At 67.5% G+C, this 57,671-nt stretch carries 47 protein-coding genes (1 of these 47 running past the window's edge); 22 read left to right on the top strand and 25 right to left on the bottom strand.

Going from position 1 to position 57,671, the window contains the following annotated elements; all coding sequences use genetic code 11:
- Window positions 1-1,007: the 5' portion of a CDP-glycerol glycerophosphotransferase family protein gene (locus tag FFS20_RS02270; RefSeq protein ID WP_171006951.1), read on the bottom strand. Its footprint begins 331 nt before the window's first position; 1,007 of the gene's 1,338 nt are visible here — the first part of the coding sequence; its start codon is at window positions 1,005-1,007; its stop codon lies beyond the left edge, outside the window.
- 193 nt (window positions 1,008-1,200) lie between these two features.
- Between FFS20_RS02270 and FFS20_RS02265 the strand changes: the two genes are divergently transcribed.
- From FFS20_RS02265 to FFS20_RS02245, 5 genes are read left to right on the top strand one after another with little or no spacing between them, the layout of a single operon-like run.
- Window positions 1,201-2,253, top strand: a complete 1,053-nt coding sequence (locus tag FFS20_RS02265; RefSeq protein WP_137824321.1) for a TetR family transcriptional regulator — start codon at window positions 1,201-1,203, stop codon at window positions 2,251-2,253.
- Window positions 2,253-3,803 carry an ABC transporter substrate-binding protein gene (locus tag FFS20_RS02260; RefSeq protein ID WP_137824320.1) on the top strand — a complete coding sequence of 517 codons (1,551 nt, stop codon included), beginning with the start codon at window positions 2,253-2,255 and terminating at the stop codon, window positions 3,801-3,803. Before FFS20_RS02265 ends, FFS20_RS02260 begins: the two co-directional genes overlap by 1 nt.
- A 1-nt stretch (window position 3,804) precedes the next feature.
- Window positions 3,805-4,758, top strand: a complete 954-nt coding sequence (locus FFS20_RS02255) for an ABC transporter permease (protein ID WP_137824319.1) — start codon at window positions 3,805-3,807, stop codon at window positions 4,756-4,758.
- Window positions 4,755-5,663, top strand: coding sequence for an ABC transporter permease (locus FFS20_RS02250; RefSeq protein ID WP_198499489.1), 909 nt, complete (start codon window positions 4,755-4,757; stop codon window positions 5,661-5,663). Before FFS20_RS02255 ends, FFS20_RS02250 begins: the two co-directional genes overlap by 4 nt.
- Window positions 5,663-7,342 carry an ABC transporter ATP-binding protein gene (locus FFS20_RS02245; RefSeq protein WP_137824318.1) on the top strand — a complete coding sequence of 560 codons (1,680 nt, stop codon included), beginning with the start codon at window positions 5,663-5,665 and terminating at the stop codon, window positions 7,340-7,342. The genes FFS20_RS02250 and FFS20_RS02245 overlap by 1 nt, the downstream gene beginning before the upstream one ends.
- Window positions 7,343-7,451: 109 nt before the next feature.
- Here FFS20_RS02245 and FFS20_RS02240 read toward each other — a convergent pair whose 3' ends face one another.
- The gene (locus FFS20_RS02240) at window positions 7,452-9,134 is read right to left on the bottom strand and encodes a DEAD/DEAH box helicase (protein WP_249356470.1); all 1,683 of its coding nucleotides are present in this window, start codon (window positions 9,132-9,134) and stop codon (window positions 7,452-7,454) included.
- Window positions 9,135-9,368: 234 nt separating this feature from the next.
- Entirely contained in the window at window positions 9,369-10,469 is a 1,101-nt protein-coding gene (locus FFS20_RS02235; protein ID WP_137824316.1) for an alpha/beta hydrolase fold domain-containing protein, read from the bottom strand.
- A 213-nt stretch (window positions 10,470-10,682) separates the two neighbouring features.
- Between FFS20_RS02235 and FFS20_RS02230 the strand changes: the two genes are divergently transcribed.
- Complete coding sequence (locus tag FFS20_RS02230; RefSeq protein ID WP_137824315.1) at window positions 10,683-11,372, top strand: peptidyl-tRNA hydrolase; 690 nt, start codon at window positions 10,683-10,685, stop codon at window positions 11,370-11,372.
- Window positions 11,373-11,376: 4 nt separating this feature from the next.
- Here FFS20_RS02230 and FFS20_RS02225 read toward each other — a convergent pair whose 3' ends face one another.
- Together FFS20_RS02225 and FFS20_RS02220 are read right to left on the bottom strand one after the other, a co-directional pair.
- On the bottom strand, window positions 11,377-11,559 hold the full coding sequence (locus tag FFS20_RS02225) for a hypothetical protein (RefSeq protein ID WP_137824314.1): 183 nt from the start codon (window positions 11,557-11,559) through the stop codon (window positions 11,377-11,379).
- A gap of 174 nt (window positions 11,560-11,733) precedes the next feature.
- Window positions 11,734-16,152: a choice-of-anchor G family protein gene (locus FFS20_RS02220; RefSeq protein WP_171006950.1), complete on the bottom strand. Its 4,419-nt coding sequence runs from the start codon at window positions 16,150-16,152 to the stop codon at window positions 11,734-11,736.
- Window positions 16,153-16,698: 546 nt separating this feature from the next.
- Here FFS20_RS02220 and lhgO point away from each other — a divergent pair.
- From lhgO to FFS20_RS02200, 4 genes are all read left to right on the top strand, one after another.
- A complete protein-coding gene (lhgO, locus tag FFS20_RS02215; protein ID WP_137824312.1) occupies window positions 16,699-17,913 on the top strand; it encodes an L-2-hydroxyglutarate oxidase in 1,215 nt (404 codons plus the stop codon).
- A 119-nt stretch (window positions 17,914-18,032) separates the two neighbouring features.
- A complete protein-coding gene (gene galE, locus FFS20_RS02210; protein ID WP_137824311.1) occupies window positions 18,033-19,025 on the top strand; it encodes a UDP-glucose 4-epimerase GalE in 993 nt (330 codons plus the stop codon).
- Between the two features lie 76 nt (window positions 19,026-19,101).
- Window positions 19,102-20,457: a sodium:glutamate symporter gene (locus FFS20_RS02205; protein WP_137824310.1), complete on the top strand. Its 1,356-nt coding sequence runs from the start codon at window positions 19,102-19,104 to the stop codon at window positions 20,455-20,457.
- Window positions 20,458-20,582: 125 nt separating this feature from the next.
- Window positions 20,583-21,761: an FAD-dependent oxidoreductase gene (locus FFS20_RS02200; RefSeq protein WP_137824309.1), complete on the top strand. Its 1,179-nt coding sequence runs from the start codon at window positions 20,583-20,585 to the stop codon at window positions 21,759-21,761.
- On the opposite strand, the gene FFS20_RS02195 is transcribed toward FFS20_RS02200, so the two are convergent.
- Window positions 21,762-22,649: an alpha/beta hydrolase gene (locus FFS20_RS02195; protein ID WP_137824308.1), complete on the bottom strand. Its 888-nt coding sequence runs from the start codon at window positions 22,647-22,649 to the stop codon at window positions 21,762-21,764. It abuts the gene before it with no gap.
- A gap of 54 nt (window positions 22,650-22,703) precedes the next feature.
- Here FFS20_RS02195 and FFS20_RS02190 point away from each other — a divergent pair, with 54 nt between their 5' ends.
- Together FFS20_RS02190 and FFS20_RS02185 are read left to right on the top strand one after the other, a co-directional pair.
- Window positions 22,704-23,099, top strand: a complete 396-nt coding sequence (locus tag FFS20_RS02190) for a MerR family transcriptional regulator (protein WP_137824307.1) — start codon at window positions 22,704-22,706, stop codon at window positions 23,097-23,099.
- Between the two features lie 66 nt (window positions 23,100-23,165).
- Window positions 23,166-24,875 carry a formate--tetrahydrofolate ligase gene (locus FFS20_RS02185; RefSeq protein ID WP_137824306.1) on the top strand — a complete coding sequence of 570 codons (1,710 nt, stop codon included), beginning with the start codon at window positions 23,166-23,168 and terminating at the stop codon, window positions 24,873-24,875.
- A 188-nt stretch (window positions 24,876-25,063) separates the two neighbouring features.
- On the opposite strand, the gene FFS20_RS02180 is transcribed toward FFS20_RS02185, so the two are convergent.
- The 4 genes from FFS20_RS02180 to FFS20_RS02165 form a co-directional block, all read right to left on the bottom strand.
- Entirely contained in the window at window positions 25,064-25,642 is a 579-nt protein-coding gene (locus FFS20_RS02180; RefSeq protein ID WP_137824305.1) for an antibiotic biosynthesis monooxygenase, read from the bottom strand.
- Window positions 25,643-25,948: 306 nt separating this feature from the next.
- Window positions 25,949-26,797 (bottom strand): DUF4062 domain-containing protein, encoded by an 849-nt coding sequence (locus FFS20_RS02175; protein WP_137824304.1) that lies wholly within the window; start codon window positions 26,795-26,797, stop codon window positions 25,949-25,951.
- 185 nt (window positions 26,798-26,982) lie between these two features.
- Complete coding sequence (locus FFS20_RS02170; protein ID WP_137824303.1) at window positions 26,983-27,783, bottom strand: NAD(P)-binding domain-containing protein; 801 nt, start codon at window positions 27,781-27,783, stop codon at window positions 26,983-26,985.
- A gap of 43 nt (window positions 27,784-27,826) precedes the next feature.
- Window positions 27,827-28,879 (bottom strand): WYL domain-containing protein, encoded by a 1,053-nt coding sequence (locus tag FFS20_RS02165; RefSeq protein WP_137824302.1) that lies wholly within the window; start codon window positions 28,877-28,879, stop codon window positions 27,827-27,829.
- 107 nt (window positions 28,880-28,986) lie between these two features.
- On the opposite strand from FFS20_RS02165, the gene FFS20_RS02160 reads away from it, so the two are divergent.
- The gene (locus FFS20_RS02160; protein ID WP_137824301.1) at window positions 28,987-29,388 is read left to right on the top strand and encodes a VOC family protein; all 402 of its coding nucleotides are present in this window, start codon (window positions 28,987-28,989) and stop codon (window positions 29,386-29,388) included.
- A 48-nt stretch (window positions 29,389-29,436) separates the two neighbouring features.
- On the opposite strand, the gene FFS20_RS02155 is transcribed toward FFS20_RS02160, so the two are convergent.
- The 4 genes from FFS20_RS02155 to FFS20_RS02140 all read right to left on the bottom strand — a co-directional run bounded on the left by FFS20_RS02155 (window position 29,437) and on the right by FFS20_RS02140 (window position 33,227).
- Window positions 29,437-30,531, bottom strand: a complete 1,095-nt coding sequence (locus FFS20_RS02155; protein WP_137824300.1) for a YbdK family carboxylate-amine ligase — start codon at window positions 30,529-30,531, stop codon at window positions 29,437-29,439.
- A 134-nt stretch (window positions 30,532-30,665) separates the two neighbouring features.
- A complete protein-coding gene (locus FFS20_RS02150) occupies window positions 30,666-31,502 on the bottom strand; it encodes a MetQ/NlpA family ABC transporter substrate-binding protein (RefSeq protein WP_137824299.1) in 837 nt (278 codons plus the stop codon).
- A gap of 79 nt (window positions 31,503-31,581) precedes the next feature.
- A complete protein-coding gene (locus tag FFS20_RS02145; RefSeq protein ID WP_137824298.1) occupies window positions 31,582-32,256 on the bottom strand; it encodes a methionine ABC transporter permease in 675 nt (224 codons plus the stop codon).
- Complete coding sequence (locus FFS20_RS02140; protein WP_137824297.1) at window positions 32,253-33,227, bottom strand: methionine ABC transporter ATP-binding protein; 975 nt, start codon at window positions 33,225-33,227, stop codon at window positions 32,253-32,255. Before FFS20_RS02140 ends, FFS20_RS02145 begins: the two co-directional genes overlap by 4 nt.
- A 390-nt stretch (window positions 33,228-33,617) precedes the next feature.
- Between FFS20_RS02140 and FFS20_RS02135 the strand changes: the two genes are divergently transcribed.
- Complete coding sequence (locus FFS20_RS02135; protein ID WP_249356437.1) at window positions 33,618-34,859, top strand: metallophosphoesterase family protein; 1,242 nt, start codon at window positions 33,618-33,620, stop codon at window positions 34,857-34,859.
- Window positions 34,860-34,968: 109 nt separating this feature from the next.
- On the opposite strand, the gene FFS20_RS02130 is transcribed toward FFS20_RS02135, so the two are convergent.
- From FFS20_RS02130 to FFS20_RS17845, 3 genes are all read right to left on the bottom strand, one after another.
- Window positions 34,969-35,193 (bottom strand): CDGSH iron-sulfur domain-containing protein, encoded by a 225-nt coding sequence (locus FFS20_RS02130; protein WP_171006949.1) that lies wholly within the window; start codon window positions 35,191-35,193, stop codon window positions 34,969-34,971.
- Window positions 35,194-35,198: 5 nt separating this feature from the next.
- Window positions 35,199-36,308 carry an iron-containing redox enzyme family protein gene (locus FFS20_RS02125; RefSeq protein ID WP_249356434.1) on the bottom strand — a complete coding sequence of 370 codons (1,110 nt, stop codon included), beginning with the start codon at window positions 36,306-36,308 and terminating at the stop codon, window positions 35,199-35,201.
- A gap of 126 nt (window positions 36,309-36,434) precedes the next feature.
- On the bottom strand, window positions 36,435-36,587 hold the full coding sequence (locus FFS20_RS17845; protein WP_171006948.1) for a hypothetical protein: 153 nt from the start codon (window positions 36,585-36,587) through the stop codon (window positions 36,435-36,437).
- Between the two features lie 38 nt (window positions 36,588-36,625).
- Here FFS20_RS17845 and FFS20_RS02120 point away from each other — a divergent pair, with 38 nt between their 5' ends.
- Window positions 36,626-38,164 (top strand): hypothetical protein, encoded by a 1,539-nt coding sequence (locus FFS20_RS02120; protein WP_137824296.1) that lies wholly within the window; start codon window positions 36,626-36,628, stop codon window positions 38,162-38,164.
- 76 nt (window positions 38,165-38,240) lie between these two features.
- Window positions 38,241-39,851, top strand: a complete 1,611-nt coding sequence (locus FFS20_RS02115) for a hypothetical protein (protein ID WP_137824295.1) — start codon at window positions 38,241-38,243, stop codon at window positions 39,849-39,851.
- Window positions 39,852-40,080: 229 nt separating this feature from the next.
- Here the strand turns inward: FFS20_RS02115 and FFS20_RS02110 are convergent, their stop codons facing one another.
- Window positions 40,081-41,199: a glycosyltransferase gene (locus tag FFS20_RS02110; protein ID WP_137824294.1), complete on the bottom strand. Its 1,119-nt coding sequence runs from the start codon at window positions 41,197-41,199 to the stop codon at window positions 40,081-40,083.
- Between the two features lie 393 nt (window positions 41,200-41,592).
- On the opposite strand from FFS20_RS02110, the gene FFS20_RS02105 reads away from it, so the two are divergent.
- Window positions 41,593-43,095, top strand: coding sequence for a hypothetical protein (locus FFS20_RS02105; RefSeq protein ID WP_137824293.1), 1,503 nt, complete (start codon window positions 41,593-41,595; stop codon window positions 43,093-43,095).
- Window positions 43,096-43,146: 51 nt separating this feature from the next.
- On the top strand, window positions 43,147-43,620 hold the full coding sequence (locus FFS20_RS02100; RefSeq protein WP_249356432.1) for a GtrA family protein: 474 nt from the start codon (window positions 43,147-43,149) through the stop codon (window positions 43,618-43,620).
- Window positions 43,621-43,682: 62 nt separating this feature from the next.
- Here the strand turns inward: FFS20_RS02100 and FFS20_RS02095 are convergent, their stop codons facing one another.
- The 7 genes from FFS20_RS02095 to FFS20_RS02065 form a co-directional block, all read right to left on the bottom strand.
- Window positions 43,683-44,984, bottom strand: a complete 1,302-nt coding sequence (locus FFS20_RS02095) for a DUF6716 putative glycosyltransferase (RefSeq protein WP_249356431.1) — start codon at window positions 44,982-44,984, stop codon at window positions 43,683-43,685.
- Between the two features lie 31 nt (window positions 44,985-45,015).
- Window positions 45,016-45,999, bottom strand: a complete 984-nt coding sequence (locus FFS20_RS02090) for a hypothetical protein (protein ID WP_137824291.1) — start codon at window positions 45,997-45,999, stop codon at window positions 45,016-45,018.
- 1 nt (window position 46,000) lies between these two features.
- Window positions 46,001-47,392 (bottom strand): polysialyltransferase family glycosyltransferase, encoded by a 1,392-nt coding sequence (locus FFS20_RS02085; RefSeq protein ID WP_137824290.1) that lies wholly within the window; start codon window positions 47,390-47,392, stop codon window positions 46,001-46,003.
- On the bottom strand, window positions 47,389-48,363 hold the full coding sequence (locus FFS20_RS02080; protein ID WP_137824289.1) for a glycosyltransferase family 2 protein: 975 nt from the start codon (window positions 48,361-48,363) through the stop codon (window positions 47,389-47,391). The genes FFS20_RS02085 and FFS20_RS02080 overlap by 4 nt, the downstream gene beginning before the upstream one ends.
- A 277-nt stretch (window positions 48,364-48,640) precedes the next feature.
- Window positions 48,641-49,528, bottom strand: a complete 888-nt coding sequence (locus FFS20_RS02075) for an N-acetylneuraminate synthase family protein (RefSeq protein WP_137824288.1) — start codon at window positions 49,526-49,528, stop codon at window positions 48,641-48,643.
- A gap of 129 nt (window positions 49,529-49,657) precedes the next feature.
- Window positions 49,658-50,890 (bottom strand): acylneuraminate cytidylyltransferase, encoded by a 1,233-nt coding sequence (locus FFS20_RS02070; RefSeq protein WP_137824287.1) that lies wholly within the window; start codon window positions 50,888-50,890, stop codon window positions 49,658-49,660.
- A gap of 83 nt (window positions 50,891-50,973) precedes the next feature.
- Window positions 50,974-53,160, bottom strand: coding sequence for a phospholipid carrier-dependent glycosyltransferase (locus FFS20_RS02065; RefSeq protein ID WP_137824286.1), 2,187 nt, complete (start codon window positions 53,158-53,160; stop codon window positions 50,974-50,976).
- A 224-nt stretch (window positions 53,161-53,384) separates the two neighbouring features.
- Between FFS20_RS02065 and FFS20_RS02060 the strand changes: the two genes are divergently transcribed.
- The 4 genes from FFS20_RS02060 to FFS20_RS02045 all read left to right on the top strand — a co-directional run bounded on the left by FFS20_RS02060 (window position 53,385) and on the right by FFS20_RS02045 (window position 57,512).
- Complete coding sequence (locus tag FFS20_RS02060) at window positions 53,385-54,035, top strand: DUF4190 domain-containing protein (protein WP_171006947.1); 651 nt, start codon at window positions 53,385-53,387, stop codon at window positions 54,033-54,035.
- 153 nt (window positions 54,036-54,188) lie between these two features.
- The gene (locus FFS20_RS02055; RefSeq protein WP_137824284.1) at window positions 54,189-54,650 is read left to right on the top strand and encodes a DUF4190 domain-containing protein; all 462 of its coding nucleotides are present in this window, start codon (window positions 54,189-54,191) and stop codon (window positions 54,648-54,650) included.
- A 431-nt stretch (window positions 54,651-55,081) separates the two neighbouring features.
- The gene (gene rsmI / locus FFS20_RS02050; RefSeq protein WP_137824283.1) at window positions 55,082-55,951 is read left to right on the top strand and encodes a 16S rRNA (cytidine(1402)-2'-O)-methyltransferase; all 870 of its coding nucleotides are present in this window, start codon (window positions 55,082-55,084) and stop codon (window positions 55,949-55,951) included.
- A gap of 397 nt (window positions 55,952-56,348) precedes the next feature.
- Complete coding sequence (locus tag FFS20_RS02045) at window positions 56,349-57,512, top strand: hypothetical protein (RefSeq protein ID WP_137824282.1); 1,164 nt, start codon at window positions 56,349-56,351, stop codon at window positions 57,510-57,512.
- Window positions 57,513-57,671: the final 159 nt, after the last annotated feature.

Raw genomic sequence — 57,671 nt, 5'->3', positions numbered from 1 at the left:
TCGGTGACCATGAGGTCGACATCGGCGAACATCGGCAGGATGTCACCCTGCATCGAGACGAGGTGCCCAGCGCCTGCCCCGGTGCTGCCTGCCCCGGTGCCGTCGGCTGCGGCACCGGCGGTCTCGGCACTGTCCGCCTCGGCGATGAGCTCCCGAATCCGCGCATCGGCCGCGACGACAGCGGGGTCGTCGGACTGCTCGACCCTGGGGTGCGGCTTGTAGACGAGGCGGGTGTTCGGGGTGCTGAGGATCGCTGCGACGATGGCCTCACCGAAGAGATCGAGCGAGGTGTAGTTGTTCGCGTCGTTCTCGCCCTCCCACGTCGGCGCATACATCACTGTGCGCTTCGTCGTCGACGGCAGCGTCGATGTCTGTTCGATGTCGAGCTGCGGCCTGCCGACCTCGACGAGTTTGCCGAGATCGAACTCGATGAGCGCCTTCCGGTGTCGTTCGATCGCGGCGGGTCCGGCGACGAAGACGCGGTCGTAGGCCTTGACCTGGTTCGACACCATCGAGAGCTTGTCGCTCTCACCGTGGTTGAGGTGCACGTGGACCATCGGGGCGTAGCCGAGCGACTGGAAGTTGCGCACGCCGTTGTTGACGTAGAGGGCGACCTTCGGATCGAGGGCGTAGTAGAAGTCCTGGAGCGGATCGAACTGGCGCTTGAGCACGAGAGGCAGCTCGGTGACCGCGCGCAGCTCCTGCAGCGCGCCGGGGGACCGGAGGACGATCGCGACCGGATGCGTCCGATCGAGCTCTTCGAAGATGGGGATCCACTGGAGGATCTGGTAGATCTTCGCGGGCCCGTCGCCGAAGTACGCGATGACCGGGGTCTCCAGACCCGCACCGTCGTACTTCGCTTCGAGGCGTTCGATCGCCTTCGCACCCCGCAGCCAGCGACTGGTCGCCTGCCACGGCCGCGAGTTGAGAGCCGACAGTCCCGCCTTGCGCACCCACCGGCTGATGGGAGGCTTCTTCGCGGTCAGTGACTTCAGGGATGAACGCATGTCGTGCCTGCTCCGTGCTCGTCCGACGATTCCGATTGCCCCGGAGAGTCTAGTGGACGACGGCCGCAGAGCCGGCTCGAGCGCGAGTCCGGCCCGGTTCTCTCGGGAAAATCACATTGCGCCCCGGTCACGAAAACTGCACGAAACCAGAGTAACTCTTGCCATAATCGCAACATGTGTGCACACTGGGATGGTGTTCGAGGGCAGAGAAGCAGATCACGGCGGTCGCGCCGGCCTCGGCACCCGTGTGCGCAATGCCATTCGGGACGCGGGAATCAACCACAGCGAAGTCGCCCGCAGCATCGGTCTCGAACCGAGCAAGCTCTCGAAGTCCCTCGCCGGGACTCGGAAGTTCCGCGTCGAGGAGATCACGCGCATCGCCCAGCTCACCGACGTCACCACGGATTGGCTCACGCTCGGACGTGAGGAGGGAGCACCTCGGCGCCAGACCGCCCCGCTGTCTCCCACCCATTCGCTCACCGAGGCGGCCGGTCAGGGCGCGTCCGCACTGTCTGCCACCGGCGGCGACCACCCCCGTCCGGAGGCGTCGACGACGTGGATGTCGAAGGGCACCCGCAATCGCCGCCGCATCGTCGCCGCCGCCTGGGAGCTCTACGCCGACCGCGGCATCGACGCGGTGCGCGTCCACGACATCGCCGCCGCCGCGGGTCTGTCGACCTCGGCGATCAACTACCACTTCCGGACGAAGACCGCGCTGCTCGAGGCGGCCCTGCACTATTCGCTTGAGATCATCGCGACCGCTCGCGACCTCGTCGAACCCGAGGACCCCGCCGAGGTGCTCCTCCGGTTCTCCCGCGTCCATGCGGGAGTCGACCCCACCGTGCGCCGCGTGTGGTCGATCTGGATCCAGAGCTGGGCCCGCGCCGTCGTCGACGAGCGCTCCCGCCTCAACCTCGCCGCCGTCTACGAGAAATGGATGGACCTCATCCGCGGCGTCGTCGCCGCCGGTCAGCGCGTCGGCCAGGTCCGCGACGGCGACACCGACCTCATGGTCAAGAGCCTCAGCGTCTTCATCGACGGACTCGGCGTCGCCCGCAGCACCGCCCAGATGAGTCTGACCGACGACGACGCCCTGGCGATGATCGACGCCTTCCTCCGCGCCCACATCCTCGTCCCCGGCGCAGAGCCCGCGCAGATGCGGGCATCGACACGACCTCCGGACCCGGCCGCGCAGCCGGGGCCTGCGGAACATCTTCAGGACGAACCACTCCAGGAAGAAGGCTGATGAACACTCCGAACCGAAGACAAGCGCTGGGAGCGGGACTCTCGCTCACCGCGCTCGCCGGACTGAGCGCCTGCGGCGGCGGCGCGGCGGCCGGTGACATCTCCGCCGGCGAGCCCGTCCGCGGCGGCACCCTGCGCGTCGGGGTCACCGGCGGCAACTCCGCCGACACCGTCGATGCGCACATCCCCGTGAATTCCGGCGACGTCGCCCGCACCGTCAACCTCTACAACTCCCTGCTCACGCGCACCGACGACTACAAGATCCAGCCGGAGCTCGCCGAGTCGTTCGAACCCAACGGCGACGCGACCGTGTGGACGGCAACGCTGCGGCCGGGGATCAAATTCTCCGACGGGCGTGACATCACCCCCGACGACGTCGTCTTCACCTTCGAACGCATCAATGACCCCGATGATCCGAAGACCGCGGCGGCGAGCTTCACGATGCTCGACGAGGTCGTCGCCACCGGTGATCGCACCGTCGAGTTCCGGCTCAGCGAACCCAACGGCCTCCTCGATGACTCCGTCTCCGAGTACACGACGGGCATCGTCCCCCGCGACTACGACCCGGCCGCACCGGTCGGTTCGGGACCGTACAAGCTCGGATCGCACACCGCGGCGGTGTCGACCGTGCTCGAACGCAACGAGTACTACTGGCGCACGGACGGCAACTGGCTCGACGCCGTCCACCTTCTCAACTTCAATGACTCCGACGCTCTCATCAATGCCCTCCTCTCGAGCCAGGTCGACGCGATCGCGCAGATCCCGCTCGCCCTCGTCGAGGTCATCGGCGCCGACGAGCGGATGGCGATCCTCAACTCCGAGACCGGCATGTGGCTGCCGTTCACGATGCGCGTGGATCGTCCGCCCTTCGACGACGTCAGGGTGCGGCAGGCCTTCCGCCTCGTCGTCGACCGGGAGCAGATGATCGAGCAGGTCCTCTCCGGCTACGGCACGATCGGCAACGACATGTTCGGTCCCCTCAGTGAGAACTACCCCGACTTCCCGCAGCGCACGCGCGATGTCGAGCAGGCCAGGCAGCTCCTCGCCGAGGCGGGGCACCCCGACGGTCTCGACGTCGAGCTCGTCACCGCCCCCATCCAGTCCGGTGTCGTCGAAGCCGCGCAGGTCTTCGCCCAGCAGGCCGCCGACGCCGGCATCCGGGTGAGCATCCGCCGGGTCGATGCGACGACGTTCTTCGGGGAGAACTATCTGCAGTGGGATTTCGCGCAGGACTTCTGGTACACGCGTGACTTCCTCCCGCAGTGCGTGTCCTGTGTGATGCCGGAATCGCCGTTCAACGAAACCCACTGGGACGATCCGAACTTCACCTCGATCGTCGAGGAGGCGCGCTCTCTGCCGGATCCGGCGGCGCGACGCAACCTCGAACACGAGGCGCAGAAGATCCTCTACGACAACGGCGGCTACATCATCTGGGGCTTCGCCAACCAGGTCGACGCCTACCAGAAGTACGTCGGCGGCCTCGAACCGAATGCGACCGGCAGGCCCCTGGGCGGCTGGCGCTTCGACCGCGTGTGGATCGGGAAGGTGTGACATGTTCGCCAAAGTCATCATTCGCAGGCTGATCTTCTCCGCCTTCATCCTCCTCGCCGTCTCCCTCATCGTCTTCGGCGCCACCCTCCTCCTGCCCGGCGATGCGGCTCGCGCGATCCTCGGCCAGCAGGCCACCCCGGAGCGCATCGCGGCACTCAACGAACAGCTCGGGCTCAACCTGCCGGCCTGGCAGCGCTACCTCGAGTGGCTCGGTGGTCTCTTCGTCGGCGACTTCGGAACCTCGACGGCGACCGGCGGACCGGTCTCGGAGCTGCTGGGACCGCGGATCGGCAACTCCTTCGTCCTCATGGCGCTCGCCGCGATCATCTCCGTGCCGCTGGGCATCGGCCTCGGCGTCTACTCGGCGCTGCACCGCGGCACCCGCCGCGACCAGGCGCTGACCGGCATCAGCCTCGTGCTCGCCGCGATGCCCGAGTTCGTCATCGGCATCGCCCTCATCGCGATCTTCGCCACCTCGGTGTTCCAGATCCTGCCCGCCGTCACGCTCGCCCCGCCGGGCCAGCCAGTGTGGCTGATCCCCGCGCAGCTCGTCCTGCCCACGGCCACCCTCGTCCTCGTCGTCACCCCCTATATCGTGCGGATGATGCGGGCGACGATGATCGAAGTCCTCGACTCCGGATTCGTTGAGATGGCCCGCCTCAAGGGCGTTCCCGAACGCCGAGTGATCTTCCGTCACGCGGTGCCCCATGCGCTCGGTCCCGTCGCCCAGGTCGTCGCGATCCAACTCGCGTGGCTGGCCGGCGGCGTGGTCGTCGTCGAGTTCCTCTTCCGGTACCCCGGCATCGGCCAGGCGCTCATCGACGCCGTCACCTACCGCGACGTCCAGGTCGTCCAGGCGATCTCGATGCTCGTCGCCGCCGTCTACGTCGTGGTCAACCTCGCCGCGGACATCGTCGGCATCCTCACCAACCCGAAACTGAGGAGCGCAGCATGAGCAGCAACCTCGACGACATGAAGTCCGACGCCATCGAAGCCGCGGAGGTGCCGAAGGAGTCGCAGACGACCTATGTGCCCTTCTTCCGCCGCGTCATCGCGCAGAAGCAGGGGCGCATCGGCCTCGTGCTCACGGCATTCATCGTTCTCCTCGCCTTCTGCGGACCCCTTCTCCTGCCGTGGGCGACGGGGTCGACGGCGACCGAGTTCGTCGCGAAGCCGTTCTCCCCGTACGGGCTCTTCGGCACCGACAACCTCGGCCGCAGCGTGCTCTCCCGCTTCCTCGCCGGAGGGCTCACGCTCATCATCTACTCGGTGCTCGCCACGGCGCTCGGCATGGTCCTCGGCGCGATCGTCGGCATGCTCGCCGCCTATGTGGGCGGACGCTTCGACGCGATCCTCATGCGACTCAACGATGTCCTGCTGGCGATCCCGCAGCTCGTGTTCGCGCTGCTGGCGATCACCGTGCTCGGACCGCAGGGCTGGGTGCTCATCACCGTCATCGGCATCACGCATGCCCCGCGCATCGCCCGGGTGGCCCGGTCGGCCACTCTCAACGTCATCAACGAGGACTACATCCTCGCCGCGGAGATGTACGCGATGCCCCGGTCGAAGCTCCTCGTCCGTGAGCTCCTGCCCAACATCACCGGGCCGCTCAGCGTCGAGGCGGGGCTGCGCCTGACGTACTCGATCGGCGCGATCGCCTCGCTGTCATTCCTCGGACTCGGCCTGCAGCCGCCGGCCGCCGACTGGGGCCTGATGATCAACGAGAACCGCATCGCGCTGAGCATCCAGCCGTGGGGCGTGCTGCTGCCGGTCATCGCGATCGCGCTGCTGACCATCGGCACCAACCTGCTCGCGGACTCGTTCGCCCGAGCCACCGCTTCGACGACAGTGGAGGAATGATGACCACGACCAATGACACCGCTGCCGGGGTCGACTCCGCACCGAACGAGAGCATCGTCCTGCGCGTGAGCGACCTGCGCATCGACACCATGGCCGGTGACGAGATCCTCCACGGCGTCGACTTCGCCCTCAGCCGCGGAGAGATCCTCGGCCTGGTCGGGGAGTCCGGTTCGGGCAAGACGACCGCGGGGCTCGCCTGCATGGGCCACTTCCGGTCGGGGCTGAAGTACGGTTCGGGCTCGGTGAGCCTGTGGCCGCGCGGGGAGGACACCGCCGTCGAGGTCCTCGACCTCGGCGAGGAGGCCGTACGCGCCCTGCGGGGATCGCGGATCGCCTACATCCCCCAGGATCCCGCCCTCTCCCTCAACCCGGCAATGCGGGTGGGTGACCAGATCCGCGAGGTCCTCGAGATCCACGGCTTCGGGTCCTCCTCGGCGGAGCGGGAGGCGCGGATCACCGAGGTGCTCACCGACGTCGGTCTGCCCGGCGACCGGGCGTACCAGAGTCGGTGGCCGCACCAGCTCTCGGGCGGTCAGCAGCAGCGCATCGGCATCGCCATGGCGTTCGCGATGTACCCCGACGTCCTCATCCTCGACGAGCCGACGACCGGCCTCGACGTCTCCACGCAGGCCGTCGTCCTCGACACGATCCGGCAGATGACGGTGGCCAACAATGTCGCCGGTCTCTACATCACCCACGACCTCGCCGTCATCAAGGACATCTCCGACCGGGTGGCCGTCATGCTCCGCGGCGACCTCGTCGAAGAGGGACCGGTCGAAGAAGTGCTCTCACGCCCGGTGCATGACTACACGAAGATGCTGCTCGCCGCGGTTCCCGACCTCGCCGGTGACAAGCAGATCGGCGACGAGCCGAGTGCGGCAGCCCCGGTCACGGCCGTCGACCGGGAGGGGGAGGCCGCCTCGGCGAGCACCCCGCTCCTCGACGTCGCCGACGTCGAGCTCGCCTACGGGAAGGCGCAGATCCTCGACGGCATCAACCTCACCCTCGAACCCGGCGAGTGCACGATGCTGCTGGGGGAGTCGGGGTCGGGCAAGACGACCCTGTCGCGGTGCGTGGCCGGACTCAACGACGACTACTCGGGTGAGGTGCGTCTGCGCGGAGTCGAACTCGCGAAATCGACGCGGAAGCGGACGAACGAGCAGCGGATCGGGATCCAGTACGTCTTCCAGTCCCCGTTCTCCTCCCTCAACCCGAGGCGCTCGATCGGGCAGTCGCTCACGGTGCCCTTGGAGATGAGCGGAGATGGGACGGCGGCGAGCCGGAAGGCCGCAGTTGAGGACGCGCTCGATGCGGTGCGCCTGGGCCGCAGCTTCTACCACCGGCGGCCCGGAGACCTCTCCGGTGGTGAGCGGCAGCGGGCGGCGATCGCCCGGGCGCTCGTCAATGCGCCCGATGTGCTCGTCTGCGACGAGATCACCTCGGCCCTCGACGTCAGCGTGCAGGCCTCGATCATCGGGCTGCTGCGCACCCTGCGCGCCGAGCGGCAGCTGGCGATGCTCTTCGTCACGCACAACATCGCGCTCTCGCGGCACATCGCCGACAACCTCGCGGTGCTCAACAAGGGCAAGATCGTCGACTACGGGCCTGCGGACTCCGTGCTCGAGAACCCGCAGCACGCGTACACCCGCTCCCTCATCGACGACGTGCCGACGTTCTGAGTGAGAGCCGGTGCGACCTGGGCCGGACGAATCCGGGACGTTCTGAGTGAGAGCCGGTGCGACCTGGGTCGGTGAGCACCGACCCAGGTCAACCGGTTGCGGACGCGGTTCAGCTGCTCGTCGAATAGACCTGCTGAGATCCGCCGGCTGCGGCGCGCGAGCGATTGCGGCGGCGGGTCTCAGCACTGGTCCCGCGGGTGCTCTGGGACTCTCCGCGTCGGGATGCGGCATTCCGCCGCTGGCCGGAGCCTGCAGAGCTGCCGCGACGGGACTGCTCGCCGCGACGGGACTCGCTCCGGTTCGACTCGGTGCGGCCCGACGAATCCGCGCGGGCCGAGGTCTCGGGGCGACCGGACTTCTCGCGGCCCCGACCGCGGTTCCGGGATCCCGCACCTCCGCGTTGCTTCGCGCCGCCGGCCGGCGTCTGTGCACGTGACTGGGTTCCGCCTGCTGACTCGGAGGATGCGGCGGCACCCGACTGTCCGCTGCCCCCTCGGCGTCCGCGGCGGCGCCGGGACGAGCGCTTCTTCTCCGGTGGCGCCACCGTCTCGACCGGTTCCGTGCCGCGGACCCGCTCCGGGTTCGCTTCCTGCGGCTCGACGAACGCAGCGACCTCACCGACGAGTTCGCCGACCTGGGGTGACTCGGCGGAGACCTTCTGCGGCTTGACGGAGATCTTCGCCTTGCGCAGTAGTGCGAGGGTGTCCTTGCGCTCCTCCGGGGTCATGATGGTGACCACGTCGCCGGTGCTGCCGGCACGCGCGGTGCGACCGGATCGGTGGAGGTAGGCCTTGTGCTCGGTGGGCGGGTCGACGTGGACGACGAGTTCGACGGCGTCGACGTGGACGCCGCGAGCCGCGACATCGGTGGCCACGAGCACCTTGACCCCGCCGTCGGCGAAGGCCGCGAGGTTGCGCTCGCGTGCGGACTGCGAGAGGTTGCCGTGCATGTCGACGGCGGGAATGCCCTGCTTCGTGAGCAGCCGGGCAAGCCGCTTGGCCCGATGCTTCGTGCGGGTGAAGAGGATGCGCCGCCCGGCCCCGGAGGCCAGACGGTGCACAAGGTCGCCCTTGTCCTCGGGGGTGACCTCGAAGAGGTGGTGGGTCATCGCATCGACGTGCGAGCTCGGGTCGTCGACGGAGTGGAGCACCTGGTCGTGGAGGAATCGGCGCACGAGCTTGTCCACGTCGTTGTCGAGCGTCGCGGAGAAGAACATCCGCTGGCCTGTGGCCGGGGTCTTCGCGAGGAGGCGGGTGACGCCGGGCAGGAAGCCCATGTCGGCCATGTGGTCGGCCTCATCGAGGACGGTGACTTCGATGTCGTCGAGGGAGACGAGGTCCTGCTGGAGGAGGTCTTCGAGGCGTCCGGGGCACGCGACGACGATGTCGACGCCGGCGTTGAGCGCCGCTTCCTGCTTCTTCTGCTTGACTCCGCCGAAGATCGTCGTGGTCGTCAGCCCGGCGGCCTGGGCGAGGGGATCGAGCACGGCGGTGATCTGAGTCGCGAGCTCACGGGTGGGTGCGAGGACGAGCCCACGCGGAGCCCGGCCGCGACCCGGTCGTGCCGGCTGGGCGTCCGCGAGGTTGGCGACCATCGGGATGGAGAAGGCCAGGGTCTTTCCCGAGCCGGTCTTCCCGCGGCCGAGCACGTCGCGGCCGGCGAGAGTGTCGGCCAGGGTGTCCTGCTGGATGGGGAAGGCCTCGGTCTTGCCGTCGGCGGCCAGACGGGCGACGAGGGCAGAGGGGACTCCGAGGGCGGAGAACGACTGGGCCGGAGCGGTGGTGGAGGTGATGGGGTGGCCTTTCGACGCGCAGGTGCGCGCTGCGAGACCACTCAGTGGTGGCGGCAATCGTGCAACCCGGCAGGGTGTCCGAACGCGGGACCGCGTTCTCGTTCGCCGAGAGGAACGGGTTTCGCCGAGCATGCGCCGCAGCTGGGGTGTGCGGGCGCAGAGTCGCGTGATCCTGACGACGCAGGGATTTCGCCGAGCGAAATCGCAAGATCTTCAAGGATACATCGTTCGTCGTCAGTTCTCCGCATCGAGTCGCGCCGCGGCGAAGCCCGCGGCTGCTGTGAGCGCCGCGTTCGCCTCGTCGAGGACCCGCCCGAAGTGGAGGAACGAGTGGAGGACATGCGGGTATTCGATGACGTCGACATCGGTGCCGGCGCGCTGCAGAAGGGCGGCCAGGGCGCGGCTGTCGTCGCGCAGCGGGTCGAGGCCCGCGGCGGCGATGAACGTCGACGGTAGACCCCGGAGATCGGCGCCGAGGTGGTCGATGTACGGGCTCTCGGCGTCGGCCGGTGAGGTGTAGTGGACCTTCGCGATTCCGGCGAGCACCTCGGGTCCCATCCCGTCCCATGACCCGCCGTAGAGGCGACGGCTCGCAGAGTCGCGGAGGCCGTGGGAGCCGTAGACGAGGAGGAGGGCCCTGAGTGCGGCGAAGGATGAGTCGGCGCCGACCCGTTCGGGTTCGTCGCGCAGCAGCAGTGCCGATCCGAGGGCGAGCATCGCCCCGGCCGAATCCCCGGCGACGGCGAGGCGGGTGCCGTCGATTCCCCAGTCCGCCCCGTGCCGGGCGAGGTGGGCGATGACGGTCGCGCATTCGAGAAGAGCCTGGGGAAAGACGGCCTCGGGGGAGAGGGAGTAGTCGACGGCGATGACGGCAGCGCCGGAGGCCGAGGCGATGACGCGTGCGATCCGGTCGTGGGTGTCGAGGTCGCCGAGGCAGAACCCGCCGCCGTGGAGGAAGACGATGCCCGGCAGGACCGCCTCGGTGGTCGGACGGTGGATGCGGATGGGCACGTCGACGTCACCGACCCGCAGATGCGTGTCCTCGGTCCGCGCCATCGCGGGCCCGCCCTCGTTCCAATGCGTGCGTTCGGCGCGGTACTCCGCCCGTGCCGCAGCGAACTCCGTCGGCGCTCCGGCGTCACGGTCGGGGACGAGGATCCCGGGCTCACCACCGCCCTGTCGGGCCCGGGCTGCGATCACGCGGTCGGCGGCCGCACGGCATTCGGCGGCGCGGGCCTCCTGGATGTCGAGGACCTCGCGCATCTGCGCAGACAGGGCGTCGCGGATGTCGGCCGGCATCGACTCGGACCACTGCGGGGAACGGGAGGGCGTCATCGGATCCTTCTTCGGAGCTCACGGCGCGCGGGACCACGAGCAGTTCTCGATCGGCGCGCACCCCTCCAGCCTACCCGCGCAGGGCAACGATCCATCGAGGTGAGACTGCGTGGGGAGGAGGTGCCCGGGAATAAGCGGCGATGCCCGACGTTGTCATTGTCGAAGCGGAAGTGCCCGCGACCGCTGCGGCAGCCGAGACGACGGAGGAAGCGAATGACTGAGCAGATGCGGCGACACGAGACCGATCATGACGTGCCGTGGTCCCTGCCCATCGTCGTCCGCAAGTCGAAGACGGCGCTCGCCCGCCATATCGACGTCCTCGAGGCGACTGCGCGCGCCGTCGTCACGTTCCTCGATGACCCCCGCACACAGCCGGAGGGGGAGTGGTTCGACGCCGTCGAGTACTGGCGCGACGGGGCGATCCGCAAGGTGGTGCGGCGCGGTGACGGCAAGAAGCTCGAGGACGCGCGTGCCCTCGGCAGCGTCGGCGTGAGCTTCGGAGGCACGGAGGAGTTCGCCCCGGCCGAGGCCTACGTCTTCCCGCCCGGTCCGGTCTCTCCGCTGCCGCGTGAGCTGTCGAAGCTGCAGGTGGGGGACACGGAGTTCCCCGCTGATGGGGAGACGTCGATTCCCGCCGCCGAGGCGGTCGTCACCATCGAACTCTCACCGCTGGTCACGCTGACGACGGGCAAGGCGGCGGCGCAGGTCGCCCACGGCGCTCAGCTCGCGTTCGAGCAGATGCCCGCCGAGGTGCGCGATCGTTGGCGCGAATCGGGCTTCAGTCTGCGGGTGGTCACGCCGTCGAAAGCCGAGTGGGCTGTCGCAGAGCGTCCGATCAGCGTCATCGACGCCGGTTTCACCGAGGTCGACGGACCGACGGAGACCGTGCGCGCGCACTGGTGACGGTTCAGCTGCTCTCGGTCAGCTCGTCTTCTTCGCCCTCTTCGAGGGGTCGCGTCTTCGTCCCGTTGCCGAACTCATCGAGGATGATGCGACGCTTGACCATCTCACCGGTCTCCTCGTCGCGCACTTCGATGATGTCGCCGGGATGGGTCTGCGGCTGGTAGTGATCCTCGTTGACTCCGCTCATGGCACTGCCTCCTCTGGTTACTCTGACCGTACCCCCGTGTGACGCGAGTCTCAAGGATCATTCGCCGAGGTGGTCGACCCGTGTGCCGGTTGGTCACCGGTGGTTCAGGGCAGAGGGGAAGGGGTGGGTCCGACGCGGGAGCATCGGACCCACCCCTGACCGTTCGTGAGGTGATCAGTGCCGGCCGCGGAACATCCTGTCCCGCCGCGAGGCGAGGGTGACTGCGGCACCGCCGAGGACGAGCAGAGCTGCGACGGTGATGATCGCCGCCAAGCCGTCAGCACCCGTCCGCGGCAGGTCTCCGCCTCCGGAGGCCGTCGAGCTCGCGCCCGATGAACCACCCGTGCCGGCCGAGGCGTCTGCGCTGCTGGAGGACCCGCCGCCGGCGGAGCTGCTCGTCGAGGATCCTCCGGAACTGGATGTTCCGTCGGCACCTTCGGCTGCGGCCGATCCGCCGGCGTTCGCGGAGGCCGCTGAATCGGCGGTGCTGGTCGACGTTGCCTGTGCCGCATCGGCCGCTGCTCCGCCATCCGAATCGGATGACCCCTTCGGGTCCCCGTCGGAGGCCGCCGCTGCCGAGGCTTCGGAACCCGAGTCCGCGGTGGCTGTCGCCGAGGCGGCGGCTGCAGGATCGGCGTCGGCGGCTGCCGTGGCAGCGGCGTTGGCGTCGTCCTCATTGTCGGCCTCGGCCGCAGCCTGTGAGGCGGCTTCGGATGACGCATTCGGATCCGAGGTGGCGTCGGCCGAGGCCTCGGATGACGCATCCTCGGTGGCTGCCGACTCTGCGGCTGCTTCGGCGTTCTCGTTCGCTGCTGCCGAGGCCGTGGTGGTCGCGTCCTCCTCGGCGGCGGTTTCGGCTGCTGCCTGAGCGGCGGGATTGCCGTCGTCGTCGGCACTCGCCGAGGCCGACGCCGTGGCCGCGGCATTGACGTTGGCGTCCGCGTCGGGGTTAGCCGCTGCGTCCGGATCCGTTGACTGGTCAGCAGATCCTTCGGGGTCGGCTGACGCATCGGGGTCTGTTGCAGCATCCGGATCCGCCGCCGCATCGGGGTCGGTCGACTGGTCGGCGGCGCCGTCCGGGTCGGTCGACGCGTCGGCCGTGGCCGCGGCTTCGACACTGGCCTCGGAGGACGAGTCGGCCGTCGAGGCCGCTTGAGCCGCGGACGAGGCGTCGGCGTTGGCCGCTGCTGACTGATCGGCATTCGTATCGTCGGTGGTGTCAGCAGTGGCGGCGGCCTGAGCGGATTCGTTCGCCGCGGCATTCGGGTCCGCCGACGCATCAGCTGTGGTGTCCGAGGTGGCCTCTTCGGTGGCGGCGGATTCCGCGGCTGCTTCGGCATTGGCGTCGGCTGCTGCCGAGGCCGTGGTGTCAGCGTTCTCGTCGGCTGCTGCCTGTGCGGCGACCTGGGCGGCAGGGTTCCCGTCGTCGTCAGCGTTGGCTGAGGCCGAGGCGGAAGCGGCGGCGTTGACGTTGGCAGCCGCGTCCGGATCAGTGGACGAGTCGGGATCAGCAGCTGCGTCAGGGTCGGTCGATGCGTCAGGGTCCGTTGACTGGTCAGCAGATCCTTCGGGATCGGCTGACGCGTCGGGGTCAGCCGCGGCGTCGGGGTCAGTCGAGGCGTCGGCAGTGGCCGCGGTGTCAGGGTCCGCCGCAGCGTCGGGATCAGTCGATGCGTCGGCAGTGGCCGAGGTGTCGGGGTCCGCAGACGCATCCGGATCGGTAGAGGCGTCCGGGTCCGTCGACGTGTCCGGATCAGCAGCTGCGTCGGGATCCGTTCCCGCGTCGGGGTCGGTTGACTGGTCGGCAGATCCTTCAGGGTCCGCAGACGCATCGGGGTCAGTGGCCGCATCGGGGTCGGTCGACGCGTCGGCGGTGGCAGTGGCTTCGACACTGGCCTCGGAGGACGAGTCGGCCGTTGAGGCTGCTTGAGCCGCGGACGAGGCGTCGGCGTTGGCGGCTGCTGACTGATCGGCGTTCGTGTCGTCGGTGGTGTCAGCGGTGGCGGCGGCCTGGGCGGATTCGTTCGCGGCGGCGTTCGGGTCCGCCGAGGCATCGGCTGTGGTGTCCGATGTGGCCTCTTCGGTGGCGGCGGATTCCGCTGCGGCTTCGGCGTTGGCGTCGGCTGCTGCCGAGGCGGTGGTGGTTGCGTCCTCGTCGGCGGCTGCCTGTGCGGCGACCTGGGCGGCGGGGTTGCCGTCGTCGTCAGCGTTGGCTGAGGCCGAGGCGGAAGCGGCGGCGTTGACGTTGGCGGACGAGTCCGCGCCAACAGCCGCATCGGGATCAGCGGCCGCGTCGGGGTCGGCAGCCGCCTCTGGGTCCGCCGCGGCGTCGGGATCGGTCGACTGGTCGGCAGTGCCGTCTGGATCGGTGGAGGCATCCGGGTCTGTCGACGAGTCCGGATCAGCAGTCGCGTCGGGGTCCGCTGCGGCGTCAGGGTCGGCAGCCGCGTCGGGGTCGGTTGCCGCATCCGGGTCCGCCGCAGCGTCCGGGTCGGTCGATGCGTCGGCTGCAGCCGCGGTGTCGGGGTCCGCAGATGCATCCGGATCAGTCGACGCATCGGCGGTGGCCGCGGCTTCGGCGGAGGCCTCGGAGGACGAGTCGGCCGTCGACGCCGCTTGGGCCGCGGCCGCCGGATCGGCGTCGGCCGCTGTGGATGCTCCGGCGTTCGTGTCGTCGGTGCTGTCGGCCTGTGCAGCCGCCTGCGAGGCTGCCGTCGAGGACGCGCTGGTGTCCGTCGTCGAATCCGTCGATGCCTGGGACGAGGCATCCTCGGTCGCCGCGGATTCCGCGGCTGCCACGGCATCCGGATCCGCTGCTGCCGAGGCCGTCGTGGTCGCGTCGTCGTTGGCTGCCGCCTCCGATGCGGCCTCGGCGGCCGGGTTGCCGTCGTCGTCAGCGGTCGCCGAGGCTGATGCCGAGGCGGCTGCATTCGTGTTCGCGTCGGGGTCGGCCTCATCCTGCGCACTCGTCCTCACCGACGACGAGGCGAGGTTGACGTCGACGGCATCGACGCCGGGCAGAGCCTCAAGGCTCACGGCGCTGACGGTGAACATGTCCGTCGGTGCGGCGGCCGCGGCGAATGCCCGAGTCGCGTCCTCCCGCTGCGGCACGGGAGTTTCGACCTGCTCGTTGATCGTGACACCGACGACCTGGTTGAGCGCCTCGAAGACGGGGTCGAGAGTCGTGAGCAGCGGGTCGATGATCCCCTGCACCGAGCTCGACACCTCGTCGGCGGTCGCGGTGATGATGTTCCCGATGATCGGCTTGGTGATCCCGAGGACAGCATCGATGACCGGCGTCGTGATGACGTTGAGGATCGCTCCGGCGTCGATCGTCGTGCCGAGCACGGAGATCCGCAGATCGGTGGTGACAGTCGGACGGCTGGTATCCGTGCCCGCCAACTGACCGAGTGTCGCATCGACGGTCACCCCGCCGGTGATCGTCTGCCCGAGCAGAGAGATGCTGGCCGGCAGTTCGATGATGAGATGGACGTTGTCGAGAGCCTCGGTGAGGGTGTCGTTGACGCGTCCGGAGAGTGCGCCGAGCGCATCGGCCACGGCATCGGTGATCGTTGACATCGTCGCCGAGGTGAGCACCTCGGTGTTCGGTGCCAGGTCATTGAGGTCCTCGCCGTTGCCGCCTTCGACGATCTTCGCGAGATCGACCTCGATATCCCCGCTGCCGATGTCGATCGAGACGATGCCCGACCTGTCCTCGAGCTTCTCTCGGATGACGTTCTCGACGACGCTGTTGAGGGCGTCGCGGGTCTCTGCACTGACCTTCGTGTCCGCTCCGCCGACACTGACCCGGCCGAGCAGCACATTCGCATCGATTCCGATCGACGCGAGTTCGGATACGAGTCCTTCGTCGCCGACGGCGTCGTCGAGTGCCTGTCCGGTCGTGTCGACCGCGACCTCGAGGTCGTCGGAGAGCCGGCTGACGGCAGGACTCGAGATCGTGAGCTTCCCGTCGGCGACGACATAGTCCGAGGTCACCGATTCCGCGTCCGCCTCGGCCCGCGAGGCCAGCGCCCCGAGCTCGAGGCTGAGCTCGTCGACGACCTCGTCGGTGATGTCGCTGATGCCGAGCTGCTTGAGCAGCGGGGTGAGGCTGACCGTGGCGTTGCCGTAGGCCCCGGGATTGTCGGGATCGACGTTGATCGCTCCGTCCTGTCCGACCGCGCCGGCACTCGCGACGGCGCTGTCGGAGGAGGGTGCGTGACCGAAGGCGTTGAGCGCCCCGACCTCGCCGAGGTGGAGGAGACCGTTTCCGTCCTCACCGCTGATGAGGGGGAGTGAGACGTTGGGCAGCTGAATGCTCAGGGCCTGGAGAGCCGCGACGTCGAGCGGAGTGTGGTCGGCCTCGGGACTCGACGGATAGGTGCTGCGGGCGGAGGAGACGTCGAGGAGATCCGCAGTGATGAGGTCCGTGTCGATGACCTGCCCGTGTGCCTCGGCGAGTTCGTCGGGATCGATCGGCACTGCCGTGCCCGGGGAGGTGATGAGCACGGTCAGCCCGACGGCTGTCGCCGCGGCGACGACGCCGATCGCGGCACGGTATCGGGAACGCACCCGGTTGCGGAATGTCTTCATAGCCCCCACTTCGGCAGTGATCATCTCTGATGCTGAACAGGCCCTGAGTGCTCGACGGCAATCGGCTGGCAGTTCATCACCGAGATTACGGAAACACTAAACAGTCATCATCACGTCATAAATAAAGTTATGACTCCGTTATAAATACTCATCGGTAGATAGTGCAGGCGGTCTACGCCTGTGATCCGATGATTGATCGAGCGCTCGTGACAGAATGATTTACTCCGTAAAGAAGCCGACTTGCGCTGGAGGCGAGGCTGGTCGGTCCACTGTTTGCGCTGGTCAAGTGATCTATTCTGAGCAGGATCAGATGCTGGCTCGATGGCGAAGGTATACGAATTGCCGATTTCGCATATTCTCGTGAATGACCCGATGGCATCGGACTCACATAGAACTTCAGGTGTTATTCAATGAGATGCCGGGAATATGTCAGTCGTCGTGCCTTCGCGTTACCGGAAACGGTGAACTAGAGTCCGCACCAGGCCACTGGACGAGACGGCCTCTCACACGACAGGACCATCGGTCCCCACCGCGAAGGAGCGAAAGATGAGTGAGGTCAGGCGTGTCGCCGTCATCGGGGCCGGCATCATCGGAGCGGCGGTCGCCCGCGAACTCCTCCTGCGAGATGAGTCCGCCGACGTCACCCTCTATGAGAAGGAGGACGGGCCGGCAATGCACCAGACCGGACACAACTCCGGTGTCGTCCATGCCGGTCTCTACTACGAGCCGGGAAGCCTCAAGGCGCGTCTGTGCCGCCGCGGGGTCGAGCTCATCCGTGATTTCGCCGCCGAGCACGGGGTCGCCGTCGACGAGTGCGGAAAGGTCGTCGTCGCCACCGACGACATCGAGGTCGGTCGGCTGCGCGCCATCCACGAGCGGGCTCTCGCCAACGGGGTCCCCGATGTCGCGATGCTCGATCGTGATGGTCTCGCCGAGGTCGAACCGCAGGCCGTCGGGGTGGCCGCGCTCCATTCCCCACACACGGCGATCATCGACTACCCGGGCCTGACCGATGCACTCGTCGTCGACTTCCGCCGTCGCGGCGGTCGCGTGCGCTTCTCGACCCCGGTGTCCCGCGTCGAGCGCCGAGGCGGACGGGCCGGAGAGCGCGCGATCGTCCACTCGGACAAGGATGCGCTCGAATTCGACGCCGTCATCGCCTGCGCCGGACTCCAGTCCGATCGCCTCGCCGCCCGTTCGGGAGAGAGCGCGCGGCCGTCTGTGGTGCCGTTCTTCGGGCAGTACTTCATCCTCGATCCCGCGTTCGACTCGGTCGTCAACGGACTCATCTACCCCGTGCCCGACCCGAAGTACCCCTTCCTCGGCGTTCACGTCACGCGGCGCATCGACGGTGGGGTGATGATCGGCCCCAACGCGTTCCTCTCGTTCTCCCGGGAGGGATACTCAGGACTCGGGCTCAGCGTGCGCGATGCGCTCTCGATCGCCGCCGATGCCGGATTCTGGAGATTCGCCGCGGGGAATCTGCCCACCGCGGTCCGGGAGATCGGCGGGGTGCTCTCGACTGAGCGCTTCGTCGCCGAGGCGGCCCGTTACGTGCCGCAGCTGGCCGGGGCGACCGGGCATCGCGCCACCCGCGGCATCCGCGCCCAGGCGATGAACCGAGACGGCTCGCTCGTCGACGATTTCGTCATCGATCGCGCCGGACCGGTGATGTTCGTCCGCAACGCTCCCTCGCCCGGTGCCACCTCAGCGCTGGCCATCGCCGAGCACCTCGTCGACCGAGCCGTCGCCGACTCCTGAGCGATACGCATCCTCCCTGGTCAGGTACGCACTTCGTGTCCCGGCGGTGCCCTCGACTAAGCTTGATCCGGCATCGCCGCGAGATCGAGACCGCGGTGAGGGACGAATGAGGGAGTTTCATGGCTGTACTGGTCACCGGAGGAGCAGGCTACATCGGTTCGCACGTGGTGCGTCTGCTCACCGAACGCGGTGACGACGTCCTCGTCGTCGATGACTTCTCGACGGGGATCGCCGATCGCGTCGCCGGACTGCCCGTCCTCGACCTCGACCTCGCCGCTCCCGATGCCGAGGACCGCCTCGTCGCGGCCATCGAGGAGCACGGGATCGACTCGATCATCCACTTCGCGGCGAAGAAGCAGGTCGGCGAATCCGTCGAGCAGCCCGTCCACTACTACCGCCAGAACATCGGCGGCCTGACGAACATCCTCGCCGCCGTCGAGCGCACCGGCATCGCCTCCCTCGTCTTCTCCTCCTCGGCCGCCACCTACGGCATGCCCGACGTCGATCTCGTCGCTGAGGACCTCGAATGCCGACCGATCAACCCCTACGGGGAGACGAAGCTCATCGGCGAATGGATGATCGACAACGCGATCACCGCGGCGCGGATGCGCCGGGTCCCGTTCAACGCCGTCAAGCTGCGCTACTTCAACGTCGCCGGCGCCGGCTGGCCCGAACTCGCCGACACTGCGGTGATGAACCTCATCCCGATCGTCCTCGGCCGGGTCGCCGCCGGCAAGGCCCCGATCGTCTTCGGCGACGACTACGACACCCCCGACGGCACGTGCATCCGCGACTACGTCCACGTCAAGGACCTCGCCGAGGCCCACATCGCCGCTCTCGACTACATGAAGTCCGGGGACACCTCGGAGACCGTGTTCAACGTCGGAACCGGCACCGGAGCCTCGGTCAAAGAGGTCATCGACACCATCGCCGAGGTGACCGGCCGTGACATCGTCCCGGAGATGGGCGAACGGCGGGCAGGGGATCCTCCCGCCCTCGTCGCCGACGTCTCCCGGATCTCGGCCCAGCTGAGCTGGAAGGCCGAATACGGGCTCGACGAGATCGTCCGCAGCGCCGTCGCCGCCGCAGGAATGCTGCCCGCGGCCAAGTAACCCGCACCTGATCCCAGCGCCGGGCCGCCGGCGCTGGTTCTTCGTGCCGTCGTGACCTGATCAAGGAGACCCCGTCGTGGATCCCACCCCCTTCAGCCCCTACGCCCTGCTCATCGATTCGGGCCTCATCGGCGCGCTGCTCGTCGTCGGCACCATCCTGCGCGCCCGGATCCGCGTCCTGCAGACGATGATGGTCCCCGCCGGAGTCATCGCTGGCTTCCTCGGACTGCTCATGGGCCCCAACGGCCTGGGCTGGCTGCCGTTCTCCGACCAGCTGGGCACGTACTCCTCGCTGCTCATCGTCGTCGTCTTCGCGTGCCTGTCGCTGACGAGCGACTTCAACATCTTCAAGATCGGCCGTTCCGTCGCCGGATTCGCCAGCTACGGCGTCCTCATCTATGCGACCCAGACGGCGCTCGGCATGGGACTCGTCCTCGTCCTCCTCGGCCCCCTCCTCGGCGCTCCCGACTCCGTCGGGCTCCTCCTCTTCGCCGGGTGGGCCGGCGGCTTCGGCTCGGCTGCCGCGATCGGCACGGTCTTCACCGAGGCCGGTGACCCGGCGGTGCAGTCGCTGGCCTTCACCGCCGCGACCGTCGGCATGCTCACCGGCATCGTCGGCGGCATCATCCAGGCGAAGATCGGTGCGGCGAAGGGCCACGCCAAGGAGTTCGTGGGACTGAGCGAGGTCCCCGCCGAACTGCGCACCGGCGTGCTCGACCACGAGCAGGAGAAGCCGCCCATCGGCACGCACATGTTCTCCGGCAGCGCGATCGAATCCCTGACCTTCCAGGCCGGAATCGTCGCCACCGTCTCCGCGGCCGCGTACGGAGTCAACCTCATCCTCGGCGAGCTCATGCCGTCGGTGACGTTCCCGCTCTTCTCGATCGCGTTCATCGTCGGCCTCATCCTCCGCAGCATCCTCGCGGGCACGAAGACGACGAAGTTCATCGACAAGGAGACGCAGAACTCGATCTCCGGTCTCGCCACCGACGTCCTCATCGTCTGCGGCATCGCCTCGGTCGTCCCGTCCTTCGTCGCCGACCAGTGGCTGTCGCTGCTCATCCTCTTCATCGTCGGACTCGCCCTCTGCCTCTTCCTCGGCCTCTGGGTCGCCCCGCGGGTGATGAGCGACGGCTGGTTCGAACGCCAGCTCTTCACGTGGGGCTGGGCGACCGGTGCCGTGGCCACGGGCATCGCCCTGCTGCGCATCGTCGATCCGAAGCTCAACTCCCGCACGCTCGAGGACTTCTCGCTCGCGTACCTGCCGGTCATCCCCGTCGAGGTCGCCGCCGTGACCTTCGCGCCGCTGCTCGTCCTCGGCGGGGCCGCGTGGGCGGTCGTCGGGATCTGGGGTGCGATCGCCGTCGGCGCGCTCGCGGTGGCGCTCTACATCATGGCCGCCAACCGCCGGGAGCTCGTGCCCGTCGGCTAGCCGTATCCGCGCTCACCGCCGCGAGGCACTGTCGCAAGGCCACATTCCGACAGTGCCTCGCGGCGTCTGCCCGCGTTGGCATAGGCTCGGACACAGGACGATGCCGTCCCAGGGGAGGAGCACCAATGACCGAGCACATCGTCATCGGCGCCGGGCTCGCCGGGGCCGCCGCCGCGTGGGCGCTGACCGCACGCGGAGAGAACGTCACCGTCCTCGAACAGCACCGCCCGGCCAACGCGCGCGGAAGCTCGCACGGCTCAGCCCGGATCTTCCGCTATGCCTACCCCGAACGCCTCTACGCCGAGCTCGTCGTCCGCGCCCGCGACCTGTGGACAGCTGTCGAAGAGGCTGCCGACACCGAACTCATCACACCCACCGGTGCCCTCGATTTCGGGGAGGCCAGACACACGGGGCAGCTGACCGGCGTCTTCGACGCTCTCGGGATCGACCACGAAGTGCTCAGCGCCGAGGCCGCCCATGCCCGGTGGCCGCAGTTCGCCTTCGACACGGAGGTGCTCTGGCATCCCGACGCTGGGGTCATCGACGCCGAGCGGTCGGTGCGGACGCTGCTCGACCTCGCCCTCGCCACCGGCCGTGCCCGAGTCTTCGAGGACTGGACCGTGGCCGCGGTGGACCGGCGGTCGACGGGGAGCCTGCGGGTCACCTCGGCGGCCGGGGACATGGTTGACGCTGCATCCGTCATCGTCGCGGCAGGCGGCTGGCTGCCGGCGCTGCTGGGGGATCTCGGCCTGCCGACCGGATTCCTCTCCTCCCTGCCGACGTTCGAAGTTCGCCAGGAGCAGGCGTTCCACCTGCCCTACCGCGACACCATCGGCGGTGGGCGCCCGGCACGGGACTGGCCGACGTTCATCCACAAGAGTGCGGAGATCTTCACCTACGGGCTGCCCGGCGGACGCGACGCCGGATTCGCCGGGCAGAAGCTCGCACAGTTCAACGGCGGGCGCGTCATCGGCTCCGCCCTCGACCAGGACGGCCAGATCACCGAGGCGATGCGGCAGCGGATGATCGCCTACGCACGGGCGCATCTGCCGGGACTCGTGCCGGAACTCTTTGCGGAGACGACCTGTCTGTTCACGAACACGCCGAGCGAGGACTTCCTCATCGATTCCGTCGGCGGGGTCACCATCGTCTCCGCGTGCTCGGGACACGGGGCGAAGTTCGCTCCGCTGCTCGGCGAGTTCGCCGCAGCGCTGGCGACCGGCGGCGGGGTCCGCGACCGGATCGGCGGGGGCGTGCCCGAGGAGTTCCGTGCCGCCCACCACGCGCACCTGTCCCGACGGTGATCACACCTGGGCCGAGAGCCACGTGACCACATCGGCGGCGAAATCCTCCGGCGCCTCGAGGACAGCGAGATGCCCGACGCCCGGGAACCGTGTGACCTCGGGACGTCCGGGCAGTGCCGCGGCGAGTGCGTCGGCGTGGGCGACGGGGATCCACGGATCGGACTCACCCCACGCGATCCGCACGGGGCACCGCACCTTCGCGAGACGAGCGGCGATCGGGTCCGTGTGCTCCGGTCGCAGTGCCGCGATCTGCCGGTAGTACGCCGCCTGACCGGCCGGGGTCGTCCACGGCCGCGCAAGCTCGGTGATCCACTCCCGTGACAGCTCGGGGCCACCCGCCCCGGCGATGTACTCGGTGACGAGGGCCCGATGCAGCGCCGGCGGGAGCGCGGCGAAGACACCTTCGTTCTCCGCGACGAGACGGAAGAACGGAGACCCCCACGGCGGCAGGGTGACGATGTCGCTGAGATGCAGCGAGCCGAAGACGCTGCCCTCGAACAGGTGTGCGCCGAGAGCTGTGGCGCCGCCGATGTCATGGGCGATGACATGGGGCGCGGCAAGGCCCCAGTGGCGCAGCAGACGCGCGAACCGCGTGCGCTGAGCGACGAGATCGACCGGCGAGGCGGCATTCGCCTCGAGCGAACCGCCGTACCCGGGCATGTCCCACAGGTGCACGCGCCACCGGCTGCTCAGCCGGCGGGCCAGCGGCAGCCACATCCTCGACGACCAGGGCGTGCCGTGGCAGATGACGACACCGCCGAGGCTGTCGCCGCCGGTCGCATCGAGCACGTACGTCCCGATCCGTGCTGTCGACGAGGCGTCGGGACCGCAGGGAATCGGGACGGCGACGCAGTCGGGTGCCGGGACCTCTGTGGGTGGGATGCACATGCGTCGACGGTAGAACTTCAGGTCGACCTGAAGTCAAGGTGCGATGATGGGGCGATGAGGATCGGAGAGGCCGCAGCGGATCTCGGCATCGCCGCGCATGTGCTGCGGCATTGGGAGGAGTGCGGCGTCGTCGTGCCCGACCGCACTCCCGCCGGACATCGCAGCTACGACGATGAACACCTTGGTCGGTGCCGGATCGTCATCGCCTGCCAAGGGGTGGGGATGAGTCTCGCGGAGATCCGGCAGGTCCTCCACCGGAGCGCGGCGGGGAGGGCGGCGGTGATCGCTGAGCGGATCGCTGCCATCCGTCGCCAGACGGTCGCCCTCGAGGCGGCCGAGCGCTTCCTCGTCCACGTCGCCGACTGTCGTCACGACCTCATGGCCCGGTGCCCCGACTGCGCCGAGTACGCGGCGACACCGACGCGCCGGGGCACCACCTCGGCGCGGTGAGGGCTCGGTCGAAATTCATCGGGTGTCACTGGTCACAAAACGCGCCATGGCAGGCAAGATGGCCCTATGAGCATTGATCTTGACATTGCACTCGCCGCCGAGCTCGATCCCATCGTCGATGTCGCCGCTGACCTCGGGCTCGACCCCAAGGACATCATTCCGTTCGGATGGACGAAGGCGAAAGTGCCCATCGACGTCCTCGACGCAGCCGCTGAGTCGGCGACCGACGGCGCGCTCATCCTCGTCACCGCGATGAGCCCGACCCCGGCCGGGGAGGGCAAGACGACGACGAGCATCGGGCTCACCGACGGGCTCAACGAGCTCGCGAAGACGAACCCGGAGATCGGGAAGGCTGTGCTGGCGCTGCGGGAGCCGAGCATGGGCCCGGTGTTCGGCATGAAGGGCGGGGCCGCCGGCGGTGGGTACGCGCAGGTCGTGCCGATGGAGGACATCAACCTCCACTTCACCGGTGACTTCGCGGCGATCGCGGCGGCGAACAACCTCGCTGCGACGATGCTCGACAACCACATCCACCACGGCAACGACCTCGACATCGATCCGCGCCGCATCCACATCCGGCGGGTCGTCGACCTCAACGATCGGGCTCTGCGCAACGTCACGATCGGCCTCGGCGGCCTCAATGGGGGAGTGCCGCGGGAGGACCACTTCGACATCGTCGTCGCCTCAGAGGTCATGGCGGTGTTCTGCCTGGCCACCTCGGTGGCAGACCTCAAGGAACGGCTGGGGCGCATCGTCGTCGCCCACACCCGCGACCGTCAGCCGGTCACCGTCGCCGACCTCGGTGCCGCGGGGGCGATGACCGCACTGCTGCGCAATGCGCTCTCCCCGAACCTCGTCCAGAGCCTCGAGCACTCGCCCGCGTTCATCCACGGCGGACCGTTCGCGAACATCGCCCACGGGTGCAACAGCCTGCTCGCGACGAAGGCGGCGATGACGCTCGGCGACTGGGTCGTCACCGAGGCCGGGTTCGGCGCCGACCTCGGCGCCGAGAAGTTCCTCGACATCAAATGCCGGGCCGCCGGCATCTGGCCCTCCGCCGTCGTCGTCGTCGCCACCCTCCGGGCGCTGAAGTACCACGGCGGCATCGACGTGGGCGACGTCGAGACCCCGAACACCGAGGCGGTTCTGGCGGGGATGAGCAACCTCGAACTCCACTGCTCGAACCTCCGCGACATCTTCGGCCTCACCCCGGTCGTGTGCTTCAACCGGTTCCCCTCGGACACCGACGAGGAGATGGCCGCCGCGATCGACCACCTCGACTCGCTCGGCATCGCGGCAGTGGAATCGACGCACTGGGCCGACGGCGGCAAGGGTGCCGTGCCGTTGGCCGAGGCGGTCGTCGCCGCCGTCGAGAACGCCGGGGACGGAGACGCGGCGGCCCGCGCGCAGTACAGCTACGAGCTCGACCAGCCGCTCGAGGACAAGATCCGCACGATCGCCCAGCGCATCTACGGCGCCGCCGACGTCGAGATACCCGCGAAGGTCAAGCGGAAGCTGGCACAGTTCACCGACGAAGGCTACGGCGATGCCCCGATCTGCGTGGCGAAGACCCAGTACTCGCTGAGCACGGACCCGAGCCTGCGCGGTGCCCCGCAGGGCCACATCATCGAGGTCAGAGACGTGCGCCTGTCCGCCGGCGCCGGGTTCGTCGTCGTCATCGCCGGCGACATCATGACGATGCCCGGACTGCCGAAGGAGCCGTCGGCGCTGAAGATCGACGTCACCGAGGACGGGAACATCACCGGCCTGTTCTGAGGCGCGGTGTCTTCCGAGACACACGGCGCGTCCGGGAATCTGCGCCACCTTGAGGGTGGAATCCGAGCCGATTCCGCCCTCACGATGGCGCACATTCGCCGTGGAGTCGGCGCACTCGCTGGTGCCCGGTCTCATCGCCGTGTCAGGTCGGCAGTCGGCGGCCGCCGGCAGACCGGGACGGCGGCTGTCTACCTCTGGCGCTTGGGCTTTCGCGGCTTCTGGAGCCACGGGCGCAGCAGGCGCGTGCTCACCGGCAGGAAGATGTACGTCATCAGCGGGGTGAGGAGGCAGATGTTGAGCAGCACGGAGAGCACCGGAGGCCACGCCGACAGGTGGGGCAGCAGCAGATAGGTCGAGAGCAGGCTGAGGGGGAAGAACGGCAGGAAGATGCTCACCGCCTGCTTCCAGCGCGGTGGGACGACCGTTTCGGGAATGGTCAGCGCCGTCTCACCCTGGGGTTCGAACCAGCCTTCGATGCCCGTGCGGTGTTCGACCTTCGTATCCTCGATGAGTTCGGCACCGCTGTCGATCCACCACTTGCGGTCATCGGACTCGTCCCAGGCGCGCAGCGACTTCGCATCGGCGAACCGATAGAGGACGTGCCATTCGTTCGAGTCCGGCGCGGTCCGCACCCACCCGGATCCGAGATAGCCGGGACGTTCGCGGGCGAGCTCCTGACCGGCCTGCACCCATGCGTTGAAACGGCGGTGGTGTGCGGGCTGGACGGTGCGGGTGATCGCGACGGTGATGGCAGACGGCTGAGGCATGATTGCGATTATAGGGATCACCGGGGCGACCGCGATCGCACGGGGTGGCCTCAGGCGACCGTTCGGGTTGGGGCTAAAACGACAATTGAATCCTTTCGATGCATTGCGAGTTTCGATTGCGTTCAATAGTCAAAGTTGAACAATTAGACGAACCGGGGAGAGGCGAGCAGTGGCGAGAGTTATAGTTCAGAATGCTTCTTGCACCGAGCTAAGAAATTCGAGTATGGGTTCCATTGGAGATGCATTCACGTACCATACGTGAGTGATTCTGTGGATGCTGGCCAAGGGTTATGTGTAAGTATTCTCTCAGTTTATCAGATTAAGTGTCCGCTGCTTTACTTTGCGTTCTTTCCCTTCGGTCCATGACATGACCGCCTCTGCTTGGTTCGAGGCACCAAGCGTCAGTTCATATGGGATTCGAATCAGATCGTCACGATGCAGTGTGCGTGGCTCGTCCGGTTCTGCCATGAAAAATACTCCGTCTCCTGCGTCGACTTCTATAGTGAAGTCTTCGGCGTCGCTACCCCCCTGGTTGGTGATCTCGATCCATCTTCTCGTGTGGTTTCTCGGATTTCCTTTTGAGTTGTATTTGACCTCGTTCTCTCTTTGGATTTGAATTACAGGATCTGCCTCTGCTTCTTTAGGACCATTAACTGCTCCGGCCCACAGGGTTACGTCCCTCTCAATGGCATTTCGCACCGCATCTGCGAGTTCGGAGTCGTCGGCATACTCCGCGTATAATCCCTTGAAGCTATTCTTGTAATCATTGATCTTTGAGGCGTCGGATAATTGATCACGTGGCACGTCTGCTGAGGAAAAGTAAACATGTACTGGAATCTTCGCTTCGATCGCTCTTTGTATTTCTTCGACCGTTCCTGAGATGGCAGAGTCAGTTGCTGATCCAAGTTTATTTCCAAATATTGCGATGACGATGTCAGCAGAATCAAGGAGTTGGCCGTTGATGACCGATTGGGCACTGTCGGCTGCCGCGGGCACTGCATGGGCTTCATACCTGACTGGGACTAGATTCACTGCAGCAGATTGTCCTCTGGAGCCGTTCCAGCGAGTCAGCATTCTTTCGATGGCATCGCGTTGTGTTGCGGTGTCGGATGGTGAGGCGATCATTACTCGGACTGCGGTGGCAAGGTAAGTCATCGTTGCTCGTGCTCCTTAAACAAATTCAATTTCGATGAAGTGGCTGTAGTTAAATAAGATCCTAGCTTAAGCATGCGTGACCAGCGATCGAGTTGCATCGGGTTCCCTGCGGCGCAGCGCCTTCTGGTTACACGGAGGTTGTTGCGAAGTTCGAGATTCCTCGCTGCAGTGGTCTTGCTTGGTCATCAGGTCTGCGGGGCGCCCGTCACCCGGGCGAGCACCGCGTCGAGGGCGGCCGAGAGGTGCTGCCGGTTGTCCTCGTCCATCCACTCGCTGCGCACCTGCGCGTTGATTCCGCCGGGGGTCTCGTGGGCGGCGACGAGATCGGCGATGGGAGTGTCGGTGTCGGCGAGCGTCGTGCCGAGGCCGACGAACTGACCGCGGACGACCGCCTCGGCGTCGGTCCTGGCCCACCCCTGGGCGATGAGCCATTCGGTGATCGTTAAGAGGTAGGCGAAGTGCGCGGACATCGTCGCCGTCGTCGCCGACAGCGTGCTGAACATCGCTTCGGTCTCCGCGACGACCGTGCCGCCGAGGCGATCGAAGAGCGCTTCGACGGGCGCGTTCCCCGGGTGGACGGCTGTGAGTCCGCGGCGTTCGCGGACCGCCGGCAGCGGGATGACGCGCACGACGTCCGGGCGGTGGGGGAGCAGAGTCTCGAGGGCGGCGACCGAGACGCCGGCGACCGCGCTGACGAGGGTCGTCTCCTCGGGAACGTCGAGCTCGGTGAGGACCTCCTCGACCTGTTGGGGAAGGACGGCGAGGAGGACGCGGTCGCTGCGGTCGATGACCTCCTGGTTGGACGCGGCGACCTCGACGTGAGGATAGGTCTCGGCGAGGCGCGCCGAGTGCGCCGCTCCGCGCGGGGAGAGGACGATGGCGGGAGCGTCCGCCGGGGGGCTCTCCTCTGCTGCCTGTGTGCAGAGTCCGTCGACGATCGCCGCGGCGATCTCCCCGACTCCGATGATGCCGAGCCTGGTGCCCATCCTCAGTCCTCCTGCGGTCAGCGGTGACTTACTCTGCATTGTGTCATCCGGGCCCCGCCGGCGGGGCGGAGTCGCCGTAGCGCGTGACGAGTTCGGTGCCGATGCGGGCGAGCTCGACGCGCACCGCGGGTGGGTCGAGGACCTCGATCGTCGACCCCCACCCCGCGAGCTGTTCGGCCAGTGCTGCCGTGAGGTTGGCCCCCACCTCGGCGATGGCGGTGTCCTCATCCGTGGAGATCACGGTGATCTGCCGTCCGAACTGCTGCGTGAGGATCGGCAGCACCCAGCGGGGACATCGCACTCGCGCTGTCACTGCCGACCGCAGGGCTTCGACCTCGTCGACGTGAGCCGTCCAGAAGTCGGTGAGGTCGATCTGTCGGTGGAGGTCCTCGGTCGGACCGGGCCGTGACAGTGCGTCGGGCTCGATGGTGACCTCGGCGTCGGTGAGGGCATCGATCCGGTCGACGGCGAAGGTGCGCACGGTGGCCTCCCACCCTGATCCGTGTGCGGGCACCTCGGCGGTGACCTCGTGGGCGACGAGGTACCAGACTCCGGCCTTGGCGACGAGTCCGACGGGACAGATGGTGACCGTGCGTCCGCGGCCGTCCCTGGTGCGATAGCGCATGCGCCGGTGGGTGCGCGACAGCAGTGCAGAGCGGAGCTCGCCGAGGTGTCCGCTCATGTCCACGGAATCCTCACCGCCGCTCGCACGTCCCCACGGCGAGTGGTCGTAGTGGACGGTCGTGGCGAGGATCTCGGCCTCTGCCCGCTGGCTCTCGGGGAGGGCGCGGAGGAGCTTGCGGGTGGCGACGCGCGTCTGCGGGGAAGCGAGACCTGCGGTGCCGAGCATCCAGAACAGGGCATGCGCCTCAGGGGAGCGCAGGCCCGTGAGGTCGGTGCGGGCGCCACCGAGCAGCTGCCACCCGCCGCCGCGTCCGGGCTGGACGTACACCGGAACACCGGCCGCCAGGAGCGCCTCGAGGTCTCGTCGCGCGGTGGCCACGGAGATCTCGAGCTCGGCCGCCACCTCGGCGGCGGTGACCTTCCCCCGCCGCTGGAGGAGGAGAAGCAGGGCGAGAAGCCGATCTGCACGCATAGGACAAGTATGCGCATAAAAGTGATCATAGGGTGAGCACTTTGCCTGGAAGAGTTGCTCTCAGCGGCAGCCAGCGGGGGTGCCGCCGAACCGCACAAGGAGCCGACATGAGCACTCTCAGAGGACTGACGACCATGGTGCTGACCGCCGACGATGTCGAGGAGGCCGCCACCTGGTACTCCAGGGTCCTCGGCATCGCGCCGTACTTCCGGCAGCCGCCCGACGGCGACCCCGCCTACGTCGAGTTCCGCATCGGTCCCGACGAGGACGAGCTCGGGATCATGAGCAGGAGCTTTGCTCCCGACGGCACGTCGGCAGGCAGCAGCTCGGTGACGTACTGGTTCGTCGACGACGTCGCGGAGGCGCTCGCTGATCTCGTCGCTCGCGGGGCGACGGGCCATGCGCCGGTGACCCCGCGGGGTGAGGAGTTCGTCACCGCCTCGGTGACCGACCCCTTCGGCAACGTGCTCGGACTCATGCACAGTCCCCACTGGCTCGCCCGGCACTGAGGAACCCTGCTCGACTCACCTCCCGTCAGCGGGAACCAGGCGCAGCGGTCAGGAGTGAGGCTCGCGCGACGTCATCTGCTCGCCGGCGAAGGTGAGCAGCCCGGACACGCCTCCGCGAGCCAAGGCGGCCCGCTGCCGGTGCGCACCGGTGCCGGAGTGCAGCAGGCGGCGAACACCGGTGCGCACGCGTTCGTCATCGCCGTGGGCCGCCAGGGTCGGCTGTGCCCGATCGACCGCGGCCCACACGGCGGCGGACGCTGGCACGGACCTCTGCACATCGGCATCCATGAGGGTCGCTGCGGTGCCGAACCGCGCAGCCTGCCAGTGGGCAAGGTCGATGAGGGCGGTCGGGATCGGATCGGTCACCGGGTCCTCGATCTCGACTTCGACGAGGGAGCGGATGAGGAGCGCGAGGGTGAGTGCGTCGTCGGCGCTCAGCTGCACATCGCAGGCTCGGATCTCCACGGTGCCGTGCCGTGGTGACAGGCGCGCCAGCCAGCCCACCATGGACACATCGCTGATCACGTCGGTGCGCTGGAGCGCTGCGATGTGGGAGTCGTAGTCGGCGGCGTCGGCGAAGTGGGGAGGAGCGCCGTTGACCACCCAGCGGCGGTACTGGATCGATCTCCAGCTGGCGAAACCGCTGTCGGTGCCTCGCCACACCGGAGAGTTCGCGCCCAGGGCAGTGAGCACCGGCAGCCACCGACGGATCCCATTGAGCGCGCGCACGCCGGTCTCCTGGTCGGGAACACCGACATGGACGTGCATGCCGTTGATGAGCTGTTCTGCGGCGATCGCCGGGGCCAGCGCCGTCATCTCCCGATAGCGCTCACCGTCGCTGGTCGCCGCAGGGACATCCGCGAGTTGAGGTGCAGTGCCGAGCGCCGCGGTGCTCAGCCCCAGCCCGTCGGCTGTCGCCGCGAGCGACTCGCGGAAGCCGATGAGAGCGTCGAACCCCTCCGCGGCGGTCCGCAGCACGGCGGATGCGTACTCGACCTGGCAGGCGAGCCACTCGGTGGTGATCTGCCCGCCGGACGGCGGGATCGCCGACAGCGCCCTCAGCTGCTCGCTCGAAGGCGCAGCGGGCAGCAGAGTGGCGCGGTCGAAAAGGAGGTACTCCTCCTCGATTCCGAAAGCGGACAACTGGCCTCCTCGGTGCCCTCATGCGCGTGTGCTGCCCGCGTCGTCTCCCGCCAGTAGGTCATCCGGCGGTGCCGTCTGTCAAGCTCCCGCACCCGCCCGGCAGCGGCGGGTGCGGGTCACCGGACCGAGATCGATCAGAAGCTCGGGAGGACCGATCCGTCCGCCCACTTCTCCTCGATGAACTGCTTGACCTCGGGGGAGTGGAGCAGGTCGTTGAGCTTGGTGATGTTCTCGTCGTCCTTGTTCTCCGTGCGGACGGCGAGGAAGTTGCCGTAGGGGTTGTTCTCCGCCGATTCGAGGAGGATCCCGTCCTCGGCGGGGCTGAGACCGGCCTCGAGGGCGTTGTTGCCATTGATGACCGAGGCGTCGACGTCCTGGAGGGTCCGTGCCAGCTGCGCGGCATCGGCCTCGACGAACTCGATGTTCTTCGGGTTGTCACGCACATCGGAGAGCTTCGCGCTGACCGCGTCGACCCCGTCGTTCAGGGTGATGAGCTTGGCCTCTTCGAGCATCTTCAGGGCGCGACCCTGGTTCGCGGGATCGTTGTTGATGCCGATCTTCGCGCCGTCGGGCAGATCGTTGACGTCCTCGACCGTGTTCGAGAACAGGGCGAAGGGCTCGAGGTTGATCGGTTCGAAGCCGGTGATCTCATACCCCTGGCCCGCGATCTCGGAGTCGAGGTACGGCTTGTGCTGGAAGTAGTTCGCGTCGATGTCGCCGTCGGCGAGCGCCTTGTTCGGCAGCGTGTAGTCGGTGTACTCCTTGACCTCGATGTCGAGGCCCGCGTCGGCGGCGAGGTTCTCGTCGACGAACCGGAGGATGTCGCCCTGCGGCACCGGGGTCGCCCCGACGGTGAGCGTCGTGACGTCCCCGTCCTGCTGGCCGACGGTGTCGGTCCCGCCGCCCATGAGTCCGCAGCCCGAGAGCAGCAGGGTCGCGGATGCGGCGACGGCGATGAGCTTGGTCTTCATGACTCTCCTAGATGTGTGTCGTGTGCTGGTGAGGGTCGGTGGGGCCGGGACCGCTCGGGTCCCGGCTGGGGTGGGTGCCTCAGCGGTGGTCGACGAGGCGGGCGATGCGGTCGCCGATGAACTGGATGAGGGCGACGATGACGACGAGGACGATGATGCACGCGATCATCGTGTCCGACTGGTAGCGCTGGTACCCGTAGGAGATCGCCAGGGCACCGAGCCCGCCTCCGCCGACGGCTCCGGCCATCGCCGTGTACGACACGAGCGTCACCGAGGTGACCGTGGCCGCACCGATGAGACCGGGCAGTGCTTCGGGGATGAAGACCTGCCTGATCACCTGGCCGTTCGAGGCCCCCATCATCAGCGCCGCCTCGACCTTGCCGTCGGAGACCTCCCGCAGGGCGTTCTCGACGAGGCGGGCGTAGAACGGAATCGCCCCGACCGTGAGCGCCACGACCGTGGCCTGCCAGCCGAGAGCGGTGCCGACCATGAACCGGGTGAACGGGATGAGCGCGATCATGAGGATGATGAACGGGATCGACCGGGTGATGTCGACGATGAGCGAGAGCACCCGGTAGACGATCGGGTGCGGACTCAGCCCGCCCTTCGACGTCGTGAACAGCCAGATCCCCAGCGGCAGGCCGAAGAGGACCGCGAGGCCCGTCGACCACACGGTCATGAGCAGGGTCTCGATCGTCGCCGGCCACATCTGGTCGGTGATCGCGGGGTTGTCGAACCACATCGGATCGTTCACTTTGCTGCCACCTCCTCGGCGTGGATGCCCTCGGAGGCGAAGGCGATGACGAGCTCCCTGGCCTGCGCGGGGCTCGCCACGGAGAAGCGGATGCGACCGACCTGACGGTTCTCGACCGTCTCGACGGCGCCGGCGAGGATCGCTTCGGCGTCGAGGCCGACGGTGCCCGCGCTGCGGAGCACGGCCGGCAGAGTCGTGCCGGCAAGTGCGACCTCGACGATCCCGGTGTCACCGTCGCCGAGTCCGACCGGGGGCAGGGGGACGAGATCCTTGGCCAGGGTCGAACCGGGCTCGGAGATCACCTCGGCGAGCTTCCCGGTCTTCGCGACCCGACCGTCGGCGAGCAGCGTCACGGAGTCGCAGATCTCGCGGACGACGGACATCTCGTGGGTGATGATGAGGACGGTGATGCCCAGCCGGTCGCGGAGGGAGCGGATGAGGCCGAGGATCTGCTCGGTCGTCGAGGCGTCGAGGGCCGAGGTGGGCTCGTCGCAGAGGAGGACCTTGGGTTCGGCGGCGAGCGCCCGGGCGATGCCGACGCGCTGGCGCTGCCCGCCGGAGAGCTGCGCGGGATGGTTGTCGACACGGTCGCCGAGGCCGACGAACTCGAGGAGCTCGCGGGCCTTCGCATGGCGTTCGGCCTTGCCGACTCCGGCGATCTGGAGCGGATGGGCGACGTTGTCGAGCGCCGTGCGCGAGTCGAGGAGGTTGACGTGCTGGAAGACCATGCCGATGTTCCGCCGCGCGCGGCGCAGCCCGCTGCCGGTCTGCTGGGTCAGGTCGGTGCCGTCAATGGCCACGGTTCCCGAGGTGGGACGGTCGAGTCCGGTGAGGCAGCGGATGAGGGTCGACTTTCCGGCACCGGAGCGTCCGACGATGCCGTGGATCTCGCCTGCGGGAACGCTGAGGTCGATCTCCTCGAGCGCGACGGTGTCTCCGAACACCTTCCGCAGGCCGCGCAGTTCGATCACAGGCTCAACTCCTCGTTGTCGTCTCCGGCTCCCCGGCTCGGTGGAGCGCAGGGTCCGGAGTGCTTCATGGTTCATGGGGGTGCTCAGTGCTCATGAGCGCAGGACCCGGCCGTGGCCGGATCGCGTCGTTGGCCCGCCGCCTGCGACGGTGGGGCAGGGGCGGGCAGTTCAGCATGTCAAAACGTCCGACCGCCGAGGTGCTGCCCAGGACATAAAACGTCGCATTGGCTGACCAACGTGACGAACACCTCAGTGAACAGATGGGGTCGGGGATTCGTCGGCGAGAGTTACCCCGCGGTTCAGATGTGCGTCATTGTCCGTCCATAGCGTGTCTGCCCGTGGTCTCCTGCGGTCCCGTGCGGAGACGAAGACTTCTCAGAGAGGTGGACGATGAACGACGAGAACCCCCACAGCGCCGAGGCGGCCGGGCGCGGCGGCTGGAACCGGCGCGGCATGCTCCAGGCCGCCGGAGCCACGGCCCTCGGTGCCGGACTGGCCGGCCTCGGGGCGATGCCCGCGGCCGCGAAACCCGGCAAGTCCAAGGGCAATGGCGCGGGGAACTCGGCGCAGGAGGGGATCGTGCGCAAGGAGCTGAAATTCTCCTCCTCCGGGGCGTTCACGATCGTCCAGTTCAACGACACGCAGGACTCGCACCGGACCGACGTGCGCACCACTGAACTCCAGAACGCCGTGCTCGACGATGTGAAGCCGAACTTCGTCGTCATCAACGGTGACGTCATCAACGGCGGACCGGGTTCGGTGACGGAGGTCAAGCAGGCGATCAACAACGTCGTCCTGCCGATGGAGGAGCGGAAGATCCCGTGGGCGCTGACCTTCGGCAACCACGACGAGGACAGCACCGGCAAGACCGGTTTCGACGAAGCCGACATGATCGCCTTCATCGACCAGTACGAGTACAACCTCAACACGACCGGTGCCGACGTCACCGGCACCTCGAACCAGGTTGTCACGGTCGCGGCCTCGAACGGCAATGCCGACGCCTTCGCGATCTGGCTCCTCGACTCCGGTCGCTATGCGCCCGAGGAGATCGCCGGACAGGACTTCGAGGGCTACCCCGATTGGGACTGGCTGCGCTATGACCAGGTCGAATGGTATGCGGAGACCTCCCGGGCGCTGGAGAAGAAGGCCAAGCGCAAGGTGCCGGGCCTCGTGTTCCAGCACATCGCCCTCCACGAGCATCGGGCGATGTGGTTTTCGAGCATCGACTCGCGCACCGACGCCGACCACGAGCGTGCCGTGAAGAAGCACAGCATCGTCGGTGAGCGCAACGAAGCCGAGTGCCCGGGACCGTTCAACTCGGGTCTGTTCAATGCGATGCTCGGCCGCGGCGACGTGCGCGGACTCTTCGTCGGCCACGACCACATCAACAGCTACAGCGGCAACTACTACGGCATCGAGCTCGGCTACTCGCCGGGCACCGGCTTCAACCCCTACGGTCTGCCCGGGGCGGAGAAGAACCGGATGCGCGGGGCCCGCGTGTTCACTCTCGACGAGGGTGCCGATGGCGTCTACACGGGGTCGGAGATCAAGTTCGCCCGCGACTACGGCATCGACACGAGCTCGGGCAACAAGCCGGGTGAGCCCGCGGAGTTCCCCTCCTACGTGAAGTGAGCTGATCTCGCCGAGGCGGGGCTGCGTGGTCGCTGATGAGGCGGCGGATGCGCAGCCCCGCCTTCGCCGTCAGGGTTCCTGCTGGCAGCGGAGCCGCCTCGGCGATGTGTCACTCCGGGGGTGGGGGAGCCGGGGCCCGGAAGCCGACGAGGCGGTGGCTGCCATCGCACAGGGGCGGGATTCCGCTCTTGCCGCAACGGCACAGGGCCACGACTCCGCGGTCGGTCACGGTGTCCTCGCGACCGGGTCCGGCAAGGATCGCGAAGCTGCCGCGCACGAGCAGCGGCCCGTCGGGACACGGAGTGATCGTCGCTGCGGGTTCGCTGTCGTCCATGGGGATCACCCTTTCTCAGACACCGTCGGTGCCCGGAGTGAGGTGCGGTCGTTCTGCCAGCTCTCCAGCATGTGGGTCCCCGTCAGTTCGTCGAGGTGGAGGCAGGCCCGGGCTCCGAAGAGGATGTCGGCGATGAGGCTCGGATCGTCGTCGGCGGCACCGCCGGCGAGGTCTCGGCCGGCGATCTGCTCGTGCACGGCATCGGCTTCGACATGTTCGTCGAAGTACTCCGTGACGTCCGCGCCGTACCCGTGTCGGCTGAACGCTCGCGAGTAGAGGCGGTTGGGGATCGACGAGGTCATCTCGAACGCAGCGAGATGCCCGATGGTCGCTCCCCGCAGGCGCCGGCTGAGCCCGAAGAGGTTCATCGCATTCAAGGCCGCGAGAGTGAGCGCCGGAACCTCGTCGAGGTAGTGGTCGGGCTCATCGCTGAGGCCGTAGCCGCGCATCGTGCGGGCGAAGATCTCCGCGTGGACCCGGTCGGGGGCGCCGCCGCCGTACTCGTCGGCTTGGATCTCGACGAGTGCTGCCTTGGCGCGGCCCCGCAGGCGGGGGATCGCCCACGAATGCGGGTCGGCCTCCCGGAGCGTGTAGATCGACTTGTGGATGAGGAATTCCCGCAGCTGATCTGCGGTCGCATGACGCGATGCCCAGGTCGCGAGCGTCGGCTGCGTGACCTCGGCGGTCATCGCGAAGAGGGCCTCTGAGACTTCCTCTCCGCTGGTCGGTTCCGGATCCGCGGTGGCGGTGCGCTCTCGCAGGGCGGCTTCGAAGGGCTCCTCGATGCTCCGGCGCAGCGCGATGAGGCGCGGATCCCACTCGACGTCCCCGCGGACGAAGGGGGCGGGCCCGGTGTGGAGGAGGTGGAGGAGGAAGAGTGACAGCTGGAGGTCCTCGTCGGCGACGATGTCCGCAGTCTCCCGCAGCGCCACCGGGGCCGCCTCGTCGAGGCGCTGCCACAGTGCGGCGGCGGAGTCCCGGTCCGCCTCGGTCTCCTCATGGGTGAGCACCGCGAGCAGCGCCGCACTCAGCGGTCCTCGCGGTTCGGGGGTGCCTCCTGGCAGGTGTGTCGCCGCGGTCCCGTCTGCCGCCGGCTCGAAGTGTGTGGTCGTCACCTCTGCTCCCTTCTCTCCAGCGCGGATCCGTCTCGTCTCAGGGTGCAATCTTCCTTGTTCGATGAAATAGCATGCCCGGCGATCGGTCAAGTGTCATTGCACGGCGCAGTCCGCCCGGTGAGCACATCACAGGGAGATCTGCTGCTCGTCTCGGGCACACTGAGGTCGGACCACCTCGGCGAGTTTCGTCACAGACGACGACGGGATCGCCAGGTAGGAGCCGTGGAGGGCCGGGTCGGCGGTGCCGATGGGATAGAGTCGATGAGGTTGTTTTCGCACGCGGTGATCCGTGCGCTGATTCCTCGAAGGACCTGCTCATGCCCTCGCCCGAAATCCCCTCTGCTCCGACGCGTGTCGATTCGACGACGCGTCCCGACTATCGGTCGGCGAGGGCGCGGATCCACCTCGCGCTGCTCATCGTCGTCACCGGTCTGCTCGCCGTCGGCACCACCGTGGTATTCGCACCGGGCGGCATGAACCCGGACACCCGATGGCAGCTGCATCAGGTCCTCGGCAACGAACCGCTCTCGGACTGGCATCCGGCGATCATGACGATCACCTGGATGTGGCTCGCGGAGCTGACCGGGCACGCCTCTGCGGTGCTCTACGTCCAGGTGCTGCTCATGTTCGTCACCGGGTTCGGGTTCGCCCTCTACCTCTTCGACGTCACCCGGTCGCGGGCCTGGTCCTGGGTCGGGCTGCTCTTCCTCCTCACCCCGCACCTCTTCACGTACATCGGTGTGCTGTGGAAGGACACGCAGATGGCGGAGATGTTCTTCGCCGCGGTCGTCTGCGCGCTGCTCGCGCAGCGGTTCAAGCGCCTGCGGTGGGTTCTGCTCATCATCGGTCTCATTGCCCTGACGTACGGGACCGCGGTGCGCAAGAACGCGTTCTTCGCCGTGCTGCCGCTCATCTATCTGCTCTCGTTCTCCGTCTTCGCGATCCGCTCCGCGCGTCCGCGGACATCGTGGCGGAAACGGCTGCTCTCCCCGGCGTTCGCGGCGACCACGGCCGCGGTGCTCGTTCTCGTGCTCGGGTCGGGAGCGATCCTCAACGCGATCTATCAGCCGCTCAAGACCCATCAGGTCTCCCAGGTGATGCTCGACGACGTCGTCTTCACGGTGCCCGGCTCGGAGCTGAGGACCACCGACATGGACCCGCAGCTGCGGGAGAACCTCCTGGCCGCCCAGAAGGTCTGCCGGGAGAAGGATGCCTATGAGGACTCCTACTGGCGCTGCTACGGGCGCGGGGCCGACGGGATCTACACGGCGATCGAGCACGTCGACGAGCTGCAGGACCTGTGGGTGCGCACGGTGCTCACCCGGCCCGACCGCTACCTCCTCTACCGCACGCAGACCTTCTCCCATCTCCTCTTCGACAACTACACCGACTGGGACGGCGCGACGGTCGAGAACGACCTGGGCTGGGAGACGAAGTACAAACAGGCCAACGATGCCGCGGAGACCTACGTCGAGAAGTTCGGGGCGCGCGATCTCTCATGGCTGTTCACCGGGTGGTTCTGGCTGCTGTGCGCAGTGCTCGGACTCGTCTGCGTCCGTCATGTCCGGCGCCTCGAGGCCTCATCCGGTCTCGCCCACCTGATGACGACGGTGACGACCCTGAGCCTGTCCGCGCTCATCTACATCGTCGGGTACTTCCCGATCGTGCCGGCCAATCACTTCCGCTACATCTACTGGCCCGCGCTGGCGATGAGCATGGCCGCCATCATGCTCGCCGCCGCCGGTTCGCTGGCGTGGAAGGCGAGACGACGGCCCGCGCCTGACGACCCGGGCGCGCCTGCCGACCCGGGCGCGGGAGCCGACCCGGGCGCGGGAGCCGCGAGTCCCGGCGACTGATCGGATAGAGTCGTTCAGGCTGTTCTCCGCCCGTCCGGCGGCGGACCAGTGCGTCAACCCTCTGAAGGATCCCCACATGCCCTCTGCCGACCACCCGGCGTCCGACCGGCCTGCCGTTCCGCTGCGACCCGACTACCGTTCTGCCTCGGCCAGGATCCATCTGGCTGTCCTCGGTGTCGTCGCGCTCGTGCTCGCGATCGGCACCAGCCTCGCCTTCGCGCCGGGCGGCATGTACGCGGACACGCGCTGGCAGCTGCATCAGGTGCTCGGCAACGAGCAGCTCTCGGATTGGCATCCGGCGATCATGACGATCACGTGGACGTGGCTCTTCGATCTCACCGGACACGCCTCGGCGATCCTCTACGTCCAGGTGTTCCTCATGTTCGGCATCGGCCTGGGCTTCGCGCTCTACCTCTATGACGTCACGCGGTCCCGTGGCTGGTCGTATGCGGGACTGGGGTTCCTGCTGCTGCCGAACATCTTCACCTACATCGGTGTGCTGTGGAAGGACACGCAGATGGCGGAGGCGTTCTTCGCCGCTGTGGTCTGCGCGCTGCTCGCGCAGCGGTTCAGGCGCCTGCGCTGGGTGCTCCTGGCTGTCGGTCTCGTGGCGCTGACGTACGGGACCGCGGTGCGCAAGAACGCGTTCTTCGCCGTGCTGCCGCTCATCTGGCTGCTGGCGTTCTCGACGTGGACGATCTGGTCGGCCCGAATCGCGCGGTCCTCACAGCCCGCCGAGGCGGAGGCGGCGGCGACCTCCAGGCCGTCCCCGGAAGGCACCGAGGCGGCCGCCACCGAGTCCGGACAGCGCGCCGAGGCGGGGCGGTCGATGTGGAGGCGGATCCTCGATCTGCGGTTCGTCGTCCTCACCGGAGCGGTGCTCGTCCTCGTCATCGGTTCAGGAGCGATCCTCAACGCGGTGTATCAGCCGCTCAAGACGCATCAGGTGTCACAGGTGATGCTCGACGACGTCCTCTTCACCATTCCCGCCGCCGAGCTCAAGACCCTCGACACCGACCCGGACCTGCGGGACAGACTCGTCGCCGCGCAGGCCAAATGCCGTGAGGCAGGATCGTACGAGGACGCGTACTGGCGCTGCTACGGGCAGGGGGCCGACGGCATCTACACGGCCATCGACCACACCGAGGAACTCCAGGACGTCTGGCTGTCCGAAGTCGTCACCCGTCCCGATCGCTACCTCATCTACCGCACCCAGACGTTCTCCCATTTCCTCTTCGACAACTACGCCGAATGGGGTGGAACGATCGTGGAGAACCCGATGGGCTGGGAGGTGAAGTACAAGCAGCTCAACGACGCGGCGCAGACCTATGTCGAGAAGTTCGGCATGGAGGACCTGCCGTGGCTGTTCACCGGCTGGTTCTGGACGATGCTGTCCGTCGTCGCCCTTGTCGCGCACCCGCGGATCCGCCGCCTGGGGGAGGCCGCAGGCTGGTCGCACCTGGCGACGGCGGTGACGGCGATGAGCCTGTCGACGCTGATCTACGTCGTCGGCTACTTCCCGATCGTGCCGGCCAACCACTACCGGTACGTCTACTGGCCGGCCATGGTGATGACGATGTGCGCGATCATGATCGCCGCTGCCGCACAGATGGCGTGGAGGGCGAAGCGCCGGAGAGCCGTGAGGCTCGGCGCGGACGCCGAGGCGGAGCGAGGGAACGACGACTGACGGCCCGTGAGGTGACGACTGACCGCCCGTGAGGTGACGGTTGACGGCCAGTGAGGTGAGGCGGCCGAGGCCGGCGGTCGTCTGAGAGCAGGGAACGCCCCGTCCGGACGGACGGGGCGTTCTGTGATGCTGGGGCTGGGGCCGTGCCGCTGGGGCTGGCGCTGTGTCGCTGAGACTGGCGCTGTGCCGCTGGACCTGCTCAGCGGAGGCGGACTCTCGGGCGGTCGTCTCAGGGGCGGGTGACGTGCAGCCGGTTCTGCGGTGCGGCGCCGCTCGACCCTGCCTCCGACCCCGGCTTCGGGGACGTCACGCTCGACTCCTGGGTCGGGCGCTCGATGGGCGCGTCGTGCTCCTCCTGGTCCTTCGACAGCGGCGTGGGGGCGCCGGCGGACTTGAGAGCCGGGATGACCGGAGCCACCGACTGCAGCCCGAGGTAGTGGAGGCGCGCGAGCTCACGACGACCACGGCGGATGCCGTCGAGGATGAGTCCGATGCTGCCCATCAGGATCGCCAGGAGCATGAGGATCGCGGCGAGGAACGCCGTCGGGAAGCGGGGGACGAGGCCGGTGTTGAAGTATTCGACGATCACCGGAATGCCGAGGATGAGCGAGAGCGCGCCGAAGATCAGCGTGAGCAGGCCGTAGTAGAGCCGGGGCCGCTCGTGCTGGACGAGCTGGGTGATGAGGCCGAGGATGCGGAAGCCGTCGCCGAACGTCGAGAGCTTCGACTCGCTGCCGTCGGGGCGGTCGCGGAAGCCGACGGGGTATTCGGCGCTCGGCAGGCGCAGGGCCATCATGTGAACGGTGAGCTCGGTTTCGATCTCGAAGCGCTTGCTGATCGCCGGGAACGATTTGACGAAGCGACGGGAGAAGACCCGATAGCCCGAGAGCATGTCGGTGACATGCGACTTGAACAGGCGGCTGGTGAGCCGGTTGAACATCTTGTTGCCCGACTCGTGGCCGGGCCGGTACGACGAGGTCGCCTGGGTGTCCTGCCGGACCCCGAGGACATGATCGTAGGGTCCCTCGAGGAGCAGATCGATCATCGCCGGTAGATCGGCGGCCTCGTACGTGTCATCGCCGTCGATGGTGACGTAGATGTCGGCTTCGATGTCGGAGAACGCCCGGCGGATGACGTTGCCCTTGCCGGTGAAGTATTCGTGGCGGACGACCGCACCGGCGGCGAGGGCCTCTTCGACGGTGCGATCGGTGCTGTTGTTGTCGTAGACGTAGACCGTCATCTCGGGAACTGCGGCGGAGAGATCACGCACGACCTTGCCGATCGTGATCTCCTCGTTGTGGCACGGCACGATCGCCGCGATGCGCAGTCCGGTGGGACGGTCGGTCATATGAAGCTCCTTGGGGATGCCGTGAGTGCGTGCGAGGGTGCACAGGGCTCCGGCAATTATAGCCAGTTGCCAGGGTCGACACACCGGACGCTCAGCTTCCTCGCGGGCGTCACCTGGGGCGGCGGCTCGTGGGCAGACTCCGTCTGTGGTGAAGCGCACAGGCGCTGCCGTCGGGGGAGCCGTCAGCGACCCCACCGGACGGCGAGTTCGCTCTCACCCGGCCGCTGTTGCATGGCGAGCAGGTGAAGTGTCGAGGAAGCATCTGTGAAGTCGTGCGGATTTCTCCGCTGTGCGAAGTCGGCGCGGTTACGGTAGTCGCTTGACTGAGTCACCGGGCCGCGACCACCGCGCGGCCCGATCCCCGACCTCGACATCAGTTGCTGAGGAGCCCCCATGAACTCTGCGCGATCGATTGCCCGTTCGAGCTGGGTGTGGGATGTCGTCCTCGGTGGTCTGAGCATCGGGTGGGCCGTCGTCTTCGTGCGCCTCTACGCCCCCGGTCGCGTCAACGTCGACATCGCCAACCAGTACGCACAGGCGGTGGGCGCGATCCCGTTCTCTGATTGGCACCCGCCCGTCATGGCCGTCGTGTGGCGCGGCCTCATCGACCTCACCGGAGAGCAGGCGAGCCTGTTCGTCCTCCAGACCGGCCTCATCGCCGGGTCGTGCTGGGTGCTCGGTGCCATCATCCACCGCTGCGGGGCGCCGAGGTGGGTCAGCCTTCTCGGTCCCGCCGTCATGGTGATGCCGTGGACGCTGTCGCAGATGACGACGCTGTGGAAGGACACGCAGATGGCCGCGGCGCTGCTCGCCGCCATCATGCTGCTCACCGTCGCGCGCCTCGTGCCGAAGACGTGGCCGCTGTGGGTGCCGGCACTCGTTCTGATCACCTACGCGGTCGGGCTGCGCAAGAACGCCGTATTCGCGATCATCCCCATCGCCGTCTACCTCGGGTGGTGCCTCGTCACCGCACTCGCTGCGCGGCGGAGTCGACGTCACGGGATGGCCGCTGTCGAGACACCCCCGTCTCACCGGACGCGGGCGCGCGCGGTGCTCGCCACCGCCTCGGCGGGAGTCGTCGTCCTCATCATCCTGGTCGGCGGGGTGAAGGCGACTGATGCAATCATCGCCGCCCGCTACGATGTTCAGCCCACCGGGCAGATCTCACAGGTCCTCCTCGACGACGTGATGTTCTCGGTGCCCGACAAGGAGCTCATGGCCTCCGACGCGCCCCCGGAGCTCAAAGCGAAGATCGGTGCGGCCCGCCCGAAGTGTCTGCAGATGGGGGAGATCTGGGACGCGTACTGGAACTGCTACGGCAAAGGCGCGACGGGTGAGAACTTCAGCCCGATCGCCGACCAGGACGCACTCAGGCAGCTCTGGCTGGACACCGTCATCACCCACCCGCTGCGCTACGTCGAGTACCGGGCAGCCGTGTTCTCCTATTATTTCTTTTCCTCCAGCCTCGAGTACTGGCCCGCGGAATGGCATGGGGAGGGGACGAAGGTCGGCTACGCACAGGGTGACGAGAAGGCCGACTACCTCTTCCGCCCGTATGTCGAGGACTTCGCCCTGGCCACGTTCCCGATGGTGTTCAAACCGTGGTTCTGGTCTCTGCTGGGGGTGCTTCTCGTCGCCGCTGCGCTTCGCCTGAGACGAGCCGAGACCTCTCGCGGCTCAGCTCCCCGGCCGACCCCCAGCCTCGTCCCGGAGATCGTGATGCTCGCCACCTCGGCGCTGTGCTATGTCGCAGGTTACTTCCCGATCGTGCCGGCCAACCACTTCCGATACACCTTCTGGCCTGCGCTTGCGGTGACCGTCGGCGTGGTCCTCACCCTGGGAATGTGGTCGGCGCGACGTGGGCACGTTCAGCGAGTCCGGAAGCAGACAACATAGAGTAGAGCTGTCATGCAAGAGTCTGTCTCGATTCGGCTTCGGCGCCTCGCGGTGGAAGCCTTCAAATTCCTCACCGTCGGCGGCGTCGGTTTCATCGTCGACGTCGGACTCTCGAACCTCCTCACCTACGGGCTCGGCCCGGTGCCTGCGCTTCTCGAGGGCAGCCCCATCAAGGCGAAGATCATCTCGACGATCGCCGCGATGATCGTCGTGTGGATCGGCAACAAGCTGTGGACCTACGGGGATCGCACCACCGACTCCAATGTCCGCGGCATCATCCTCTTCATCGCCGTCAACCTCGCCGGCATGGCGATCTCCGTCATCCCGCTCGGCGTCACCTGGTATCTGCTCAACATGCGCGACCAGCTCACCTACAACATCTCGACGAACGTCATCGGCATCGCCCTGGCCATGGCCTTCCGGTTCTACGCGTACCGGACATGGGTGTTCAAGGCAGCATCACCCGCCGCCGAGGTGGTCGTCGAACTCGACGAATCGAGCTCGGTCACCGACGACCGCAGCTGAGGGCCACGGACCGGTCCCAGAGTCCTTCGAAGGTCACCGCCCAGCGTCCCCGTGCGTCGTGCTCAGCGGCCGTACCGAATCCGCCTATAGGCCTTGACGACGATCGGCGGGGTGTAGATGCGGGCTTCGGCACGCAAGAGCATTCGCTTCTGCTTGAGCACGGCCTTCCGGCGATTCGGCAGCTGTCCGGTGCGGGACCGGGTGGCGAGCAGGCCGAGGCTGCGACGCAGACTTCCGTCATCGATGTGGAAGTAGTTTCTCGCCAGCCACTCCTCGCTGGGAAAGCCGATTCTGCCCGCTGCGACATCGGCGAGACTGCCAGTCGCGCCCGAATCCGCGAAGACTTCGTTGAGCAGTGCCCGGTCGAAGCCGAAGTCCGAGATGAGCAGGGTGGGAATGTCACGGTCGATCGATTCGAGCGCCGCTGTGGAGGAGAGCGTGACGAGCGCCGAACCGGGGGTGAGGAACGCCGTGAGCGGACCGTAGCCGATCTCGAGACGATCGGCTCCGGGCACCTTGCGAGCCTTGAACTCGTCGATGATCTCGAAGTACGAGTGCTGCTCGCGGTGCGTTTCGTGCTCGCCCGGCCGGGACCGCATCTTCACCACGGTGCGGGAATCGGGATGCCGGAGTGCGAACTCCACGAGTGCGGCGATGATCGACTCACGCTCGGCGGCCGACTCGGGCACCTTCGCCTGCGGGGCGAAGACCAGGGTCGTCGGCACCCCTGCCGGTGACCCGCCGGCCGGGCGATCCGGCACGCCCGGCGAACGCAGCATCGGGAGGCGGGCGAGGAGGATCTCGGCGGGCACCCGCCGCAGCGCGCTGACGGCCCGGTACTCGTCCACCTCGGTGAAGGAGTGGGCGAGGAACGCATCCATGAGTCTGCGGTAGTTCATCCCCTTGCCGCTGGCCGGCAGTCCCATCCCGGGCAGTCCCGAGACGAGCGCGGGACGCGGTTCGAGTGCACTGGCGGTGAGGAACAGCTGGGCGACGATGGGACCGGTGGCCGCACCGAGAACGATGTCGGGCGCGTGATTGGCGATGACCTCGCCGAGTTCGCTGCGGCTGATGATCGGAACCTCATGGCCCTCCCACGCGGTACCGGCGATCGCATGGGTGATCTGCTCGTTCGTGGGAAGGATCGGATTGTCGATGAGGTAGACGTGGGCCTCGACATTGGGCAGCGTGCTCAGCAGCTGAGTCGCCCACTTGAGGTACGACTCGCTGTCGGAGACGGAGACGACGCTGATCGTCTCCCGCTCCGAGCGGGCGCGCGCGGAGTCCTCGGCACCGACGGAGCGAGCAGTGCCGGCGGGCGCGGCCGGGGTGCCGGCAGGATGCGGCGTGACGGTGTCGGCCACCGGAGTTTCGTGCTCGGAGGCGTGAGGGGTATCAGGAATCGAGATCACCGGCCACAGTCTGTGCGTTGAGGGACGTACGCAGACTATCGGGAGACGTCCCGGTCCACCATTCACGGGGGATCTCCGTGACATCGATGCGGACATCGGGGTTGAGCACCGCCAGGGAGACTGCCGCCGTGCTCGGGAGGCTGCGGATGACCGATTCCGCCGGCAGGTTGATCAGGCGCAGTTCGATCGGCAGTCCGACGTGTTTGATCCGCACCCGGTCGTCGGCTCCGAGCTTCGCCAGGAACTCCGCGGACTCACGACGGTGCGGGTAGTAGGTGATCGGACCGGCGGCGAGCAGACCCTCGAGCCAGGCGAGGTAGGCCTCTTCGCGGATGAGTCCGTCAGCGGCCAGCGAGGATCCGATGACCGGAGTGTCCCGCGAATGGCTGCCGCCGGTGGGCAGCGACTGGAGGTGTTCGAAACGATGCCGGGTGATCTCCGCCCCGGTGCGCAGAAAGGCATTGCGCAGCGCCTTCGGCACGGGAAGCGCGGTGTGCCAGCGGAGCTTGCCCCCGGAGGCCAGGCCGCGCAGTCGGTCGGCGACATAGGCGGCCATGACCTCCCGGGACGGCTTGAGCTTCTGACGTGGGCGCACGAGCGGTCCCCGCTTGGCGGCGAGGGTCTCAATCGTCGAGTACGTCGCCAGCCCGTCATCGAGGATGACGATCTCCGGCATCCGCCGTTCCAGGTACGCCATCGACAGCGCTTTGTGCACCTGGCCCGAGCAGGCGTCACCGATGTAGATACTCGACGGCGACATCTTCCTGAGGATGCCCGGCTTGGCCCCCTCGCGTTCGAGGCGAACGCGCTTGGGCAGCCAGGCGGGGTCGAAGGCGTCGAGGAACGACGTCATCCCCTTCGCGTTCGCGCGAGCTCGGATGAGCAGCTCTTCGTGCGGTTCGTGCGCTTCGAGCGCGGAGAGGAACTGGAGAGGCGATTCTGCGAAAGCGATCGCCGTGCGAGCCATGTCAGCGGCGTCCGGTCAGCTTGGCGACGTCGATCTTGATCCCACGGCGGTCGAGCTTCGAGAGCGCGGACTTCGCATTCTTGCGCAGGATCCGCTTCCCCGTGCGCAGCACTCGCCCGCGGTTCGACGCCTCGAGGCTGCCGGGCAGATCGAGGCGGGTGAGGCGCTTGCGTTTGAAGTACACCATGTCGCCCGTGCCGACGGCCGCCGTGAGGAAGCGCACGGCGGGTTCGCGCAGGTGAGTCATGATGGTCGACTGCATGCAGTAGGTGACGGCGTCGATGAGAGCATTGAAGTCCTTGAGCCCGCGGCCGCCCGGTCGGTCCTCGAGGACATAGCCGCCGCGATTGAGCGCATCGACGATCGTCAGCGGGATGCGGTTGCTGTTCTGATACGGGGCGATCCGCTCGAGGAGCAGCTCCGTGCCGACGACAGCGGTCTCGGTTCCGTACAGCGCTTGGGTGGTCACGAGCCCGGTGGAGAAGCACGAGACGACGAGCCGGGGCTGCGTCCGGGATGCCACCACCTCGGCGAGGACGGGCACATCAGCGAGGACGAAGCGCAGGCCGAGGGCCTCCGCGCGCCGCCTCAGCGGTTCGGCGACGGTCCGGGCCGATGTCGGGTGGGGCTTGAAGATCACCGTGCCCACTCCGCGCTTCTTCACCTCGTCGAGCATGTCGAGGTGGAGCTGGATCTCCTCCTCCTCGGTGATGAGCTCGATCTCCGCAAGGTACTGGCCGAGGACCAGGGCGCTGTCGTCGATCGGATTCGACAGGCCCGCAGAGGTCAGGGCGTCGTCGGATTCCTGGGCCATCTCCTCGATGACCGGACGGAGTTCGTCGACGGTCAGGGCGATGCGATTCGGAGCGTGTTCGGCGAGCTGCCGGGGCATGACTCCGGGAAGCAGGTCGGTGTAGTGGACGTTCTCGAGGCGCTGCCAGAGCGGACGACCGAGGGGATTGCGCACCGGCCCGTAGCTCATCAGGCCGTCGGAGTGCACGGAGATCGGAGCGTCGGCGAAGACCTGGGTGAGCGCGTGTGCCGGATGGCCGGGCAGCGACTCGACGACGAGGGAGATGTCCTCGTCAGGGGAGAGCGACCACAGGTGTTCGAGCAGCGTGCGCATGATCGGCGCCCGCGTCGGCGAGATGCCGAACTGCTTGGGGTGGCTCGGCCAGATGGCGGCATTCCAGTCGACGACCGAATCGAACCGACTGAGCAGGGTCGTCGAGCCGAGCAGGTCGATCGCCGATGGGGTGATCTCGGGCGCGTAGGCGTTGTTGGCGACCACGAGGATGCGGCGTTCGTCGGCCGACCCGAAGTGACCGGCGTTGATGTTCGCGGCCACGTTGGCGAGCTGATACAGGGTGGAGACCTGGATGAGCTGTGTCATGCCTGTGCCCTCCTCAGAACCGGGGCGATGACCGGAACTCGGTCATCGCCGAACTTCTCGACCACCCGATCGACGAGTTCGGGTTTGATCATCTTGACGTTCGTCGTCGCACCGGCGAACAGCTTCTGCTTCACCTCGGCGGTCATCTGGTCCGATCGTTTGACGAGCTGGTGGTAGAGGATCGACAGGAAGTTCCGCACGGCCTTCGTCTCGAACTCGTCGATCTCCGGGTCGCTCTCGAGCATTGCGAAGACGGTCCGGAAGGCCGGGATGAAGTCGAGCTGCCGTTCGTCGTAGATCGAGGTCAGCGACGTCGACATTCCCTTGCGGTAGCACAGGCCTGCGGAGTTGATGACGGCGAACGAATCCGACTCGAGGTGCTGTCGCCACGTCCAGGGGCGGTCCTCACAGGTCCGCAGGGCGGGATCGAAGGTGAGCAGGCCGCGATCGGCCATGCTGCGGGTGAAGATGCCCGTCCAGCACGCCGGGTAGTCGACCATCGTCGGCATGTTCGCGGGCATGATGTAGTCGCGCGGATTGAGCGGACGGTTCCGGAGAGCACAGGGCGCCTGGTTGAGGCTGCGCTTGGTGCCTTCGACGAGGACGTAGTCGATCTTGACGAAGTCGACGCCGAGTCCGGTGATCGCATCCGTCATCTTCCGCAGGTGACCCGGCGCGTACCAGTCGTCTCCGTCGAGGTAGGTGATGGTCTGGCCGGTGGACGCCTCGAGCGCCAAGTTGCGCGACGCCGAGACACCGAGCGAGGTGGGGTTCTCGATGGTCACGAGATTGAGTTTGTCCTCGTACTCGGCGATGACTTCAGCCGAGTGGTCCTCCGAGCCGTCGTTGACGACGAGGACTTCGAGTTCGTCGGGGGCGAACCCCTGCATGGTCAAGCTCTTGAGACTGCTCCCAATGGTCTGTTCGGCGTTCTTCGCCGCGATGATGACGCTGGTCAGGGGAGTGGTCATGGGGTCCTTTCGCTGCTGAGCACGGCCGCAGGGGAATGCCGCACGTGCATGGGCTCAGACGATGGTAGACACGGCTGAGTAACAGCAGGTGACGACAGGGTTAACGACACGGTTCGAGGAGTTCACCGAAGGTTGGCCTCGAGAGGCCGGCTGCGTGCGGATTCCGCTGTGCCGGATTCCGCACGCAGGCACGGTTCTGTCCTATGCGCACGGGAAACCGCCCCGACGGACACCTGTCCGTCGGGGCGGTTCGCCTGCTGACTTCAGAGGACTGAGATCAAGCGGTGACCTTGCGGAGGGAGTCGATCTTCGACTCCTCGCCGGGCATGACGCGCTTGACGCCGTCACCCATGGCCTGTTCGAGGACGCGCACGCCCTTGACGAGCGAGGCGAACTCGCGCGGCTCCATCGATGCCGACTGGTCCGATCCCCACATCGAGGAGTCGAGGGTGATGTGACGCTCGATCGTCACCGCGCCGAGCGCGGCGGCGGCGAAGGAGATCTCGAGGCCGAGCTCGTGGCCCGAGTAGCCCACGGGCACCCCGTAGCGCTCCCGCATCGCGGGGATCGCGAGGAGGTTGACCTCCTCCGGCGGCAGCGGATACGTCGAGGTGGCGTGCATGAGGACGAGCTTGTCGCGGTCGAAGACCTCGACGGCGGCATCGAGGGTCGCCCAGTCGGACATGCCGGACGAGCAGAGCACCGGCTTGCCGGTCTCGGCGATCGCGCGGAGGAGTTCGAAGTCGGTCAGCGACGCCGAGGCGACCTTGTAGGTGAGCGCATCGAACTGGTTCTCGAGGAACTCGACGGAGTCGACGTCCCACGGGGAGGCGAACCACTGCAGGCCGAGTTCCTTCGCGTAGCGGTCGATCTCCGTGTACTCCTCGCGTTCGAACTCGACGCGGAACTTGTAGTCGAGGTAGGTCATCTCGCCCCACGGGGTCGAGCGCATCTTCGACTTCTGGTGTTCGGGCACGGCGACATCGGGGTTGCGCTTCTGGAACTTCACTGCCTGCGCGCCTGCGGTCGCTGCGGCATCCATGAGCTGCTTGGCGATCTCGACGTCACCGTTGTGGTTGATGCCGATCTCACCGATCATGTACACGGGCTGGCCGGGTCCGACGAGCTGGTCGCCGATGGCCACGGGGGCGATGTGATCAGTCATGAATCCTGCTTTCGTTCGTACGCGGTGAGTGCCGCCGCGCGGGGTGGGTGGTGCGATTCCTTGTGGAGTTGTGTCTGCGGTGTGGAGTTGTCGGTGGGGCCGCCGGGAGGCCGCGCTCCGGTGTCTGGCTCAGCTGCGGGCGGGAATGAGGTCGCAGACCTCACGGACCGCGCCCCGTCCGCCGGGCCGGTCGAGAACGACTCGAGCGGCGGCGAGCACCTTGGGGTGGGCGTCCGCGACGGCGATCGGCCACCCGACGACGTCGAAGGCTTCGAGGTCGTTGATGTCGTTGCCGACATAGGCGACGCGGGTGGCGTCGAGGCCCTGCGCGTCGATCCACGACCGCAGAACCTCCGACTTATTGTCCACACCCTGGGTTACGTCGATATGAAGTTTCTCCGCCCTGCGGGTGACCACAGGGTTGCGTTCCTTTGAGAGAATCATGACAGGGAAACCTGTTTTCACCAAGCGTGAGATTCCCATTCCGTCGCCGCGATGGACCCTGACCTGCTCGTTTCCGTCCTCATCGACATAGGCGCCGTCGTCGGTGTGGACGCCGTCGAAGTCCGTGACGAGCGCGTCGACGTCGATGACCTGAGCCGTCTCCTGCGTCGAGGCGATCGCGCGGACCAGCGTGAGGTCGGACATGTCGTCGATCTCGCGGGCGTGCTCGGGCGGGACCTCCTCGATGCCGACCCGGCCGAAGAAGCGGTGTCCGCTCTCGAGCAGCCCGGCCGTGCGCATGACGTAGAACGCCCCGGTCTCGTTGAAGTGCTTGGCTCGGTCCTGGCGCCGTGGGCGAAAGGCCTTGTCATGGCCGACGGCGACCGCCTCGGCGTCGTCGTCGAGGCGCCAGAGGAACGAATGGTCCTCGACGGCGGAGAACACGACGTCGTCCTGTCCGTCGGCGACCCGGCACACGGCATTGTCGATCGAGGCGGAGTCGATGAACGGCGACGTGCACTGCATGAACACGGTGACGTCGAAGTCCTCGTCGAGGGTGTTCAAGGTGTGGATGATCGCCGATTCGCTCGTCGCTGTGTCCCCGGCGATCTCCGCGGGACGGTGGGACACCTCGGCGCCGGCCCGGATCGCCTCCGCGGCGATGCCCTCGTGGTCGGTCGAGACGATGACCCGGTCGATGCTCGGGGTGGCCTTCGCCGCGTTGATCGCCCGGGCGAGCAGCGAGACGCCCGCGACCTTCTGGAGGTTCTTCAGGGGGATGCCCTTCGATCCGCCGCGGGCGGGGATGATGGCGACGGTTCGCGATGTGTTCGGCTCGGATGTCCTCGTGTCCACCGAGGTGGGAGCGGGTGTCGCCGAGGCGGGAGCTGGGTGGTTCGGGATGGCGGTGTCAGTCACAATGCCCCGAACCTAACGACGGGCCGTGACGCGCAGGTGAACAGCCGGTGTCGCCGAGGCGACCCCGTCATGTCGAGTTCAGGTCAGCGCCAGGTGACGTTCCACATCCTGTTGTTCCACGCCTCGAACGGGATGACCTCGCCGGTGTAGATCGGCCAGAAGTACGCGAACGCGAGCACCGCGGCGGCGAGGATGAGACCGACGCCGAGGCGGCGGGCCAGCAGCGTCCACGAGGGCCGGCCGCCTCGGCGCCGGGAGACGCGGGAGGTTTCGGGGGATGTCGGAGTGCCGGTCGCCGGTGGCTGGCCGGGGGGCATTGTCGTGTCGGTGTCCGGTGACTGACCGGCGACTGTCTGTGGTTCGGGAGCGGAACCCGGCGTCGCCGGGGACGGTCGGACCGCCTCGGCGAATGGGGGAGCGGGATTCCGCCTGCCCCACAGCAGGGTCAGGCAGTACGTGAGCGCGAGGACGACGAAGGGCACCATGACGATCGTGTAGAACGTGAAGATCGTCCGCTCCTGGTAGGCGAACCACGGCAGCCACGTCGCGGCGAGTCCGGCGAGGATGACCCCGCAGCGGACGTCGCGGCGGATGATCCACGCGGCGAGGACGATGAGGAGCGCGACGGGTGCCAGACCCCAGATGACGGGGTTGCCCACCGAGGTGATCGCCGAGGAGCACCGGATCGCCTCGCACCCGAGATCGCCCTGGTTGAGGGATTCGTAGTAGAACGACGTCGGCCGCCACTGGACGATCCAGCCCCACGGGTTGGACATGTAGGGGTGCTCGGCGTCGAGGCCGACGTGGAACGAGTACGCCGTGTAGTGGTAGCGCGCGAGCGAGGGCAGCCAGTACAGCCACGACGGCAGGGACTGCCACCAGCCGGGCGTCTCGGCCGCCCACTGCCGGTCCCAGCCGTCGTCGGAGAGGATCCAGCCCGTCCACGTCGCGATGTAGGTGATGAGGGCGACCGGCACGAGCGAGAGGAACGCCGGGATGCTGTCGCGGATGAGGGCGCCGAGCCACGGATGGACGACGCCGGCGCGGAAACGGGAATGGACGTCCCAGGCGACGACGAGGATGCCGAACGCCGCCAGGGCATAGAGGCCCGACCATTTCACGCCGGTGGCGAGTCCCAGGCTGATGCCCGCGGCGATGAGCCAGGGTCGCGCGCCGAGGCGGGGGCCGAAGTTGATCGCGTCGGCGACCTTGGCGCGGGCGGACTTCGCGGCGGGGCTCTGGGCTTCTGCGGCGTGGCTGGCTGCGGGGTCTGCGGCGGATTCGCTCGTCGGCGGGGGAGCGCTGTCGAGTCCCGCGGTCCAGCGGGCGAGTCGCTTCGTCACCTGCTCGCGGTCGAGGAGGATGAAATAGAAGGCGAGCAGGATGAAGGCCATGAGCACGATGTCGAGCAGGCTCGTGCGGGAGTGGACGAAGTGCTCGCCGTCGACGGCGAGCAGACCTGCGGCCACGCATGCGAAGAAGGCTGATCGGAACAGCTTCCAGGCGACGAGGCCGATGAGGAAGATCGTCAGGGTGCCGACGATGGCGACGGAGAAGCGCCAACCGAAGGAGTCGTCGGCGCCGAAGAGGTCGATGCCCCATCCGATGACCCATTTGCCCAGCGGCGGATGGACGACGTACTCGGGGCCGGACTCGATGACGCTCGGGTCGCCGGCGTTGAACGAGTCGTCGGCGTTCTCCGGCCAGGCGCGCTCGTAGCCGAAGGTGACGACCGAGTAGGCATCCTTGACGTAGTAGGTCTCGTCGAAGATCAGCCGCGGCGGGAAATCGAGGCGGAAGAGGCGCAGAGCGCCGCTGATGAGAGTGATGACGATGAGTGCCGGCCACATCCACACCGGAGCCCGGGTCGCCCACATGCCCGCGGAGAAGGTCGTCCTGCGCAGAGCCGCAGCTCCGGCGAGGACAGCCTCGCGCCGGCGGGCCCGGGTCTCGCGTGCGACGCGGCGCGACGGGCCGGTGTTCTGTCTGCGGTCTGTGCGGGCGGATGACTCCGCCGTCGGTGACATCTCCTCGCGCACGGCCGCTCGGGCCGCCGAGGTGGCCGCAGCCTCTGTCGTCGGCTCTGGGCTGGCCGCCGGCTTGCGGCCGGTCGTCGGGTCAGGGGCGCTCGACGACTCGGGGCCGGTCGTCGGGTCAGGGGCGCTCGACGACTTGCGGTCGGTCGTCGGGTCAGTGTTGCCCGACGACTCGGGGCGGGTCGTCGGGTCGGAGGACCGCCTCGGCGATGGGGGATCATGGGGAGCTGTCATCACCGCCAAGTCTAGGGTGCGGCGCCGACCAGCCCGTTCAGCTTGCGCTCGGTCGTGTCTCGGACGTCGGGCCGCCTCGGCGCGCGTCATTCCCTGCTGCCGCCCTGTGGCGGCGCAGTGGTGCAAATGGCGGTATCGCACGCGGGGGAAGGCAGTTAGGCTGATCACTACAGGCATTGCACAACGTGCTGTGCGAGAAGTTCCGTGTACGAGCGAAGACGGTGATGAGAGTGTCGAACAACCCGAACTACCGCCCGAGCGACCCACCCCAGGTCGGTTCCCAGCAGTTCGGCTCCGAATACGGAGCGTCCCAGCCGTCGCTCGGTTACGGTTCCGGACAGCCCGGCTACGGCACTGGCCAGAACGGCTACGGATCGGGCCAGAGCGGCTATGACCAGGTCAGCTACGGTGGCGGCCAGTACACGGACTACGGGCAGTACCTCGACTCGGTGGGACCCTCGGGCGGGCAGCCCGCGATGGGCCAGCCGGGCGGTTTCAGTCAGCCGGTCACCTACGGCACGTACGGTGCGCCGATGGTCGTCTACCGCAGGCCGAACACACTGGCCGGGTGGTCGATGTGGATGGGCATCATCGGCCTCGCCGGCGGTTTCGTCTGCTGGCTGCTCGCGATGATCCCGGTCATCGGGTGGCTCTTCAGCTTCCTCGCGATGCTCCTGTGGCTGGCGCCCATCCTCGCGGTGATCTTCGGGCACGTGGCGCGCGGCCAGATCAAGCGCACCGGCGAAGACGGGCGGGGTCAGGCGACGGCGGGCCTCGTCATGGGTTACATCAGCATCGGCCTGGCGATCCTGGCCATCGTCATCATCGCGATCGTCGGGGTGAGCCTGTTCGCGATGTTCGCCGCGACGGCCTGAGCGGCGGACTCGACTTCACCGGGCGGCCCACCGCCCGGCATCGGTCGCAGAGGGTGCCTCCGACGGTCGACGATGCAGGATTGCAACACGTTCGCCTTTGGTCTCGGTGCCGTGCTCGGTACGGTTGAGGGAGAATCCCCGAGGAGAGAAGTCATGAGCAGTCAGAACAACTGGAACAATCCCGACATGTACTACCAGCAGCCGCAGTCCGGGCAGCCGTCGAACAGCTACGATCCCAACGGCTACCAGGCCGCGAACAACCAGCAGGTCGCGAACTACGGAAGCGCGTACGGTCCTGCGAGCTATGGCAGCGCCGGGGTCGGCTACCAGCAGCTGGCACCCACGAACACCTTGGCGATCATCGCCCTCGTCGCCTCGATCTTCGGCACCATCTCGGGCGTCTTCCTCGCGGGCATCGCCGGGATCGTCATGGGCCACATCGCCCGCAAGCAGATCAGGGAGCGCGGCGAGCGCGGCGACGGGATGGCGATCGCCGCCCTCTGGGTCGGCTACATCGGCACGAGTCTCTGGATCCTCTTCTGGATCGTCTACATTCTCTTCTTCGTGGCGATCCTCGGGGTCGGATTCCTCGGCAGCGCCGGCTCGTACAGTTGACGAGGCCGCATCCCGCACGGTGGCCGACTGCACCGGCGCCTGAGCCGACGACGCCCGATCCTGTTCTCGGTCCCGATCCTGTACTCGGTGAGGAGGCGGACGGGCTGCCCCCGGATGCGTTCGGCGCTCCTGAACTCAGCAACCCAGAGACTCGTGATACTGAGTCCGGTGACTCAGAGTCCGGTGACCGAGAGTTGTATGACATCGGGGCGGGCCACCGCTATTCCGGTGCTCCCGAATCCGGTGGTCCCGGGTTCGGTGACCCGCAGCCTGATGACCGCGATTCAGGCCACCAGTCCGCGGCACCGCGTGCCGACGGATCGCACGCTTCCGACAGAGCTGACCACGCTGCCGACAGAGCTGGCCACGCTGCCGACAGAGCTGGCCACGCTGCCGACAGAGCCGACGCAGGCTCGCACGGCGATCCCTCGATGGACGAGGACGCAGCCGACCCGTCACTCGACCCCAAGCCGGCAGGCGGACGACTGATCCTTGTCGGGACTCCGATCGGCAACCTCGGCGATGCGAGCCCGCGGATGCGGGAGGCGATCTCGACTGCCGACGTCATCGCCGCCGAGGACACCCGCCGCTTCCTCTCCCTCGCTCAGCGTCTGGGGATTGCGCACACGAAGCGCGTGCTCAGCGTCTTCGACCACAACGAGCAGTCCCGCGCGCCCGAGATCGTCGACCTCGTCCGCGGCGGTCAGACCGTCGTCCTCCTCAGCGATGCTGGGATGCCGGCGGTCTCCGACCCCGGATATCGCGTCGTCAGGGCGTGCGCCGAGGCGGATCTGCCGGTGACCGCGACGCCGGGGCCGTCCGCGGTGCTCATGGCGCTCGCCGTCTCCGGTCTGCCGAGTGATCGCTTCAGCTTCGAGGGCTTCCTGCCCCGGAAGTCCGGGGCTCGCCGGACGCTCTTCGACGAGCTCAAGTCGGAGAAGCGGACGATGGTCTTCTTCGAAAGCCCGCACCGGATCGCCGAGGCGATGGACGACCTCGCATCGGTCATCGGCCCCGACCGGCCGATGAGTATCAGCCGGGAGCTGACGAAGACGTACGAGGAGACGCTGCGTGGGACCGTCGGGTCCCTGCGCGAGCTCGCCGCCGATGGTCTGCGCGGGGAACTCACCCTCGTCCTCGCCGGTGCCACCGAGGTGGAGACGGCTCCGGAGGACCACCTCGGCGAGATGGAGGAGCTGGTCGAGTCGGGTGTGCGCGCGAAGGAGGCGGCCGGCCAGATCGCGAAGCGCTTCGGTCTGTCCAAGCGGGAGATCTACGAGGCCTGGCTCCACCGCGAGTGACCGCGGTGCGGGGTGGGCGGTGGGACCGGCGCGTCCGTGCGCGGTCGGCCCGTCGGGCCCGTCGTGCGGCCCCACTTGCGTGCGATCGGCTGTGGACGGTTTGGGCTCACTTTCGTTTGGGCGGCACTGTTCGCAACGTGAGCTGCTCGTGCTCGACAGAGCTCAAAGCGGCGTGGTCAAGGGTTGCGGTTCGATCAGCGAGCTCGTCTGACGCTTCCGACTCGTCTCGCAGTGTCGACGCGAACTCGAGTGCTGGCACGCTCGCCTGCGGTGATGCGTCTCTGAGGAACTGCGACCGCCGGGGACGTGGCGGCCCGGCGACGTCAGGGACGGTGACGCTGGTGCGTTGCCGTCACGCCCCCTGGGGAGACTGCGAGCACTCGCGTTCGCGCAGCCTGTGGACGCTCATCGCGTTTCCACAGGACACCCGATCGCAGATGCGGCGGCCGACTGCGGGCGCCAGAGTGTGCGGATGGACGATCACAGGGAACAGCCGACATGCAATGTGGTGACCTCTCAGACCCTGCGTGCAGCAGGGGTGACCAGCGTGGAGATCAGTCGAGCTGTCGACTGCTGTCTCATCCGCGTCTGCCGCGGGGTGTATTCGATCGCCGTCGCCTGCACGGTTCCTCGCCATGCGCGCATCCGCGAGCTGATCACGGACACGGTGTGGACTGATCGGTTCCAGGACTCTTCGATAGCCGAACAGATCGAGAATCGTGCGATTCGCACTCAGTTGGCACGGCTCGAGGTGATCCACTACCCGCACTATCGCCGCGGCGATGTCGTCTCCGGTGTGTCTGCAGCGCTGCTGCACGACCTGCCGATGTTCGACCTGCCGCTCCGACCGTTGACAGTCATGCATCCGACTGCGAGCACGCTGAGCCCGGCCATCCGCCGCTTCCGGCGCGCGGTGCCCTGCGCTGATCGGGCGAACCTGTCGGACGTGGACGTGACGAGCTCGATCCGCACCAGCCTGGACCTCATCGAGTACGGCGGTCCAGTTGCGGGGTACGCCGCCTTGGAGGCCACCCTGCGACGCGGCGTCCACAAGCGGTACGGACTCAAGAAGCGTCTGGGGTTCGCCAATCCCCATGTGCTCGCGGACATCGGCCGGAACCTCGTCGCCCACGACTTCGCTCCCGCTGCACTCCGACTGGCGCGTGGACGCAGACGAGCTCTCACCCTGCTTGCGCACATCTCTCCGCTGTCGGAGAGCTACGCGGAGAGTCGAAGTTCGTTCAATCTCCATCTCCTCGGCCTCCACGATTTCGACCAGCAGTGGAATGTCGCCCACGACGGGGACTTCCTCACGAGGCTGGACTTTCTCCACCGGCAGACGAGGACGGCGTTGGCCGTCGATGGTTCCGGCAAGTACGTGGAGTTCGGACGCAGTCGCCTGAAGCGGGAGAGCTACCAGCACAACATGCTGCTGACGATGGGGTACAAGGTCGTCCACTTCGCCTTCCGAGACATTCTCAATCCACAGGTGTTCGGGGCGAAGCTCTTCGAACAGGCACCGGAGCTGCTGAAGTTCAGGGGCAAGCCCCTTCGCCTCTGAGCCTGCTCTGCGTCGACCGGCAGGGGTGCCGGGAGCGAGTCCTCGCCACAGCTCACTCTGGTTTCCAGGGCTCATGCCAAGAACCGAGCCCTGGAAACCAGGGTGAGCTCTAACGCCGTGGGGCTGCAGGCGCGCCTTCCCGCCGGCCCTGTGCGCGGG

Origin of the sequence: Brevibacterium sp. 2SA (assembly GCF_005502845.1) — a bacterium.
Taxonomy (GTDB): Bacteria; Actinomycetota; Actinomycetes; order Actinomycetales; family Brevibacteriaceae; genus Brevibacterium.
Note: the sequence above shows the minus strand (reverse complement) of the source record. Positions and strands in the feature narration are given on the sequence as shown.

What these genes read in the sequence shown, in the direction of transcription:
- FFS20_RS02195 (WP_137824308.1), bottom strand. Translation starts at nt 22,649, where the DNA reads ATGTGCATCCCACCCACAGAGGTCCCGGCACCCGACTGCGTCGCCGTC.
- FFS20_RS02160 (WP_137824301.1), top strand. Translation starts at nt 28,987, where the DNA reads ATGAGCACTCTCAGAGGACTGACGACCATGGTGCTGACCGCCGACGAT.
- FFS20_RS02060 (WP_171006947.1), top strand. Translation starts at nt 53,385, where the DNA reads ATGAGAGTGTCGAACAACCCGAACTACCGCCCGAGCGACCCACCCCAG.
- rsmI (WP_137824283.1), top strand. Translation starts at nt 55,082, where the DNA reads ATGGACGAGGACGCAGCCGACCCGTCACTCGACCCCAAGCCGGCAGGC.
- FFS20_RS02175 (WP_137824304.1), bottom strand. Translation starts at nt 26,797, where the DNA reads ATGACTTACCTTGCCACCGCAGTCCGAGTAATGATCGCCTCACCATCC.
- FFS20_RS02220 (WP_171006950.1), bottom strand. Translation starts at nt 16,152, where the DNA reads ATGAAGACATTCCGCAACCGGGTGCGTTCCCGATACCGTGCCGCGATC.
- FFS20_RS02165 (WP_137824302.1), bottom strand. Translation starts at nt 28,879, where the DNA reads ATGCGTGCAGATCGGCTTCTCGCCCTGCTTCTCCTCCTCCAGCGGCGG.
- FFS20_RS02065 (WP_137824286.1), bottom strand. Translation starts at nt 53,160, where the DNA reads ATGACAGCTCCCCATGATCCCCCATCGCCGAGGCGGTCCTCCGACCCG.
- FFS20_RS02105 (WP_137824293.1), top strand. Translation starts at nt 41,593, where the DNA reads ATGAACTCTGCGCGATCGATTGCCCGTTCGAGCTGGGTGTGGGATGTC.
- FFS20_RS02255 (WP_137824319.1), top strand. Translation starts at nt 3,805, where the DNA reads ATGTTCGCCAAAGTCATCATTCGCAGGCTGATCTTCTCCGCCTTCATC.
- FFS20_RS02250 (WP_198499489.1), top strand. Translation starts at nt 4,755, where the DNA reads ATGAGCAGCAACCTCGACGACATGAAGTCCGACGCCATCGAAGCCGCG.
- FFS20_RS02090 (WP_137824291.1), bottom strand. Translation starts at nt 45,999, where the DNA reads ATGGCTCGCACGGCGATCGCTTTCGCAGAATCGCCTCTCCAGTTCCTC.
- galE (WP_137824311.1), top strand. Translation starts at nt 18,033, where the DNA reads ATGGCTGTACTGGTCACCGGAGGAGCAGGCTACATCGGTTCGCACGTG.
- FFS20_RS02190 (WP_137824307.1), top strand. Translation starts at nt 22,704, where the DNA reads ATGAGGATCGGAGAGGCCGCAGCGGATCTCGGCATCGCCGCGCATGTG.
- FFS20_RS02185 (WP_137824306.1), top strand. Translation starts at nt 23,166, where the DNA reads ATGAGCATTGATCTTGACATTGCACTCGCCGCCGAGCTCGATCCCATC.
- FFS20_RS02245 (WP_137824318.1), top strand. Translation starts at nt 5,663, where the DNA reads ATGACCACGACCAATGACACCGCTGCCGGGGTCGACTCCGCACCGAAC.
- FFS20_RS02120 (WP_137824296.1), top strand. Translation starts at nt 36,626, where the DNA reads ATGCCCTCGCCCGAAATCCCCTCTGCTCCGACGCGTGTCGATTCGACG.
- FFS20_RS02080 (WP_137824289.1), bottom strand. Translation starts at nt 48,363, where the DNA reads ATGACCACTCCCCTGACCAGCGTCATCATCGCGGCGAAGAACGCCGAA.
- FFS20_RS02260 (WP_137824320.1), top strand. Translation starts at nt 2,253, where the DNA reads ATGAACACTCCGAACCGAAGACAAGCGCTGGGAGCGGGACTCTCGCTC.
- FFS20_RS02085 (WP_137824290.1), bottom strand. Translation starts at nt 47,392, where the DNA reads ATGACACAGCTCATCCAGGTCTCCACCCTGTATCAGCTCGCCAACGTG.
- FFS20_RS02135 (WP_249356437.1), top strand. Translation starts at nt 33,618, where the DNA reads ATGAACGACGAGAACCCCCACAGCGCCGAGGCGGCCGGGCGCGGCGGC.
- FFS20_RS02110 (WP_137824294.1), bottom strand. Translation starts at nt 41,199, where the DNA reads ATGACCGACCGTCCCACCGGACTGCGCATCGCGGCGATCGTGCCGTGC.
- FFS20_RS02200 (WP_137824309.1), top strand. Translation starts at nt 20,583, where the DNA reads ATGACCGAGCACATCGTCATCGGCGCCGGGCTCGCCGGGGCCGCCGCC.
- FFS20_RS02115 (WP_137824295.1), top strand. Translation starts at nt 38,241, where the DNA reads ATGCCCTCTGCCGACCACCCGGCGTCCGACCGGCCTGCCGTTCCGCTG.
- FFS20_RS02130 (WP_171006949.1), bottom strand. Translation starts at nt 35,193, where the DNA reads ATGGACGACAGCGAACCCGCAGCGACGATCACTCCGTGTCCCGACGGG.
- FFS20_RS02055 (WP_137824284.1), top strand. Translation starts at nt 54,189, where the DNA reads ATGAGCAGTCAGAACAACTGGAACAATCCCGACATGTACTACCAGCAG.
- lhgO (WP_137824312.1), top strand. Translation starts at nt 16,699, where the DNA reads ATGAGTGAGGTCAGGCGTGTCGCCGTCATCGGGGCCGGCATCATCGGA.
- FFS20_RS02170 (WP_137824303.1), bottom strand. Translation starts at nt 27,783, where the DNA reads ATGGGCACCAGGCTCGGCATCATCGGAGTCGGGGAGATCGCCGCGGCG.
- FFS20_RS02150 (WP_137824299.1), bottom strand. Translation starts at nt 31,502, where the DNA reads ATGAAGACCAAGCTCATCGCCGTCGCCGCATCCGCGACCCTGCTGCTC.
- FFS20_RS02230 (WP_137824315.1), top strand. Translation starts at nt 10,683, where the DNA reads ATGACTGAGCAGATGCGGCGACACGAGACCGATCATGACGTGCCGTGG.
- FFS20_RS02180 (WP_137824305.1), bottom strand. Translation starts at nt 25,642, where the DNA reads ATGCCTCAGCCGTCTGCCATCACCGTCGCGATCACCCGCACCGTCCAG.
- FFS20_RS02075 (WP_137824288.1), bottom strand. Translation starts at nt 49,528, where the DNA reads ATGACTGATCACATCGCCCCCGTGGCCATCGGCGACCAGCTCGTCGGA.
- FFS20_RS02225 (WP_137824314.1), bottom strand. Translation starts at nt 11,559, where the DNA reads ATGAGCGGAGTCAACGAGGATCACTACCAGCCGCAGACCCATCCCGGC.
- FFS20_RS02235 (WP_137824316.1), bottom strand. Translation starts at nt 10,469, where the DNA reads ATGACGCCCTCCCGTTCCCCGCAGTGGTCCGAGTCGATGCCGGCCGAC.